This is a genomic window from Micromonospora sp. H61 (genome assembly GCF_018070325.1).
GTDB lineage: Bacteria > Actinomycetota > Actinomycetes > Mycobacteriales > Micromonosporaceae > Micromonospora > Micromonospora salmantinae.
In genome coordinates this window covers 1-54,192 of the sequence record NZ_JAGPXY010000043.1, presented here as the reverse complement: position 1 = coordinate 54,192, position 54,192 = coordinate 1, and the positions used below count along the sequence as shown (strand labels likewise).

Annotated in this window: 58 protein-coding genes and 2 pseudogenes; 26 read left to right on the top strand and 34 right to left on the bottom strand. The window is 72.3% G+C overall.

From position 1 onward, the window contains the following. The 3 genes and pseudogenes from KBX08_RS21050 to KBX08_RS21040 form a co-directional block, all read right to left on the bottom strand. A pseudogene (locus KBX08_RS21050) lies at nt 1-811 on the bottom strand (HAMP domain-containing protein); the annotation flags it as partial. Beyond that, the gene (locus tag KBX08_RS21045) at nt 789-1,529 is read right to left on the bottom strand and encodes a response regulator transcription factor (RefSeq protein WP_372494781.1); all 741 of its coding nucleotides are present in this window, start codon (nt 1,527-1,529) and stop codon (nt 789-791) included. The gene KBX08_RS21045 and the pseudogene KBX08_RS21050, both read right to left, overlap by 23 nt. 119 nt (nt 1,530-1,648) lie before the next feature. Continuing rightward, complete coding sequence (locus KBX08_RS21040; RefSeq protein WP_091408172.1) at nt 1,649-1,879, bottom strand: hypothetical protein; 231 nt, start codon at nt 1,877-1,879, stop codon at nt 1,649-1,651. A 200-nt stretch (nt 1,880-2,079) separates the two neighbouring features. Here KBX08_RS21040 and KBX08_RS21035 point away from each other — a divergent pair, with 200 nt between their 5' ends. From KBX08_RS21035 to KBX08_RS21025, 3 genes are all read left to right on the top strand, one after another. Beyond that, entirely contained in the window at nt 2,080-3,027 is a 948-nt protein-coding gene (locus tag KBX08_RS21035) for a serine/threonine-protein kinase (protein WP_210785152.1), read from the top strand. A 70-nt stretch (nt 3,028-3,097) separates the two neighbouring features. Further along, nucleotides 3,098-3,523, top strand: a complete 426-nt coding sequence (locus KBX08_RS21030) for an OsmC family protein (RefSeq protein ID WP_210785151.1) — start codon at nt 3,098-3,100, stop codon at nt 3,521-3,523. Nucleotides 3,524-3,929: 406 nt separating this feature from the next. Then, on the top strand, nt 3,930-4,778 hold the full coding sequence (locus tag KBX08_RS21025) for a hypothetical protein (protein ID WP_210785150.1): 849 nt from the start codon (nt 3,930-3,932) through the stop codon (nt 4,776-4,778). 23 nt (nt 4,779-4,801) lie between these two features. Here KBX08_RS21025 and KBX08_RS21020 read toward each other — a convergent pair whose 3' ends face one another. The 5 genes from KBX08_RS21020 to KBX08_RS21000 all read right to left on the bottom strand — a co-directional run bounded on the left by KBX08_RS21020 (nt 4,802) and on the right by KBX08_RS21000 (nt 9,231). Beyond that, the gene (locus KBX08_RS21020) at nt 4,802-5,329 is read right to left on the bottom strand and encodes an ATPase (protein ID WP_210785149.1); all 528 of its coding nucleotides are present in this window, start codon (nt 5,327-5,329) and stop codon (nt 4,802-4,804) included. 114 nt (nt 5,330-5,443) lie between these two features. After that, the gene (locus tag KBX08_RS21015; RefSeq protein ID WP_210785148.1) at nt 5,444-5,890 is read right to left on the bottom strand and encodes a response regulator; all 447 of its coding nucleotides are present in this window, start codon (nt 5,888-5,890) and stop codon (nt 5,444-5,446) included. 84 nt (nt 5,891-5,974) lie between these two features. Then, nucleotides 5,975-6,322 (bottom strand): STAS domain-containing protein, encoded by a 348-nt coding sequence (locus KBX08_RS21010; protein ID WP_210785147.1) that lies wholly within the window; start codon nt 6,320-6,322, stop codon nt 5,975-5,977. Nucleotides 6,323-6,439: 117 nt separating this feature from the next. After that, nucleotides 6,440-7,477, bottom strand: coding sequence for a B12-binding domain-containing protein (locus KBX08_RS21005; RefSeq protein WP_210785146.1), 1,038 nt, complete (start codon nt 7,475-7,477; stop codon nt 6,440-6,442). Continuing rightward, a complete protein-coding gene (locus tag KBX08_RS21000) occupies nt 7,474-9,231 on the bottom strand; it encodes a PP2C family protein-serine/threonine phosphatase (protein WP_210785145.1) in 1,758 nt (585 codons plus the stop codon). The genes KBX08_RS21005 and KBX08_RS21000 overlap by 4 nt, the downstream gene beginning before the upstream one ends. A 212-nt stretch (nt 9,232-9,443) precedes the next feature. On the opposite strand from KBX08_RS21000, the gene KBX08_RS20995 reads away from it, so the two are divergent. Further along, nucleotides 9,444-9,782, top strand: coding sequence for an STAS domain-containing protein (locus KBX08_RS20995; protein WP_210785144.1), 339 nt, complete (start codon nt 9,444-9,446; stop codon nt 9,780-9,782). Nucleotides 9,783-9,858: 76 nt separating this feature from the next. Here KBX08_RS20995 and KBX08_RS20990 read toward each other — a convergent pair whose 3' ends face one another. Beyond that, nucleotides 9,859-10,173 (bottom strand): hypothetical protein, encoded by a 315-nt coding sequence (locus KBX08_RS20990; protein WP_091408152.1) that lies wholly within the window; start codon nt 10,171-10,173, stop codon nt 9,859-9,861. Between the two features lie 201 nt (nt 10,174-10,374). On the opposite strand from KBX08_RS20990, the gene KBX08_RS20985 reads away from it, so the two are divergent. The 3 genes from KBX08_RS20985 (at nt 10,375) to KBX08_RS20975 (ending at nt 13,403) form a co-directional block, all read left to right on the top strand. Then, nucleotides 10,375-11,352 carry a DUF2267 domain-containing protein gene (locus tag KBX08_RS20985; RefSeq protein ID WP_210785143.1) on the top strand — a complete coding sequence of 326 codons (978 nt, stop codon included), beginning with the start codon at nt 10,375-10,377 and terminating at the stop codon, nt 11,350-11,352. Between the two features lie 103 nt (nt 11,353-11,455). After that, on the top strand, nt 11,456-12,250 hold the full coding sequence (locus tag KBX08_RS20980) for a spermidine synthase (protein ID WP_210785142.1): 795 nt from the start codon (nt 11,456-11,458) through the stop codon (nt 12,248-12,250). 58 nt (nt 12,251-12,308) lie between these two features. Then, entirely contained in the window at nt 12,309-13,403 is a 1,095-nt protein-coding gene (locus tag KBX08_RS20975; protein WP_210785141.1) for an AI-2E family transporter, read from the top strand. Nucleotides 13,404-13,479: 76 nt separating this feature from the next. Here the strand turns inward: KBX08_RS20975 and KBX08_RS20970 are convergent, their stop codons facing one another. The 4 genes from KBX08_RS20970 to KBX08_RS20955 all read right to left on the bottom strand — a co-directional run bounded on the left by KBX08_RS20970 (nt 13,480) and on the right by KBX08_RS20955 (nt 18,402). Continuing rightward, the gene (locus KBX08_RS20970; RefSeq protein WP_210785140.1) at nt 13,480-14,781 is read right to left on the bottom strand and encodes an NAD(P)/FAD-dependent oxidoreductase; all 1,302 of its coding nucleotides are present in this window, start codon (nt 14,779-14,781) and stop codon (nt 13,480-13,482) included. A gap of 54 nt (nt 14,782-14,835) precedes the next feature. After that, on the bottom strand, nt 14,836-16,989 hold the full coding sequence (locus tag KBX08_RS20965) for an amylo-alpha-1,6-glucosidase (RefSeq protein WP_210785139.1): 2,154 nt from the start codon (nt 16,987-16,989) through the stop codon (nt 14,836-14,838). A gap of 93 nt (nt 16,990-17,082) precedes the next feature. Then, nucleotides 17,083-17,610, bottom strand: coding sequence for a GNAT family protein (locus tag KBX08_RS20960; RefSeq protein ID WP_307850600.1), 528 nt, complete (start codon nt 17,608-17,610; stop codon nt 17,083-17,085). 69 nt (nt 17,611-17,679) lie between these two features. After that, the gene (locus KBX08_RS20955) at nt 17,680-18,402 is read right to left on the bottom strand and encodes a VOC family protein (RefSeq protein WP_210785137.1); all 723 of its coding nucleotides are present in this window, start codon (nt 18,400-18,402) and stop codon (nt 17,680-17,682) included. Nucleotides 18,403-18,564: 162 nt separating this feature from the next. Between KBX08_RS20955 and KBX08_RS20950 the strand changes: the two genes are divergently transcribed. Continuing rightward, nucleotides 18,565-18,972: a pyridoxamine 5'-phosphate oxidase family protein gene (locus KBX08_RS20950; protein WP_210785136.1), complete on the top strand. Its 408-nt coding sequence runs from the start codon at nt 18,565-18,567 to the stop codon at nt 18,970-18,972. A 91-nt stretch (nt 18,973-19,063) separates the two neighbouring features. Here KBX08_RS20950 and KBX08_RS20945 read toward each other — a convergent pair whose 3' ends face one another. The 5 genes from KBX08_RS20945 to KBX08_RS20925 all read right to left on the bottom strand — a co-directional run bounded on the left by KBX08_RS20945 (nt 19,064) and on the right by KBX08_RS20925 (nt 22,494). Continuing rightward, on the bottom strand, nt 19,064-19,357 hold the full coding sequence (locus KBX08_RS20945) for a DUF6510 family protein (RefSeq protein ID WP_210785135.1): 294 nt from the start codon (nt 19,355-19,357) through the stop codon (nt 19,064-19,066). A 36-nt stretch (nt 19,358-19,393) separates the two neighbouring features. Then, nucleotides 19,394-20,158 carry a ferredoxin reductase gene (locus KBX08_RS20940; protein ID WP_210785156.1) on the bottom strand — a complete coding sequence of 255 codons (765 nt, stop codon included), beginning with the start codon at nt 20,156-20,158 and terminating at the stop codon, nt 19,394-19,396. A 7-nt stretch (nt 20,159-20,165) separates the two neighbouring features. Then, nucleotides 20,166-20,765 carry a sulfite oxidase-like oxidoreductase gene (locus KBX08_RS20935; protein ID WP_210785134.1) on the bottom strand — a complete coding sequence of 200 codons (600 nt, stop codon included), beginning with the start codon at nt 20,763-20,765 and terminating at the stop codon, nt 20,166-20,168. A gap of 75 nt (nt 20,766-20,840) precedes the next feature. After that, a complete protein-coding gene (locus tag KBX08_RS20930) occupies nt 20,841-21,866 on the bottom strand; it encodes a TerC/Alx family metal homeostasis membrane protein (RefSeq protein WP_210785133.1) in 1,026 nt (341 codons plus the stop codon). A 217-nt stretch (nt 21,867-22,083) separates the two neighbouring features. Continuing rightward, entirely contained in the window at nt 22,084-22,494 is a 411-nt protein-coding gene (locus KBX08_RS20925) for a DUF2267 domain-containing protein (RefSeq protein ID WP_210785132.1), read from the bottom strand. A 153-nt stretch (nt 22,495-22,647) separates the two neighbouring features. Here KBX08_RS20925 and KBX08_RS20920 point away from each other — a divergent pair, with 153 nt between their 5' ends. Next, nucleotides 22,648-22,920: a DUF2795 domain-containing protein gene (locus KBX08_RS20920; RefSeq protein WP_030332551.1), complete on the top strand. Its 273-nt coding sequence runs from the start codon at nt 22,648-22,650 to the stop codon at nt 22,918-22,920. Nucleotides 22,921-22,962: 42 nt separating this feature from the next. Then, nucleotides 22,963-23,628 (top strand): DUF1345 domain-containing protein, encoded by a 666-nt coding sequence (locus KBX08_RS20915; protein WP_210785131.1) that lies wholly within the window; start codon nt 22,963-22,965, stop codon nt 23,626-23,628. Between the two features lie 267 nt (nt 23,629-23,895). Here KBX08_RS20915 and KBX08_RS20910 read toward each other — a convergent pair whose 3' ends face one another. The 5 genes from KBX08_RS20910 to KBX08_RS20890 all read right to left on the bottom strand — a co-directional run bounded on the left by KBX08_RS20910 (nt 23,896) and on the right by KBX08_RS20890 (nt 28,341). Beyond that, nucleotides 23,896-24,564 (bottom strand): hypothetical protein, encoded by a 669-nt coding sequence (locus tag KBX08_RS20910; RefSeq protein WP_210785130.1) that lies wholly within the window; start codon nt 24,562-24,564, stop codon nt 23,896-23,898. 51 nt (nt 24,565-24,615) lie between these two features. Beyond that, a complete protein-coding gene (locus KBX08_RS20905) occupies nt 24,616-25,590 on the bottom strand; it encodes a pirin family protein (RefSeq protein ID WP_210785129.1) in 975 nt (324 codons plus the stop codon). 118 nt (nt 25,591-25,708) lie between these two features. Then, nucleotides 25,709-26,701 carry a hypothetical protein gene (locus KBX08_RS20900; RefSeq protein WP_247669764.1) on the bottom strand — a complete coding sequence of 331 codons (993 nt, stop codon included), beginning with the start codon at nt 26,699-26,701 and terminating at the stop codon, nt 25,709-25,711. A 244-nt stretch (nt 26,702-26,945) separates the two neighbouring features. Then, nucleotides 26,946-27,512, bottom strand: a complete 567-nt coding sequence (locus KBX08_RS20895) for a hypothetical protein (protein ID WP_210785128.1) — start codon at nt 27,510-27,512, stop codon at nt 26,946-26,948. Nucleotides 27,513-28,026: 514 nt separating this feature from the next. Further along, nucleotides 28,027-28,341, bottom strand: coding sequence for a MazG-like family protein (locus KBX08_RS20890; RefSeq protein ID WP_210785127.1), 315 nt, complete (start codon nt 28,339-28,341; stop codon nt 28,027-28,029). 189 nt (nt 28,342-28,530) lie between these two features. Between KBX08_RS20890 and KBX08_RS20885 the strand changes: the two genes are divergently transcribed. Next, a complete protein-coding gene (locus KBX08_RS20885) occupies nt 28,531-29,901 on the top strand; it encodes a S9 family peptidase (protein WP_210785126.1) in 1,371 nt (456 codons plus the stop codon). A 66-nt stretch (nt 29,902-29,967) separates the two neighbouring features. Here KBX08_RS20885 and KBX08_RS20880 read toward each other — a convergent pair whose 3' ends face one another. From KBX08_RS20880 to KBX08_RS20865, 4 genes are all read right to left on the bottom strand, one after another. Further along, nucleotides 29,968-30,681: a hypothetical protein gene (locus KBX08_RS20880; RefSeq protein ID WP_210785125.1), complete on the bottom strand. Its 714-nt coding sequence runs from the start codon at nt 30,679-30,681 to the stop codon at nt 29,968-29,970. A 483-nt stretch (nt 30,682-31,164) separates the two neighbouring features. Continuing rightward, the gene (locus KBX08_RS20875) at nt 31,165-31,653 is read right to left on the bottom strand and encodes a VOC family protein (protein ID WP_247669763.1); all 489 of its coding nucleotides are present in this window, start codon (nt 31,651-31,653) and stop codon (nt 31,165-31,167) included. Nucleotides 31,654-31,745: 92 nt separating this feature from the next. Further along, nucleotides 31,746-32,375 (bottom strand): MBL fold metallo-hydrolase, encoded by a 630-nt coding sequence (locus KBX08_RS20870; protein ID WP_210785124.1) that lies wholly within the window; start codon nt 32,373-32,375, stop codon nt 31,746-31,748. Beyond that, nucleotides 32,372-33,460, bottom strand: coding sequence for an S-(hydroxymethyl)mycothiol dehydrogenase (locus tag KBX08_RS20865; protein WP_210785123.1), 1,089 nt, complete (start codon nt 33,458-33,460; stop codon nt 32,372-32,374). Before KBX08_RS20865 ends, KBX08_RS20870 begins: the two co-directional genes overlap by 4 nt. A 184-nt stretch (nt 33,461-33,644) precedes the next feature. On the opposite strand from KBX08_RS20865, the gene KBX08_RS20860 reads away from it, so the two are divergent. Together KBX08_RS20860 and KBX08_RS20855 are read left to right on the top strand one after the other, a co-directional pair. Continuing rightward, nucleotides 33,645-34,064: a hypothetical protein gene (locus tag KBX08_RS20860; protein WP_210785122.1), complete on the top strand. Its 420-nt coding sequence runs from the start codon at nt 33,645-33,647 to the stop codon at nt 34,062-34,064. 26 nt (nt 34,065-34,090) lie between these two features. Next, nucleotides 34,091-35,284, top strand: a complete 1,194-nt coding sequence (locus KBX08_RS20855) for a low temperature requirement protein A (RefSeq protein ID WP_210785121.1) — start codon at nt 34,091-34,093, stop codon at nt 35,282-35,284. Between the two features lie 51 nt (nt 35,285-35,335). Here KBX08_RS20855 and KBX08_RS20850 read toward each other — a convergent pair whose 3' ends face one another. Together KBX08_RS20850 and KBX08_RS20845 are read right to left on the bottom strand one after the other, a co-directional pair. After that, complete coding sequence (locus tag KBX08_RS20850; protein ID WP_210785120.1) at nt 35,336-35,806, bottom strand: hypothetical protein; 471 nt, start codon at nt 35,804-35,806, stop codon at nt 35,336-35,338. Further along, nucleotides 35,806-36,285 (bottom strand): hypothetical protein, encoded by a 480-nt coding sequence (locus tag KBX08_RS20845; RefSeq protein WP_210785119.1) that lies wholly within the window; start codon nt 36,283-36,285, stop codon nt 35,806-35,808. Before KBX08_RS20845 ends, KBX08_RS20850 begins: the two co-directional genes overlap by 1 nt. A gap of 44 nt (nt 36,286-36,329) precedes the next feature. Between KBX08_RS20845 and KBX08_RS20840 the strand changes: the two genes are divergently transcribed. The 7 genes from KBX08_RS20840 (at nt 36,330) to KBX08_RS20810 (ending at nt 44,701) form a co-directional block, all read left to right on the top strand. After that, the gene (locus KBX08_RS20840; protein ID WP_210785118.1) at nt 36,330-37,307 is read left to right on the top strand and encodes a YafY family protein; all 978 of its coding nucleotides are present in this window, start codon (nt 36,330-36,332) and stop codon (nt 37,305-37,307) included. Nucleotides 37,308-37,399: 92 nt separating this feature from the next. Further along, nucleotides 37,400-38,032, top strand: a complete 633-nt coding sequence (locus tag KBX08_RS20835) for an ATP-binding cassette domain-containing protein (RefSeq protein ID WP_210785117.1) — start codon at nt 37,400-37,402, stop codon at nt 38,030-38,032. Further along, on the top strand, nt 38,029-39,306 hold the full coding sequence (locus tag KBX08_RS20830) for an extracellular solute-binding protein (protein WP_210785116.1): 1,278 nt from the start codon (nt 38,029-38,031) through the stop codon (nt 39,304-39,306). Before KBX08_RS20835 ends, KBX08_RS20830 begins: the two co-directional genes overlap by 4 nt. Further along, nucleotides 39,303-41,027, top strand: a complete 1,725-nt coding sequence (locus KBX08_RS20825; RefSeq protein ID WP_210785115.1) for an ABC transporter permease subunit — start codon at nt 39,303-39,305, stop codon at nt 41,025-41,027. The genes KBX08_RS20830 and KBX08_RS20825 overlap by 4 nt, the downstream gene beginning before the upstream one ends. Beyond that, nucleotides 41,024-43,408 carry a tetratricopeptide repeat protein gene (locus KBX08_RS20820; RefSeq protein ID WP_210785114.1) on the top strand — a complete coding sequence of 795 codons (2,385 nt, stop codon included), beginning with the start codon at nt 41,024-41,026 and terminating at the stop codon, nt 43,406-43,408. Before KBX08_RS20825 ends, KBX08_RS20820 begins: the two co-directional genes overlap by 4 nt. A 40-nt stretch (nt 43,409-43,448) precedes the next feature. Beyond that, nucleotides 43,449-44,072 carry an ABC transporter ATP-binding protein gene (locus tag KBX08_RS20815; protein WP_307850599.1) on the top strand — a complete coding sequence of 208 codons (624 nt, stop codon included), beginning with the start codon at nt 43,449-43,451 and terminating at the stop codon, nt 44,070-44,072. Next, nucleotides 44,069-44,701, top strand: coding sequence for a DUF6297 family protein (locus tag KBX08_RS20810; RefSeq protein WP_210785112.1), 633 nt, complete (start codon nt 44,069-44,071; stop codon nt 44,699-44,701). Before KBX08_RS20815 ends, KBX08_RS20810 begins: the two co-directional genes overlap by 4 nt. Nucleotides 44,702-44,729: 28 nt before the next feature. Here the strand turns inward: KBX08_RS20810 and KBX08_RS20805 are convergent, their stop codons facing one another. Continuing rightward, on the bottom strand, nt 44,730-46,103 hold the full coding sequence (locus KBX08_RS20805; RefSeq protein WP_210785111.1) for an RNA-guided endonuclease TnpB family protein: 1,374 nt from the start codon (nt 46,101-46,103) through the stop codon (nt 44,730-44,732). A 25-nt stretch (nt 46,104-46,128) separates the two neighbouring features. Here KBX08_RS20805 and tnpA point away from each other — a divergent pair, with 25 nt between their 5' ends. Then, a complete protein-coding gene (gene tnpA / locus KBX08_RS20800) occupies nt 46,129-46,545 on the top strand; it encodes an IS200/IS605 family transposase (RefSeq protein WP_210785110.1) in 417 nt (138 codons plus the stop codon). Here tnpA and KBX08_RS20795 read toward each other — a convergent pair. Next, nucleotides 46,542-47,087 carry a hypothetical protein gene (locus KBX08_RS20795; RefSeq protein ID WP_210785109.1) on the bottom strand — a complete coding sequence of 182 codons (546 nt, stop codon included), beginning with the start codon at nt 47,085-47,087 and terminating at the stop codon, nt 46,542-46,544. The two genes, tnpA and KBX08_RS20795, sit on opposite strands and share 4 nt — an antisense overlap. Nucleotides 47,088-47,219: 132 nt before the next feature. After that, nucleotides 47,220-48,701, bottom strand: a complete 1,482-nt coding sequence (locus KBX08_RS20790) for a PLP-dependent aminotransferase family protein (protein WP_210785108.1) — start codon at nt 48,699-48,701, stop codon at nt 47,220-47,222. 62 nt (nt 48,702-48,763) lie between these two features. Here KBX08_RS20790 and KBX08_RS20785 point away from each other — a divergent pair, with 62 nt between their 5' ends. After that, nucleotides 48,764-49,375, top strand: coding sequence for a LysE family translocator (locus KBX08_RS20785; RefSeq protein WP_091406584.1), 612 nt, complete (start codon nt 48,764-48,766; stop codon nt 49,373-49,375). Between the two features lie 7 nt (nt 49,376-49,382). After that, complete coding sequence (locus tag KBX08_RS20780) at nt 49,383-50,123, top strand: B3/4 domain-containing protein (RefSeq protein ID WP_210785107.1); 741 nt, start codon at nt 49,383-49,385, stop codon at nt 50,121-50,123. Here KBX08_RS20780 and KBX08_RS20775 read toward each other — a convergent pair. After that, entirely contained in the window at nt 50,096-50,698 is a 603-nt protein-coding gene (locus KBX08_RS20775; RefSeq protein WP_210785106.1) for an MBL fold metallo-hydrolase, read from the bottom strand. The genes KBX08_RS20780 and KBX08_RS20775 overlap by 28 nt on opposite strands. Before the next feature lie 79 nt (nt 50,699-50,777). Here KBX08_RS20775 and KBX08_RS20770 point away from each other — a divergent pair, with 79 nt between their 5' ends. The 3 genes from KBX08_RS20770 (at nt 50,778) to KBX08_RS20760 (ending at nt 53,878) form a co-directional block, all read left to right on the top strand. Then, nucleotides 50,778-51,584, top strand: a complete 807-nt coding sequence (locus tag KBX08_RS20770; RefSeq protein WP_210785105.1) for an SDR family oxidoreductase — start codon at nt 50,778-50,780, stop codon at nt 51,582-51,584. 241 nt (nt 51,585-51,825) lie between these two features. Then, nucleotides 51,826-52,923, top strand: a complete 1,098-nt coding sequence (locus KBX08_RS20765) for a DUF5919 domain-containing protein (protein ID WP_210785104.1) — start codon at nt 51,826-51,828, stop codon at nt 52,921-52,923. 73 nt (nt 52,924-52,996) lie between these two features. Beyond that, nucleotides 52,997-53,878 (top strand): pentapeptide repeat-containing protein, encoded by an 882-nt coding sequence (locus KBX08_RS20760; protein ID WP_307850598.1) that lies wholly within the window; start codon nt 52,997-52,999, stop codon nt 53,876-53,878. On the opposite strand, the pseudogene KBX08_RS20755 reads toward KBX08_RS20760, so the two are convergent. Then, a pseudogene (locus KBX08_RS20755) lies at nt 53,823-54,192 on the bottom strand (hypothetical protein); the annotation flags it as partial. The gene KBX08_RS20760 and the pseudogene KBX08_RS20755 overlap by 56 nt on opposite strands.

Genomic DNA, 54,192 nt, shown 5'->3' with positions numbered 1-54,192 from the left:
GCGCGGTGAGCGCGTCGGCCTCGTCGCCCAGCATCCGCGTCAGCGCCGCGCCGACCTGGCCGACCTCGGTGCGTGGGACGGTGTCGGCGGCCGGGACCCGGACGGCGAGCGCCACCTCTCCCCGGTCCAGGGGCAGCTCGGTGACGCGGGTGGCGGTGGCGGCCACCCGGTTGAGCGGTCGCAGGGTCGCCCGCACGATCAGCGCGCCCGCCACACCGGCGAGCAGCAGTCCGATCGCGGCCACCCCGGCCTGTGCGGCGACCAGCGCCCAGACGGTCTCCTGGACGCCGGAGAGGGGGATCGCGACGACACGTACCCGGCCGTCCCAGTACTGGCGGGCCACGGCCCGGTAGTCACCGCGATCGCCGAGGTCGACGGTGTGCGGTCTGGCGTCGACAGGTAGGTCCGCCAGCACGGCGACCTCCCCCACCGCGACGGGCTGCTCGTCGGGGAACGGATCGGCGCTGGAGGCGCTGTTGGTCAGGGTCCGGGCGCTGGTCACGCGGCCGTCGCTGATCTCGGCGACCACCGTGCCGGACGGCAGCCCGGGTGGAATGCCCGGTCCGTTGCCCGGAAATGCCGGCCGCCCCGGCCGGTCGCCCCGCATGGCCGGCGCGGGGACCAGCTGAGCGTCGAGCCGGTCGATCAAAAAGTGCCGCAGCGCCACAGTGGTCAGGCCACCGATCGCGACGCTGACCAACGCCAGCAGCGCGAGCAGGGCGAACACCAGTCGGGTACGCAGGGAGCGCCCGGCCAGCCACCCCCGGGCGGCGCGCAGCGGGCGGCGCCTACTCGGCGGGTTTGAGGACATAGCCCGCACCGCGCAGCGTGTGGATCATCGGCGCGCGGCCGGCGTCGATCTTCTTGCGCAGGTACGAGATGTACAGCTCCACCACGTTGGCCTGGCCACCGAAGTCGTAGTTCCACACCCGGTCGAGGATCTGCGCCTTGCTGAGCACCCGGCGCGGGTTGCGCATCAGGTAACGCAGCAGCTCGAACTCGGTCGCGGTGAGGGTGACGAGCTGGCCGGCTCGCCGGACCTCGTGGCTGTCCTCGTCGAGGCTGAGGTCACCGACGGTCAGCACCGCCTCCTCCCGGGCGGCGATCGCCAGCCCGGAGCGGCGCAGCAGCGCGCGCAGCCGGGCGATCACCTCCTCCAGGCTGAACGGTTTGGTGACGTAGTCGTCGCCGCCGACGGTCAACCCGGCGATGCGTTCCTCGACCGCGTCGCGGGCGGTCAGGAAGAGCACCGGCACTGTGGGGGCGTGCTCGCGCAGCCGGCGCAGCACCTGGAAGCCGTCCAGGTCGGGCAGCATCACGTCGAGCACCACGGCGTCCGGCTGGAACTGTCGGGCGGTGCCCAGCGCCGCCATGCCGTTGCCTGCGGTGCGGACCTGCCAACCCTCGTAGCGCAGGGCCATCGACAGCAGGTCGGTGAGCGTGGGTTCGTCGTCGACCACCAACACCCGGACGGGTTCACCGTCGGGGCGACGCAACTCGATCCGGCTCGGCGCGGCCTGCCCGTTCATGACCATGGGCCCCATGGTGGCCGCCGCGCCTGTGCCGCGCCCCTGCGGAAGCTGTGCGCGAGCTGTGCGGCCGGGCGGACGCGACGCCGGCGACACCACCGGTCAGCCCCGCCTCGTGGTCACTCGGACACCCCGTACGCGTCGGTGCGCACGAACCGCATGCTCCACCCGCCGGCCTCGTCGGGCCGGTCGCGCTCGTAGAGGTGGTCGGGGCCGGGCTGCACCGGGCCCGTGCCGTCCGGGTGCCGCATGATCCAACGCTGGGGCGGGGCGCCGTCCGACCCGGCCGGCAGCAGCCGGACCAGGCCGTCCGCTGGCCCACCGACGAAGCGTACGGTGACCTCGCTCATCGCGGCGTCCCCTCGGGTGACCATGCCGGCACAATCGGTGACACCGGCTCTGGCTCGCAAGCTACCGCACCCATCCCCCGTGGCGCAGCGAGGTGCGCGGGGCCGTCCGCCCCGAATCGGGCTCCGGTTTGCCCAGCTCGGCGCTCGGGTACCGGCACCTGAGCACCCGCCGTCGGCGGGGCGAGGGCGAGGAGCTGTCGATGCGGATGCTGGACGGGCGGTACCGGCTCGAACAGCGCATCGGTGTGGGCGGGATGTCCGAGGTGTGGCGGGCCTACGACCAGGTGCTGGACCGGCCGGTCGCGGTGAAGCTCATCTCGCCCGGCCGCGACGATCGGGACGGCCCGGTGGACCGGATCCGGGCAGAGGCCCGGTCGGCGGCCCGTCTGGAACATCCCAACGTGGCCAGCGTGCACGACTTCGGCACCTCCTCGACGTGGCCCGGCCGCCCGGTGCCCTACATCGTCATGGAGCTGGCCGAGGGTGAGACGCTCGCCGTGCACCTGCGTGCCGGGCCGCTGGACTGGCAGATCGCGGTGCGGGTCTGCGCGGAGGTCGCCGCCGCGCTGGCAGCCGCGCACGCCGAGGGCATCGTGCACCGGGACGTCAAGCCGGCAAACGTCATGCTCACCCCGACCGGGGTGAAGGTGCTCGACTTCGGCATCGCCATCGCCGCCGGTACGGCGGACCCGATGCCGACCGGGATGGTGCTGGGCACCCCGGCGTACCTGGCGCCCGAACAACTGGACGAGGCTCCGGCCACCCCCGCTGCCGACATGTACGCCCTCGGCGTGCTGCTCTACTACAGCCTCACCGCCCGCCTGCCCTACCGCGCGGCGACCGCCAGCGAACTGTTGCTCGTCCGCCGCCGTCGGCCACCGGAGCCGCTGCCCGACATCGCCGGACTGCCGCCGGAGGTCGCCGAGCTGTGCCACTCCTGCCTCGCCGACGACCCCGAGCAGCGCCCGACCAGCCTGGTCGCCGCGTTGCTGCTGGCCGAGGCGGTCGACGCCCGGGTGTACGTGCCGATGACGATCCCGACGACCCGCCGGCCGGCCCCCACGTCGCCGTGGACCGAACGGGCCGCCGCCGAGGCCACCGAGGCGGTGGCTCTGGTGGACGAGCCGAACCTGCCCGCCGGGCGCTGACCCGACGCCGCACGGCGTTTCGCCGGGCGGCGAAGGGGTAGCCGGCCTGGTGAGCGACGGGAGAAACGCGATGCCGGATCAGAGTTCCTGGCTGCGTGAGGCCACAGCGACCGCCGAGGGCGGTCACGTACGCACCGACGATGGCGGGCTCTCCACCGCGCTGGCCTCACCGCTGGCGCCGCACTGCACCGGGCTGACTCCGGAACAGTTGCTGGCAGCGGCCTTCGCCTCCTGCCTGCACCACGCGGCGGTGGAGGTGGCCGGGGAGATCACCGACGAGGCGCACACGGTGCAGGTCCGGGCGGAGGCGAAGCTCGGGCGGGACAACGACGGCCGATACCGGGCCGACGTCCACGCGGAGATCTCCTCAGCCGGGCTGAGCCGAGACCAACTGGCCGACCTGGTCGAGTACGCCGACCGGCTCTGGCCGTTCTCCAGCGGCGACGCCAGCCGACACCACCTGACCGTAACCCCAGCCGAGAACGGCCGCCACTAACCCCACGCCCCACCTCACCCACCCACTCACCCCACCGTGCCCCACACGCCCCACACGCCCCACCGCGCCGATCTTGCACTTTCGGTCGTCGATATGAGGGGGATGCCCCTCTATGTCGCCACAGCAAGTGCAAGATCGCCGAGGTGGGGGGCCTGGGGGGCCGGTTGGTGGAGGGGTGCCTCGGTTGTTCGGGTTAGTCGTGAAGGTGGGCGGAGGTGCGGCCGGCGGAGTGGCGGGGCGACCGCATTCCCCCGGCAAGTCGGGAATAACCGTCTGGAGTGATCCGCGAGGTTGATCAGCTTCGCGGTAGGTTTGCCCGCTAAAGTCAGCATGATCAGGGCAAATTGTGGCGCATGCCACCGTACGGGCTGATGGCATCGGGCATTCAGCTCTTTAGCCTCGTCAGGTGCATCCCGACGACCCCTCCGCCCAGAAGCTGACCGACGCGCGCCCGACCACCCCCTCGGACGACGCCGCATCAACCGAACGGACGACTGGCCGTCACCGCGCTTCCGAACCGTCGCGGCGGGCCCTGCTGGGCTCGACCCCGGTGCGGGTGGCGCTGGCCACCGGTGTCACCTGCTGCCTCAGCCTCGTCGCGGTCGCCACCGCGCGAGGCAACGACGACGCCCCCCGTACGGTCGAGCCGCTCGCCGAGGCGGTGGCCGACCGCGCCGCCATCGCCGATGAGCGCGCCTCCCGGTCGCTGGACCGCGACGCCGCCCCCGCCCGGGTCCTGCCCAGCCCGACGGCGAAGCCCACTCCCACTCCCACCGCCGTCCGCAAGGTGCCCAAGAAGCCGGTCAAGCCCCGCCGCCCCCGGCCGGTCGCCGGCCTCGACCAGGCACAGATGGACAACGCGAAGATCATCGTGGACGTCGGCCTGGAGATGAAGATGCCGCGTCGCGCCCTGGTGGTGGCACTGTCCACCGCGATGCAGGAGAGCAACCTCTACAACCTGGCCAGCGACGTCCTCCCGGAGTCGGCGGAGTACCCGAACCAGGGCAGCGGCTCCGACCACGACTCGGTCGGGCTGTTCCAGCAGCGGCCCAGCAGCGGCTGGGGCACTGTGGCCCAGCTGATGCGCCCGTCGTACGCCGCGCGGGCCTTCTACACGGCGCTCAACGAGATCCCCGACTGGCAGGACATGAGCGTCACCGCCGCCGCCCAGTCCGTGCAGATCTCCGCGTATCCCGACGCGTACGCCCAGCACGAGGACCGGGCGAGCACTGTCGCGGCGGCGCTCACCGCCTGAGCGGGGCACCCACGCCGCACGTCTCAGCGACGGCCCGACGGTGACTCCGCGCCCGCGTCCGCGTCCGGGCCGCCGACCCCGACCCGGCTGCCCGGCACCCCGGCGGCTGCGGTGGGGGTGTCGGCGGGCACCTGGTCGACAGTCACCTGGCTGAGGATCTCGTCCACCCGCACCTCGCGCCGTCGACGGGCGTCCAGCGCCGCCTCGAAGTCACGTCGGGCCTGCACAGCCTCCGCGTACGCCCGCTCCCGCACCCGCCGTGCCTCCTCGCGGGCCTCGTCCAGCTCGGCGCGAGCCTCGGCCAGGATCTCGGCGGCCTCGCGACGCACCGCGCCACCGAAGTGCCGGTGGGCGGTGGCGTCGCCCAGGTCGAGTCGTTGCAGCAGCCCGCTGAGCGAGGCTGCCTCCTGGCGGATCTCGTCCCACTCCCGGGCCGCCCCGGCCGCGCCCTCGGCCCGCGCCGCCAGCCGGGACAACCGGATCCCCAACTCGTCCAGGCAGTAATCCACCTGCCGCTGGTCGTAACCGGTCTCAACGACGGAGAACCTCATACTGTCGCCCCCCAGGCAGCTGCTGTTACTTCCCCACCTGGATCCTCGGCCGCGACCGCTCGCGCCGAGGGTGTTCGGGAAAAATGTTCAGCATGCGCGCAGGTGGCGCGGGCCTCAGATGCGCTTGGGCAGCACGACGACCCGGCCGAAGAACTCGTCGATGCGGCGAACCACGTCGTTGAAGTCGTCCAGGTCGATCGGCTTGGTGACGTACGCGTTGGCCTGCAACGTGTAGCTGCCGACGATGTCGGTGTCGGCGTTGGAGGTGGTCAGCACGACGATCGGGATGGTCCGCAGATCCTCGTCCTGCTTGACCGCCCCGAGCACCTGCCGGCCGTCCATCCGCGGCATGTTCAGATCCAGCAGGATCACGTCAGGTCGGCGGGCCTGCTCGTGCCGGCCCTCGGCGCGGAGAAACTCCATCGCCTCCTCGCCGTCACTCACCACGTCGATGATCTTCTCGACGTCGGAGTCCGCCAGCGCCTCCTCGATCATCAGCACATCACCCGGATCGTCGTCGACCACCAGGATGCGTACCGGCTGCGGGCTGTCTACGCCCATCACTACCTGCCTCGGAGTCGGCGGAGACGGGACCCTGACGGTCACCGCGTTGGCGGGGAAATGCTGGCGGGGAAATCTAGCCCATCAGGAAGCACTGCGGGACGCGGGGTCGACCGACTCCGGTTCGTAGCGCAACACGTCGGCGAGGCCGGTCACGCCCAGCACCCGCTCGACCCGCCCGTGGGCGCCGGTGAGCCGGAGCCACCCACCGTCGGCCGCCGCCTGATTGTCGCCCCGGACGAACACGGCCATACCGGTGGAGTCGCAGAACGTGAGGTCGGTCAGATCGAGCAGCACCCGGGTCTCGCCCGCCGCGGTGAGCCGGTCGATCGCGGCGCTCAGCTCGGGGGCGGTGCTCAGGTCCAGCTCGCCCACGAGCCGCAGGCAGGCGCCACCACCGTCGCGCTCGACGTAGTTGACGCTGAACGTCACCGTTCTCCCCCTCGCTCCACCCTCGGGTGGGACGTTTGCAGTCCGGCAAGTATACGCAGAGGTGACTCGTCCGCCGCCGAGCGCGGTGATCGATCCGGATGCCACCGGCGGGTCGGGTCAGCGCGCGGTGCCGGGCAGCGCCGCGCATCCCAGCGCCAACGCCCGCGCCGCCCGGGGGAAGTCCCGCAACGCGGCGGCGTAGTGCTCCAGCGGCAGGACGACCGCCCCGGCGGGCACCCCACGACTGCCCAGAATCCCCAACAGCCACTCCACGAACTCGGTGAACAACGAGGGGTCGTCGACGTAGACCGCCGCCGCCAGGAAATCCACTATGTGGCCCAGATCGCTCACTGTCGCGTCGAGCTGCGCGGCGGTGTACGCCCGCGCCGCCGGCACCCGCTGCCGCAGCTCCGCCAACGCGCTGTCGATCAGCTCACCGCGACGGCGTACCAGGCTGGCGTACTCGTCGTCGGCCAGGTGGGCCAGCCGGGCCGGCGGCGCCCCGCGCAACGCCCGCTCGTCGGCGATCAACTCGGCTGCGGAGGGCGCGTCCGGCGCCCAGGCCACCCCGAGCCGACGCGCCCACCGGCCATCAGTGCCGAACCCACGCCCGCCGACCACCACCGGCACGTCCGAGCGGCGGCAGGCCTCGATCATCCGGTGGGCGTACGGCAGGCGCATCGGCAGCGCGCACGCCAGCGCGACCGCGTGCGCGTCGTAGCGGTGCAGGTACGACACGAGGTGCGCCGCGGGGACGCTGGCGCCCAGGAAGGTCACCTGCCACCCGCGTAACCGCAGTATCTCGGCCACCAGCCGGGGCGGCAGCGCGTGCCACTCGCCGTCCATGCAGGCGACCACGACCCGGCCACCGGTCGGCCGCGCTTTGACGTGCGCGGAGACCGCCGCCACCACCTGCTCGCTGATGTGGGTGGCCGCGTGCTCCTGGGCGACGCTCCACTCGTTTCGCGCCCATCGCTCGCCCACCTCGGCCTGGGCGGGCGCGACCAGGTCGAGCAGCACCCGCTCCGCCGGGACGCCCGCGTCGAGCAGGCCGATCGCCAGGTCGGTAGCGGCGTACTCGTCCGCGTCGGCGAGGTGGTCCAGGTACCCGGAGTACGCCTCGCCGAGGTCGGTGGTGGCCGTGGCGGCGGTCACGCGTCAGTCCCCTCCGTCTGGTCGATGCCGGCGGGCACCGAGTGCAGGTGCCGTGCACCGCGACCGCCCAGGCCGGCCGCCCGCAGCGCCAACACGGCGATGTCGTCGTGGTCGCCCTGTGCCAGCCAGTCGCAGGTGAGCTGCTCGACCCGTTCGGCCAGGGCAGGCGCGGGCATCCGGTGGCAGTCGGTCAGGGCGCTGACCAGCCGCTCCGCGCCGAACTGCTCGTCGCCGCGCCGGCCGCCCCGGGCCTCGGTCACCCCGTCGCTGTAGAGCAGGCAGGTCTCGCCCGGCGCCAGCCGCACTGTCACCTCCCCGACGCGGGGGTCGGGGACCACTCCGATCAACATGCCGCGCAACGGCACCGTCTCCACCTCGCCGGAGGCGCGCAGCACCAGTGGTGGCAGGTGCCCGCCGCCGGCCATGGTGAGGGTGAGGCCGCCGTCGCGCTCCGGGCGGGCCACGCCGAGCACGATCGTGGCGAAGCGGCCCTGGCCGTGCGCCTGGGTCGTCTCCAGCAACGCGTCGTTGAGCAGCCGCAGCAGCCGCTCCGGGTGAGACTCCAACCGGTGCAGCGCCTGGAGGCACTGGCGCAGTTGGCCGGTGAAGACGGCGGCTTCGACGCCCTTGCCCGACACGTCACCGAGGAAGAACACCGAACCACCGTCGGTGAGCCGGTGCGAACCGTAGAAGTCGCCGCCGATGCGCAGCCCCGCCTGCGCGGGCCGGTACGCGGTGCCCCACTGCACACCGGCGGCCTCGACCGGCTCGACAGGCAGCAGGCTGGCCTGGAGGGTGTCGGCCACCTCGGCCTGGTCGCGGTAGAGCAGCGCGGTGGTCAACGCGGCACCGGCGCGGGCCGCGAACGCGCGGACCAGCTCAACGTCGTCCTCGTCGTACCAGCGGGTGGCGCGACGGGCCACCAGCAGCACCCCGACCGGCGCGTCACGCCCCGGCAGCGGGACGACCCGGGCGGCGCTGTCGGTGCCGGCCAGCCCCGGCAGCCAACCGGCGTCGACCGCCTGCTCGACCAGCCAGTCCACCGCGTGCGGCTCGGCCCCGGTCAACCCGTCGGCGATGGCGCTCGGCAGCTCGCCGCCGACCAGTACGCCGCTGTCCACCGTCGGCACCTCGTCGTCGGTGCGCGACGCCCGCCACCAGCGGGCGCGCCCGGCCCGCGGGGCGAGCACCAGCACCGCCACCTCGGCCAGGGTCGGCACGGCGAGTCGGACGACCGCGGCGGCCGCCCGATCCGGGTGCAGCGGGTTGCCCAGCTTGTCGCCGACCACTGCGAGGAACGCCGAGCGGGCCCGTTCGGCGAGCAGCGCGTCGGCGCGACTGACGCTGTCGGTGACGTCCTCGACGTACCAGCAGCAGCGGTCACCAGAGAGCGGCACCTGGCGCGCGGTGAGCCGGCGCTCGCGGTGGGTGAAGCTTCCGGGGACGCCTTCGCTCAACCCGGGTACACCGGCCGCGCTGAGCAGCTCGCCGGGCGTCACCTCGGGCAGCAACCGCTCAGCCACCGGGCTGACGTGCCGCACGACGCCATCGGCGTCGCAGACCACCAGGCCCTCCCGGAAGTGCTCGACGACCTCCAACCAGTCGGGCGTGGCCTGCCCCCGGTCGGGGGCCAGCGGTGGCAGGGCCGCGGTGGGGCGACGAACGTCGGCGGACCACGCCGAGGGTCGTGTCGTGCTCGGCGTGGAGAGCCGTCCGTCGCCCGGGTCCCAGTCCCTGACGTCGGAAGCAGTCACCAGCTGAGCCTCACTCCTTGTCGTTCACCGAACCCGTGCCGGAACCGGCGTCCACTGTCAAAACTCTCCAGCCACCCTACGCCCGAACCCGGAAAGCGGCATCTCGCGGCAGGTGGCGGGCATCGCCACGGCGGGGGGCGTCAGACGAGGGACACGCGGCCGTATCGCCGCCCCCGCTTTGCGTTCTGTCGGTCGACAAGGAGAATGGTGGGATGCCCGACCAGCTGTTGACCATCGAGACAACCCGGCTCGCCGCCGGGAACGTCCGACTCCGGCTGACCGGCGAACTCGACTACGACAGCGCGCCCGAGCTGATCGCCGCGGCGGCCGAGCTGCGCGGCGACGACGACGCCCCGGTTCTCGTCGACCTGACCGGGGTGACCCTCTGCGACTCGTCCGGGCTCAGCGCGCTGCTGGTGGTGCGCCGCGCCGCCGGGGCGATCCGACTGACCGGGGTCAGCCCTCAGCTGCAGCGGATGCTGGACCGCACGGGCCTGAGTGAGTTGCTGGCCGAGGCGTACGCCGACGACGACGTGCGCGCCATCGGTTGACCCGCAGGTCACCCCCGGGAAGCGAGACGGGGTGGCCCCCGACCCTGGGACCTGGGGTCGGGGGCCGGAGGAATGTCTAGGGTGCCGTCATCGGCTGGAGCCGGGGGCCGTCCTCACGCAGCTCGCCGATCGGGGCCGCGTCCACGTCCTCGGGCTCCCCCGAGTCGGGCGTCTGGTACAGGTAGCGGACGAACTGCCCACCCGCCTCGTTGTCGTCCGCGCCGGGCCACTGACCGATGCAGTCCATCCCGATCACCTCGCGGCCCGTTCCGTCGGCCTCCTCGAGCAGCGCCCAGAGGCTCACCGGGTAACACCTGGTGACCTCGGGTGTGAGCTGCCAGCGGGCGTACCAGCCGGGTCGAGCGGGGACGATCTCGACAACTTCCTTCATGACGACCTTCCTTCCGCGTACCTCGGAAGAATCTCCGGTCCTGACCCGATCGTGCGGGCCGTGCGGGTGAGCGCCCCTCACCCCCGCCGGATGAAGCGTGGGGCAGGCCGCTCCGACCCGGCCGGCGGCCTCTGTTTCCTTCTCCGGGACGGCGGGAAGGCGACTGGCGCAGCCACGATCCCCAGCGGAAGGGATGCCAGCATGCGCAAGCAGATGGAGGGCGACAACCAGAGGCGTCGGGCACTGGCCCGGCAGGCCCGGGAGCAGAATCGCCAGCCCAGCGAGATCGGCGCCAGTCTGAGCGCGTCCAAGCAGCTCACGAGCCTTGATGCGGGTAAGCGGGCCGGCCCACCAGCGGCCGGAGCGCACAAGTCGGACACCACGCGCGGCGGGCCGGCACCGCCGCCGGTCGGTAGCGCCGACAACCCGCGACCGCAGCCGTCCCCGCCGAGCGGCGCGTCCGGTGTGAACAGCATGGGTTACCACGACCTGGTCGACGAGGTCCGGCGTCGCGCCGGGGTCGACTTCAAGACCGCCAAGGTGGGCACCGAAGCGACCGTGTTGGTCCTCGCGTTCGCCCTGGAGGCCGCCGAGCGGCAGCGGCTGCTCGCCGCGGTGCCGGCGTCGCTGCACGACGTGCTGCCGGTCGACGGCATCGAACGGCACCAGGACCTGCCCGGCTTCCTGGCCGAGGTGGGCCGGATCAGCGGCAACACCCCGGAGCAGGCCCGGTACCAGGCCGAGGCGACGATCGCCGCGCTCGCCGAGCAGGACGGCGACCTGGTCGAGTCGTTGCACGTACCCGACGGGTTGCGCGACCTGCTGAACCCGCCGGAGGCCGGCGGCGGCCTGGTGGGCGCCTCCACCACCACACCCACCCTGGATGCCGACGAGATCAGCGCGGCGCTGGACGACCTGCCCTACTGGGCCGGCGACAGCCAGGGCCTCTACCGGGTGGTCGCGCTGCCGCCCGACAACCTGGACCGGGTGCTGGCCCGCCTCGACCGGCTGCGCCAGGACAACGGCCGCGGCCCGAGCATCGGGCGTCCGGGCGACACCGCCGCCGTGTTGACGGTACGGACCAGCCAGGCCAACGGGGTCACCGCGCTCGACGTGGACCTCGCCCGCCAGATCGACGACGCGATCGACGAGGTGGGGGCCGGGATGGCCGGCGGCTGACCGCCCACCACGACACCGTCGGGCCGGCGGGCCGGGGGCGACCCCGCTCCGCCGGCCCGTCCGCCGTGCCGGGTGCGCCGTGGGCTCGGCTAGCGTGCCAGTCATGAACCGCGCCGCCGACCGGCTGGAGCTGGTCGCCGACCCGGTCCGCCGGACCGGGCGGACGCTGCTGTCCGCCGGCGTCGAGCAGTCGTACGTGGATGTCGAGGATCCTCGGCACCTGCACTTCGAGTACGTCCGGCGGATCGCCTCGGCGGTGGAGGTGGCGGCCCCGGCCGGCGCCCCGCTCAACGTCGTGCACCTGGGTGGCGGCGCGTTGACGCTGCCCCGCTGGCTGGCCGCCACCCGGCCCGGCTCCCCGCAACGGGTCGTCGAGCGGGACGCGGCGGTGGTCGAGTTGGTTTCCCGGGAGTTGCCGCCGGTGCCGCCGGAGGTGCGGGTGGAGGTCGCCGACGCCCGGGAGGCACTGACCGGCACCCCGGACGGCCGGTACGACCTGGTGATCGCCGACATCTACCGCGCGGCCCGGATGCCCCGGCACGTGCGCACCGTCGAGTTCGCCGCCGAGGTGGCCCGCGTCCTGCGCCCCGACGGGTTGTACCTCGTCAACGTCACCGACCTGCCTCCGCTGGTCGGTACCCGGGCGCAGGTGGCCACCTTGCGGGCGGTCTTCGCCGACGTGTGCGTGGTCGGCGACCGGCGGATGCTGCGTGGCCGCAGGTACGGCAACCTGGTGCTGGCCGCGACCTCCCGCCCCGGCGGGCTGCCGGTGGCCCGGCTGGCGGTGGCCGCCCTGCGCGACCCGATGCCCGGCGGGCTGCTGCACGCCGCCGCGCTCGACACGTTCGTCGCCGGCGCCCACCCCGTCACCGACGAGGACGACAACTCCCGCCACTGATCGCCGTTGTGCCCGCAATGCCGGGTTTCCGACGGCGCGCGCGGGGAAGGCCCGCCGGATGAGCGACGTCGACGATCGGGCGACCGGCCGCCGAACTCTGATCGTCATCGGTCTGGTGCTGGCGACCGCGCTCGCGCTGGGATTCGTGTACGCGACCCGGCGGGTGCTGGTCTGGGCGGTGGTCGCCGCGTTCTTCGCCGTCGCGCTCAAACCCCTCGTCGACCGGCTGCAACGCCGCTTCGTCCGGCGTCGGGCGCTGGCCACACTGCTGGTGTTCCTCGCCGCGTTCGTGCTCCTGGCGATCCTGGCCGCGCTCATCCTGGTGCCGTTGTTCGGGGAGTTGGGCCGCTTCGCCGACCGGGCACCCGAGCTGCTGCGGGAGGCCCGCGCCGGACGGGGCCCGGTGGGGCAGGCGCTGGAGCGCACCGGGGCACGCCGCTACGTCAGCGAACACTCCGAGCAGTTGCGCGACCTCGGCGGGCGGCTGCGCCAACCCGCGGTCGGTGTGCTGCGCGGCGTCATCGAGTCGGTCGCCGGGCTGGTCACGGTCATCGTGCTCGCGTACCTCATGGTGTTGGAGGCGCCGCGGATCACCCGCGGCCTGCTCGCGGCGGCCGGGAACGGTCAGGGTGAGCGGCTGCGCCGGGTGGGCCGGGAGGTGTCGCGCACCGTCACCGGCTATCTCACCGGGAACCTGCTGATCAGCGTGATCTGCGGGGCGTTGACCTTCGTGGTGCTGACCCTCACCGGGGTGCCCTTCGCGGCGGTGATCGCCCTGCTGGTGGCGGTGGCCGACCTGATACCGCTGGTCGGGGCGACCCTCGGCGCGGTGATCGCGGCCGGTGCCGGTTTCCTGCACTCCCCCACCGCCGGGGTGGTGGTGCTGGTCTTCTTCGTGGTCTACCAACAGGTGGAGAACCACCTGCTCCAGCCGCTCATCCTGTCCCGCGCGGTCCGGCTGAACCCGTTGACGGTGCTGGTCAGTGTGCTGCTCGCGGCGGAGCTGGCCGGTCTGCTCGGCGCGCTGCTGGCCATCCCCGCCGCCGGCATCGTCCAGACCCTGCTGCGCGAGTACGGCCCGCGTCGGCTGCGGCCCGCCCCGCCGGCCGGTCCGGCCGCGCGGTCCGCGCGGCCGGCCAACTCCACCGACTGACCGTCGCGGCCGGCCCGCTCCGCGACGACCTGGTCGGGGCCCGCCCTGCTCCCGACTACCTGGCCGGGAGCCCGGCTCAGCGGGACCGGGTCGCGACCTCGGGTGTGGTGCTCTCCAGCGGCACCGCGTTGGCCGGCACCAGCCCCAACTGGACCGCGGAGCGGGTCAACGCGGCGTCCAACGCCCAGTCGGCGCTGACCCGCGTGCGGTTTCCCGGCATCGCCATCAGGTGGTACGCCCGGGTGACCGCCTTGGCCGGCAACCCGGCCAGGTTGACCTGCAACGGGTTCGCCGCCGCGTCCTTGCCACCCAGGTCGACGACCCAGCCCAGGTCGTGGTGCTTGTACGGCTTACGGCGGCCGAACCCGTACGACGCGGCGATGTTGTAAGCGGCGCGCTTGCCCTGCCGCTGCGCGTGCTGGGCGGTCATCCCACACACCTTGCCCGGATTGACGAGGTCGGGCACCGCGGCGGCGTCACCGCAGGCAAAGACCTCCGGATAGCCGGGAACGTTGAGGAACTCGTCGGTGACCAGTCGACCCCGGTCGGTCCGCAGGCCCAGCTCGTTGACGAACGGGTCGGGGCGCACCCCCACACACCACACCAGGGTGCAGGTCGGCACGTACTCGCCGTCGGTGAGCTTCACCCCGTCGCAGGTCGCCTCGGCCACCGAGGTACCCATCCGCACGTCCACCCCACGCCGGTTGAGCACCTTGTGCGAGGTGTCCGACATCCGCTTGTCCAACTCCGGCAGCACCCGGGACGCCACGTCGAGCAGCATCCAGCGGGGTCGGACGGTGAGCCGGGGCCGCTGGGCGTGCAACGCGTCGGTGAACAGCTGCCCGTGCGCCGCGACCTCGGTGCCGGTGTAGCCCGCCCCGACCACCACGAACGTGGACCGGGCCTGCTGCTCGGCCGGGTCCTCGGCCTGCTCGGCCAGCTCGATCTGCCGGACGATGTGATCATGCAGGTAGACGGCCTCGGGGAGGCCACGGAAGCCGTGCGCGTACTCGGTCACCCCCGGGATGGGCAGCAGCTTGTTGACGCTGCCCACGGCGAGCACCAGCCGGTCGTACGCCAGCCGGTTCTTCTCCCCCTCGGCCTGGGTGAAGCCGACCCAGCGGTTCTGCAGGTCGACGTGGTCCGCCTCGCCGACCACCACCCGTACGCCCTTGAGCGTCCCGGTCAGCGGCACGGCGATCCGTTTGGGCTCGACCACCCCGGCCGCCACCTCGGGCAGCAGCGGCAGGTACAGGAAGTAGTCGGTGGAGTTCAGCACCACGATCTCGGCCCGATCCCGGGCGATCCGGCTCAACGTTTTCGCCGCGTGGTAACCGGCGAACCCGGCCCCCACGATCACCACACGAGGTTTCGTCATTGCGGGCCGTTTCCCGTCGGAGCCCGCGACAAACGTCCTACGCGCCAGCCGTGCTCAGCTCGGCTGAAGCCGGACGTGGCCGCTGCGACCGATCGCCTCCACCTCCCACTGTTGGCCGAACGCCCGGACCCGCTCGGCGGCGATCCGGCCCAGTTCCTCCGGGACGTCCGGATCGAGGACCAGCCTGCCGTTGACCGGGTTGACGCCGAGCATGGCGCGGATGAGGGCCAGCGGCGTGCCGGCCGCCCACGCCTGCGGGCTGCACGCGGTCGGGAACGGCACGGCGAAGAGCAGCCGCTCCCGATCGAACCCGCTGAGCGCCTCCGGCAGTCGGTGACCGAACTGCTCGGCCGCCTCGATCATCGCCAGGCTGATCCGGTTCGACTCGGCCCGGTAGCCGTACCGGGCCAGGCCGAGCGCGGCGATGGAGTTGTCGTGCGGCCAGACCGTGCCCAGGTGGTAGCCGAGGGCGTTGTAGAGCGTTTCCTCCCGGGACAGCGTGCGGATGCCCCAACCGGAGAACATGTCCGGCGACATGAGTTGACGCACCACGGCGTCGGCCCGCTCCGGTGGGACGATTCCGCTCCACAGCAGGTGACCCATGTTGGAGGTCTTGGAGTCGACGCGGTTCTTGTCGCCGTCCAGGGCGACCGCGTAGTAGCCGCCCCGTTCCTCGATCCAGAAGTCCTGGTTGAACCGCTCGTACAGGGTGTTGGCCTCGTCGCGCAGCCGGCGAGCCAACGTGGGATTGTCCAACGGACCGTCGAACAGTTCGGCCAGCCGCAGCTTGGCGTCGTAGGTGTAGCCCTGTAGGTCGCTGGTGGCCAGCGGGAGCACGGGGATTCGGCCGTCGGCGAAGCAGACGCCGTCCGGGGAGTCCCGCCAACACTGGTTGCCCAGCCCCTCGGGCGACCGGGTGGCGTACTCGACGTAGCCGTCACCGTCCCGGTCGCCGTACTCGTCGATCCAGCGCAACGCGGCCACCGCGTTGTCCCGCAGGTGCCGGACGGTCTCGTCGTCGCTCGTCCAGCGCCAGTACTCGGAGAGCAGGATCAACCAGAGCTGGGTGGCGTCGGCGGTGCCGTAGTACGGCCCGAACGGTTTCTCGCCGCTGCGGGTCAACTCGCCGCTGCGCACCTCGTGCAGGATCTTGCCGGGCTCCTCGTCGGTGAAGTCGTCGCACGTCTCACCCTGAAGTCGGGCCAGAGCGAGCAGCGTGCCCTTCGCCAGCCCGGGCCCGGCGACGAGAGTCTGGTACGCGGTGATCAGGGTGTCCCGGCCGAAGACGGTGAGGAACCAGGGCAGTCCGGCACCGGGGAGGAGAATCCGCTGGCCCTTGACCTCCAGGTCGAGCCGCAACGCCGCCAGGTCGTTGCGGGACTGCTGCACTGTGTGCTCCAACGCCGCGTTGTCGCTCCGCAGCACCGCCCGGTCCTCCAGCCATCGGCGCAGCGGGTCGTCGGCCCGACCGTGAATGACGTCGGCGATGTCGCCCCGGACCGGCTCCACCACCCCCATCCCGGGTGGCAGGGGCACGTGCAGGTCGACCTGCCACTCCTCGCCCTGGCCCAGGCTCAGGTCCCAGACCAGGTCGTCGCCCTCGATGCGGTCGGCTGGCTTCGCGCAGCACACCCGGGTCTGGGCGGAGAAGTCGCCGCGCTGGTAGGAGAAGCACAGCTCTGACCCGTCGGCGGCGTGCTCACGGCTGATCTCGGCGGAACGGTCCCGGACCGTCGACTTGATCTCGAACAGGTCGGCGAAGTCGGCGGCGACGGCCAGCCGCAGCTCCACCCGGACCGGCTCCCGCCGGAACGAGATCAGTTCCACGCGTTCGTGAAACCCGTCGCCGACGTAGCGCAGTCGCCGCACGCCCAGCGTGTTCGGCGGCAGCCCGGGCAACTCCGGGTTGGTGAGGACGTATTGCGCGGAGTAATGGTCGATGGTCTCGGCGCGCAGCAGCAACAGCTCACCGCCGTTGACGGTCAGGTTCCAGCCACTGATCAGGCGGGTGTCCAGGTGGACGAGCCCACCGATGCTGCCGGTCGGCACATCCCCGCACGCGTTGGAGTACAGGAACGTGGGCCCGCTGAGCACCGCGAGCGAGTCGGGGCCCAACTCGGGCGGGATGGCCCGCTGGTCGGCGCTGTCCGCCGCCACGGCGGACAGACCGGGGAGGGGGTTGGCAGGGGTCGCGCGAACGGCAGCCATGCACCCACCGTAGGAAGGACAGTACGGGGCGTCATCACCCGGTCCGGGTGAAAGGTCCGCTGCTCCGTCGGCCCGGCGCGGCCGGGCCGAAGGTCAGGCCGGGGTTGGTGCGGTGATCGCCCAGCGCTCGTGGTCGCGCCAGGCGCCGTCGATCAACAGGTAGTCCGGGGAGAAGCCCTCCAAGCGAAAACCGAGCTTGCGGGCCACCCGCCGCGACGGCTCGTTGCCCGGTTGGATGTTCGCCTCCAGCCGGTGCAAGCCGACCGAGGTGAACACGTGGTCGATCACCAGGGCGACGCCCGCCGACGCGTGCCCGGTCCCGCTGTACGGCAGAAACGCCGCGTACCCCAGGTAGCCACCACGCAGCGCACCGAGCACGATCCCGCTGATGTTCACGTAGCCGGCGATCTCGCCGCTGGCCCGGTCGCAGATCAGGTAGCCGGCGCTGTCGCGGCGACGGATCCGGCGCAGATAGAGCTCGTACTCCTCCGGGCTGGCCGGCGCGGCCAACCAGGGGTGGTGCAGGTCCCGACTGCGCCGCGCGGCGGCGACGAACTCGTCCGAGTCGGTGGGCCGGGGTCGCCGGATCGCGGCGGGACCACCGGTACGCAGGTACCTCACGGCGGACCACTCTGACCGACCGGTGCCGCTGTTGTCCAACCAGCCGCCGCGGGCGCGTCGCGGCGCGGGCTAGCGGGACGTCAACAGGCTGAACTCCTGACCATCGGGGTCGGCCAGCACGACTCGGCCTGCCCCATCCTGGTCGGTGTCGACTCGCGTCGCCCCGAGCGACAGCAGACGGTCGACCTCGACCTGCCAATCGACGTCGACACCCGGAGCGATGTCGAAACGCACCCGATCCCTGCCGCCGTTCGACATGTACGGCGGACCGCCCCAGGTGATCTTCGTGCCACCCTGCGGCGACTGGATCGCGGTCTCCTCGTCCTGGTCCCAGACCAGCGGCCAGCCCAGCGCAGCACTCCAGAAGTAGCCGACGGCCTGCGAACCGTCGCAGGCCAACGCACCGACGAAGCCGCAGCCGGCGAGGAACCTGTTGCCCGGTGCGATGACGTCGAACTCGTTGCCCTCGGGGTCGGCGAGCACCACGTGATCGATCTCCGAGCCCTGCCCGATGTCGGTGTGCCGTCCGCCGAGTTCCAGTGCCCTGGCCACCGTCTGCCGCTGGCCCTCCAGCGAACCGCTGGTCAGATCGAAGTGCATCCGATTCTGGACGACCTTCGGCTGCTGGTTCGGGGCGAAGCGGATGTGGTACTCGTTGTCGTTGGCGGGCAGGAGCAGGACGCCGTCGTGTGGATCGTCGACGATCCCCCGCCCCAGGAGCCCGGCCCAGAACTGCGCGAGCCGCAGAGGCTCGCTCGCGTCGAAGCTGAACGCGAACAGGTGTGCGGTCATCGCTGCGCTCATCTCCCATCGACCGGACGCCGTGACAGCCGTCCGAGCCGGAGCCTAGGGGTGTGCCAGATCGACCGCACCCGAGTTTCGGCCGCCGCACGCGGCCCCACATCAGGTGACAGACCGTCGTCGGGACGTGCGGGGTTGTGATCCACTGGCCCGGTGAGTCGAACCCCCTCCATCCCCCCGGCCGACGTCGAAGAGCGACTGTCGCGGGAGCTGAACGTCTGGCTGTGCACGGTGCGGCGCGACGGGTCCCCGCACCTGACGCCGGTCTGGTTCGTCTACCTCTCGACGACGTTCTGGGTCGGTTGCGAGAGCCGCAGCGTCAAGGCCCGCAACGTCGTGGCCGACCCACGGGTGTCACTGGCCTTGGAGAGCGGCAACGCGCCGGTGGTGGCGGAGGGTGCCGCCCACGTGCACCGGAGTGGATTCCCGAGCACTGTCGCCGAGGCGTTCGCGCGCAAGTACGACGGCTGGGACGTCGGCCAGCAGGTCGGCCCGGACGGCGAGCGGGCGTTGCTGGAGATCCCCGTCCGACGGTGGCTGCTCGCGGGCACCGCACAGTGAGCCGTCGAGGCGAGAATCGGCGGATCCCACAGCGCCACGCCATCGACCGGTGCTCGTCCGGCCATCCTGCCTCAGCCGGGCGAGCGTTTCGTCAGAGCGGGCCGGGGAACGTCTGCTCCATCGGCATCGGCACCTGGAGGTAGGTGGTGCCGCGCATGTCCAGCCAGGCCCGGTCCGGCCCACGCACCAGACGCACCATCACCTCCTCGCAGGAGGGGCAGCGGGCGACGAGACCCGGGGCGTTCGAGTAGACGTGCAGGCTGGCCATCGACCCGGTCGTCCCGCAGTTCTCACAGCGGCCCATCGCGCTGCTCAGGTCGACGGTGAACAGCTCACGCATCGGGCCGTCGAGCATGTTGCCGTCCAGGTACGACATCTCGGTCATCGAAATCTCCTCGGCACTGCGTGAGCGAGCGGGTGGTCAGCCGGTGGGGCCGAAGCGTTCGGTCTTGACCCGACGGGACGGGTGACCCAGCCCCACCAGCAGGTCGGCGACGGTCTCCACGAACGCTGTCGGGCCACAGACGTAGGTGAGTGGTTCCAAATCCGGCGGCCACCCGTGCGTGTTGACGTCGGCGAGCCCGATCCGGTGCGGCTCACCACGCCAACCCTCGGGTGCCTCACGGGTGTAGACGTACGCGACGTCGAGGCCGAAGTCGTCGCGGACCCGGCGGCGCAGCTCGTCGGCGTAGATCACGTCGCCGGGGGTGCGCACCGAGTAGATCAGCCGGAACGGTGCCTTGCTGCCCACCGCCCGCCGCGCCCGGATCATCGCCATCAGCGGCACGATCCCGGAGCCCCCCGCGACGAGTTGCACCGGCGCGCTCTCCTCGGGCCGCCAGATGAACCAGCCACCGAGCGGTCCGCGGACCTCGACCGGGTCGCCGGCCCCGAAGACATCAATGAGGTACGGCGACACCTCGCCGTCGTGCACACGCTGCACTGTCACCTCGATGCGCGGTCCTCCCGGCCCGTCCACGGCCGGCCCGGCGATCGAGTACGACCGGGCCGCCTGGTAACCGTCCGGGGCGGTGAGCCGCAGGTCGACGTGCTGCCCGGGCAGGTGCCCCGGCCAGTCCGGCACCTCCAGCACCAGCGTCTGCGCGGTCGGTGTCTCCACCCGGCGCTCCACCAGCCGGCCGACCTGCCAACGGTTCGGCGTACGACGCTGGGTGTTCGTCGCCACGGCGCGCTCAGTCACCCTGGTACCGCTGTTCGCGCCACGGGTCACCGTAGTCGTGGTACCCGGCGGTCTCCCAGAACCCGGGCTCGTCCATCGTCTTGAGCCGCAGGCCGCGCACCCACTTGGCGGACTTCCAGAAGTACAGGTGCGGCACCAGCAGTCGCGCCGGCCCGCCGTGCTCAGCGGGCAGCGGGGCGCCGTCGAAGGTGTGCACCACCCAGGCCCGGCCGCCGCGCAGGTCGTCGAGCGGCAGGTTGGTGGTGTACCCGCCGTAGGAGTGCGCCAGCGCGAAGTGCGCCCCCGTATCGACGTCGGCGAGCAGCGTGTCCAGTGAGACGCCCTGCCAGTTGGTGCCGAGCTTGGACCAGCGGGTGACGCAGTGGATGTCCACCATCGGCGTCTCCTGTGGCAGGGCCATCAGCTCCTGCCACGACCACCGGTGTTCGCTGCCGTTCTCGGCGGAGATGACGAACTCCCAGGTGTCCAGTGACACCCGGGGCGTCGGGCCGGCCGAGAGCACCGGAAAGTCCTCGGTCAGATACTGACCGGGTGGCAGGGCCGGCTCCTGCGTTCGGGGCCGACCCTGAAAGCCCGGTGACACGATTCCCATTGCACAGTCGTACCACCCGCGCCGGTGGGGGCGGGAGCTTTCCCGCGTACCCCGTCGTCAGCCGGCGCGTCGCGGTCAGTGCCGTTCCGCGACGACCTTGCGGTCCTCGGGCAGGTCGCCGCCGCGGGTGGAGCGCAGGCTGGTCACCGTGACCACCACCAGCACACCGATGATCACGCCGAGCGAGGCCAGGGTGGGGATCTGCGGCACGCTGTCCCAGATGCCGTGCGCCCAGTGCAGACCCAGCTTGAGGCCGATGAACGCCAGGATGATGGCCAGGCCGTAGCTGAGGTGCACCAGCCGGCTCAGCGCCGCGTGCAGGACGAAGTAGAGCGCCCGCAGGCCGAGCAGGGCGAACGCGTTTGTGGCGAACACCAGGTACGGGTCCTCGGTGATGCCGTAGACGGCCGGCACCGAGTCGACAGCGAAGACGATGTCGGTGGCCAGCACCGCGACCACCACCAGGGCGAACGGCGTGAGTGCCCGCTTCGCGCCCTGTCGGACGGTCATCTTGGTGCCGTGGTAGTCGTCGACCACCGGCATGAACTTGCGCAGCAGCTTCACCGACCGCATCTTGTTGATGTCGACTTCCTGCTGATGCCCGGACATGGCATCGCGCAGCAGCTTCACCGCTGTGGCGATGAGGATGATCGCGAAGAGCAGGAAGGCGAAGTCGAGGGTCTGCAACGCCGCCGCGCCGAGGGCGATGAAGACGGCCCGCAGCACCAGCGCGCCGGCGATGCCGTAGAGCAACACCCGCTGGGCGAGCACCGCCGGCACCGCGAACGCCGCCAACAGCAACATGAAGACGAAGAGGTTGTCGACCGAGAGCGACTTTTCCACCAGGTAGCCGGTCAGGTATTCGACGCCCTGCTGGGAGCCGAATCGCGACCAGATCCAGCCGCCGAACGCCAACGGCAGCGCTATGTAGAACGCCGACCAGCCGATGGCCTCCCGCATGGACACCTCGTGCGGGCGGCGGGTGACCAGGAAGTCCAGCACCAACAGCAGGAGGACCCCGATGATGGTGACCGCCCACAGCGTGGGCGTGCCCACCGACGACAGGTCACTGGCGGCGGACAGATACGACACTTGACTCATGTGGGGTCTCCTCGAACACCGTCATGTTCGAGGTCTCCTTCACCCACCACCTGGTGGGCAACCACCCGAGGCGCGCCGGGCGCGCCGTACTGACCGGAATGGTTCGTGGGAAGTACTCCCCTCGCACGACAAGGTTAGGTCAGGCGCAATCGCCACGCCAAGCGGGACATCGCTGGTTGCCCTGGTAAACCGCTGTGTGTGCCCGGTACGAGCGCTGTCAGCCGCGGCGCAACGTCGCGCCCGGGGCCATCGCCTGCTCGACCAGGCCCCGATAGTCCCGTGGCAGTTGGGTCACCACGTCGTCGAACTCACCGCCGGTGATCGCCTCGCGCAGGGTGGTGAAGACCGCCCGGCTGGCGTCCTCGGCGGCGGGCTCCGGCACACCGGCGCGCAACGCGACCCGGGCGACGAACTCCCCAGCGCCGAATCGGTCCGCCTGCTCGGTGCTCGGACTCGGCTTGAGCACGAGTTGCAGCGGTTGGGGCAACTGGGCGGCCAGGTCCAGGACCTCACCGCCGGTCAACCGCTCGGCGAACGTCTCCAACACGGCCCGGGTCAGCTCGACCGCCCGCTCGGACGACGTGGCGGTGCGCTGGGAAACCTGGTCGATGAAGGTGTCGTAGTTCATCGCGTACTCCCTTGCTCGCGTCGGCGTCTGCGGGTACCCGCGCCGGCCGAGGAGAAACGGCGCCGGTTTCCTGCGCCGGGCGGGCGTGACCGGCCGGCGGGCGGGTAACCGCCGCCGGTCGTCACCACATCGATGCCCGAGGGAGCCCACGCCATGGCGAGCTACGCCGACGTCCTGCAGTACCTGTCGAGCCTGGACTACCCGGCCGAGAAGGACGACGTGGTCCGCGAGGCCGAACGGGAGGGTGCCCCGCCGGACGTGCTGAAGGCGCTGCGCGCCCTGCCGCCGGTCGACTACGCCAACGGGACCGAGGTGGCCCGGTCGGCCGGGATCGAGGCGGCGCCCGAGGTCGGCCCCGCCCAGCGGGCCGAGCAGGCCCGGGACAAGAAGCACAACCGGGTCTCGCAGCACCTGCGCGGCATCTGACCCGGCGGTGGCGCCCACCACCCCGCCCCGGCAGCGTCCCGAGTGACCCAGACCGGCCCCGACCGGCCAGCGGACGTGCGTTTCCCGGCTGCGAAGCAGCTCGCCGTTGTGGCGGTGGTCGGGGTCATCGCCGGCTTCGTCTTCGCGCTGCTACTGCCCCTACCGCTCGCCGCGCTGGCCGGCTGGGACGTGGGCGCGCTGAGCTGGCTCGTGCTGGTCTGGCACAAGATCTGGCCGATGGACGCCGAGCGGACCGCCCAACTGGCCGTCCACGAGGACCCGAACCGGGCGATCCGGGACAGCCTGCTGCTCGTCGCCTGCCTGGCCAGCCTGCTGGCCGTCGGGTTGGTCGTGGCCAGCGCGCAGAGCGCGCCCCCCGGGATGGCCCGGGAGCTGCACAGCGGCGTGGGCGTGCTCAGCGTGGTGCTCTCCTGGTTCGTGGTGCACACCGTGTTCGCCGCCCGGTACGCCCGGATCTACTACACCGGCCCGGACGGCGGGGTGAACTTCAACCAGCCCGAACCGCCGCGCTACTCCGACTTCGCGTACGTCGCGTTCACCATCGGGACGACGTTCCAGATCTCCGACACCAACCTGACCAGCAACGAGATGCGTCGTACGGTGCTGCGCCACTCGATGGTGTCGTACCTGTTCGGCGCGTTCATCATCGCCGTGACCGTGAACCTGTTGGCGGGTCTGGCGCGGTGAGAGGGACTCAGCCGGCCGCACGGACCCCCGGAGCGTGACACGGGGCGGGGCCGATCGAAGGGCCGGGACAGGCGGGCGCCCCTGGTCACGAACCGCGACCCAGGGCGCCACGCAAGCCTGCCCAGGCGGTGAACCGCATCCGAACCGGTCGCGGTCACCAGGCGGTGGAGGTCCGCTCGAACCGAGCGGCCAGCACTGCCGGGTCCAACCATACGGCAGAACATCCTCCGTTTGGTCAGAATTTGGGGAAGTGTGGGCCAGGGCACGTCACGGCTGACCGGTCACCTCCGCGTACCGGTGCTCCAGGTCGACCCGGGCCAACGCCCCCACCAACCAGGCCAACTGCTCGGACTCGCCAGTGGCCAGGCCGGCCAGGTCGTCCGCCGACCTGCCCAGCCCGAGCCGACGCGCGGCAGCCAGCGCCCGCCGGTCGGCGACCGGGGCCACCTCCCGCCACAACGCCTGCGCCTCGCGGAGAAACAGGACGACGACCTGATCGTCCACGCCCGGAAGCTCGGCCAGCAGCGCGCGCTCCCGGACCGGGTCGTGGTGCGCGACCGCCCGCAGCCGGCGCAGATCACCCCGGTACCGCTCGATCACCGTCCGGGCCAGGTCACCCAGCACAGCGGCCAGCGCGTCCACGTCACCGCGCTGGCCGCTGGCGCGCAGCACCCGGACCCGGTCCTCGTGCAGCGAACGCGCGAGCCGGGCCGCGCTGTCCCACCCCTCGTCGCGCAACGCCCGTGCCCCGTCCAACGCCCGCCGGAAGTCACCACGACGGGCCAGCAGCACCGACAGGTACAGCACCTGGAAGAGACTCGCCGGGTTGTTGGTCACCCGGAACCCGTACTGCTCGGCGAAGCCCCGCCCGCCACCGGCGAGCCGGCGCGCCAGACGTTTACGGTCCTCCACCGGAGTGATCAAACTGGTCGCCATGCCGGCGACTACCCGCGCCACCAGGGGTCACACACCGGCCGCGCGTGCCCGTCACCCGTGCATGCCGCCGGTGCGGTCGCGGGCCTTGAGGCGGGTCGTGGGCAGGGCGGGCGCCGGCAGCGGCGGCGCCGAATCGTCGGCGACCACACCGAAGCGCCCGTCGCCGGCCATCCAGTCCTCCCGGGCGGCGGCGATCTCCTCGTGTGACCGGCCCACGAAGTTCCACCACATCACCAACGGCTCCTCGAACGGCGTTCCGCCCAGCAGCAGCAACCGGGCCCCGGCCCCGCCCCGCACTGTCAGCTCCCGGCGGCCCGAGCCCAGATACAGCAGCGCCCCCGGTTCGAACCCGACCCCGGCCGCCTCCGCGGACCCGGACATTGCCAGCACGGCGTACTCGAAATCGGGCCGCAACGCCATCGTCGCCGGCGCCTCGCCGCGCAGCTCCAACTGCACCCCCACCAGCGGGGTGTGCACCACTGCCGGTGACCGCTCCCCGGCGAACTCGCCGACCAGCACTGTGACGTCCAGATCGCCGTCCCGCCAGCGCGGCAGGTCGGCGTGGTGCGCGAAGTCGGCCGCTCCGGCCCGCGCCGGGTCCGGCAGCGCCACCCAGAGCTGCACACCGTGCATCACCGGCGGATGGGTGGCCGGCGAGCGCTCCGAGTGGGCGATACCGTTCCCGGAGGTCATCACGTTCAGTTGGCCGGGCACGATCGGCTGCACGTTGCCGAGGCTGTCCCGGTGCAGAATCTCGCCGTCGAGCAGCCAGGTCACCGTCTGCAGCCCGGTGTGCGGGTGCGGCGGCACCTCCATACCGGGCCGCTGCGCCACATCGTCCGGGCCGAAATGATCGACGAAACACCACGCGCCAACCATCCGGCGGGCGCGCTGCGGAAGCAGCCGCCGCACCGTGGTGTACCGACCCAACGGCACGTCGTGGCCGGGCAACAACACACTGCCGGGATCGACGTCGGCCACGCCAGGCGGTCGGGTCTGCGCCAGCATTGATTCAGTACGCTCCACCGCCCGACTGTACGCGCATGCCCATTCGCGACCGCGGTGCTTCCAGCCGAGGGCGGGCGGGTTCACCAGCCCGTGGTTGTCAGGGTCGGCTGGCCGGCGTGGGCTGGCCCGGCGTGGGTTACCGGTTGCTGGAGGAGACCAGCACGCTGTTGGCACCGGCGACCAGGTCCAGGTACAGGCGCTCCGCCGACCGGTCCCAACCCGGCGTACCCAGCACCGAGCCCGCGGCCACCCCATCCCAGCGGTCGTCGCGTACCACCACCGAGCCGGCGCCGGCTCCCGCCCGAACCCGTACCGGAGTCTGCCCCGGGACCCGCACGTCGAGCTGGCTGGTCCCACCGGTGAGTCGTACGGTCAGGATGGTGGCAGGCTGGTCTGAGCGCGGGCCGGTGGGGTTGCCGGGGCCGGCGGCGGTGATCGGTGGCAGGAGAATCTCGGTACGGCTGGAACCCCCGGCGAGTTCCACGCCCAGCAGCCGGGCCCGGGTCAGGTCCAGCACCTGACTGCTCACCCCGCCAACGAGGTGGACACGCCAGGCGACCCGCTCGTTGAGCAACACCCGCACCGCCCGTGGCCCGCGCGTCCCGGACTCCACGAGGTCGAGCCGCACGGTCTCCCCCTGCACCGCCGGTCGGCCCGCCACGCCCGAGCCCGCCGGGGTACTGATCCGGTACAGGTCATCGCCCAACTCGGCCACCCGCAGCTCGAACGAGTGCAGCCCATCCGCGAGCACGAAGGTGCCCTTCTGCCGACCCGCCAGCGGCGCTGTCAACAGTTGCTCGCCAGCAGCGCCCGCACCACCGCGGCGCCCCTCAGCCGCGTCCGGGTCAGCGACGCCACCTGGGCCGTCCGGGCGAGTGCCGTCCGGGCGAGTGCCGTCCGGGCGAGTGCCGTCCGGGCGAGTGCCGTCGGGTTGGCCGGAGTAGGTCATGCCGAGGTGGTCGGGATCGGCAACGATCACGGCCACCGCTGCCGCACCCAGGAGCAAGACGACGGCGGCAGCAGCCACCAACAGGCGTACACCGGTGGACCACCGTCGCGGTGCGGCCCCACCGGACGGCTCCGGCGCTGACTCCGGTTCGCGATCCGCGCCGTACCCCACTGCGGCCATGCCTGTGTCCCTCCGCCGGTCCCCGTCCAGGGGTACGTACCCGCCGGCCGATCGGATCACTCGGCGCCGATCACGTCACTCCGGTCAGTGGCCAGTGAACGAGGACGGCGACTGGTGAACGGCGGCCAGTACCGGCTAGAGCAGAAAGGCCGCTGGCCGGCACCCGGGTTGCGGGTGCCGGCCAGCAGTCGGTGTCGTGCGGTGGTGTTGCCGTGCGGTGGTGCTGGGTGCTTGTGGTGTGGGGTCAGCTGTTCCAGTGCTGGGCGACGAGGTCGGTGGCCTGCTGCTCCCACTGGGCGTAGGCGTCCGGGTAGGCCGACACCTGTACGGTCTGGGCGGCGTCGGTCAGCGGCATGTCCTGCCACCCGTCGACCTGCTTGAGGCCCTTGAGGAACGCGGTGGTGGAGTACTCGGGGTCGGTGATCTGCTCCGGGGTGCCCCAACCCGAGCTCGGGCGCTGCTGGAACAGGCCCAGCGAGTCGTGGTCGTTCCGGTCGCCCAGGTGACCCAGGTTCTCCAGCTTGGATTCCTGCAGGCTCGTCGCGATCGAGATGACCGCGGCCCGCTCGGGGAGGCCGGCCTTCTTGGTGGCCGCGATGATGGCCTTCACGTTGGTGGTCTGCTCGTCGTTGAGGGTGATGTGGGACTGCTCGCCCTGCGGCTTCGGCGCCGCCGACTGCACGGCCACCGCAACCGCCTTGGCATCCACGGCCGGGGTAGCGGCGTGGGCGGCGATCGGGCCGGCGAACACACCACCGGCGAACGCGAGACCAGCAACAGACAGCACGCTCTTACGGAAGATCGTGTTCATGGGGGTAGCTCCTTCGGGGGTAGAACACCCACACCGCCAAAGAGGGAGACGGCGGTGATGGGTGTGAGCACCTCGTCCGGCGCTGCACGTACCAAGGGGAAAAGTCTTGGGGGGTGACACCCGGTCGGGCGTCGGGGTCGGCGACCTGACGAGCGGGGGGCTCGTGGCGCCGGGTCCATCTGTAACGACCGGGCGGTGGCTGGCATTCCAACCTGCGCGACCAGCCCTCAGGGGTCCGGCCGCGGGTCGGTGGTGCTGCGATCGTCAGGGTGTGTAACGACCCCGGCCCGGCCATGATTCCGGCCCACGAGTGCGCCCGGCCACACCCCACAACCATCCAACAAAGGGCAAACCGCCCCAGACGACACCCGGCATTCCGGACGCCCGGACCGGCCGACTTCACGAAACCCGAGTCGATCACGAATGAAGCGACCGACGCACAACACCCAGTGCCGGCAAAGTTCACACACAGGTCGGCCGACCGCCGGGAGAGGGGCCCGCACGCTAGGGGTGGTTATTGGCCGGTCAGGCGGGAGCGCACCTTTGCGGCGCAAGCGTCCAGAGCCGTCTGCGCGTCCAGCCCGAGGCTTTCGATGGCCACCAACGCGGTGAAGGCGACATCGGCCAACTCCGCCGCGACGTCCTCGCGGGTGTGGGTGACACCCTTGCGCGGGTTCTGCCCGAGCAGACCGATCCAGGCAGCCGAAGCCTCGCCCGCTTCCTCGGTGAGCTTGAGGATGCGGCAGGTCAGTTCGGTCTGCCCGGTGCCGTTCGCCGCGTCCAGCCAACCGCGTGACGCTCGGGCCGCCTCCCAGATCGACTCGTCCACGACGACAAGTCAACCCGATCGGCCCACCGGTCCGAACGACCGGGTACGGCTGGACCGCCGCGTTGACCGGCTGATCAGCGAACCCATTGACACTGGTCGACGTCGGTTCTAGGTTCAGGATGCTACCGGCCGGTAGGCAACCGTCCCGCTGGTCGCCCCCGGGCGACAACCGTCCGATGGGGAGCATTGATGCTGTCCACACCCGTTCGTACCCTCCGCCGCCTGCTCGCCGCCGCTGCGACGCTGACCCTCGCGGTCGGGCTGGCCGGTGCCGCGCCGGCCAGCGCCACCGGTCGCGACGCGAGGGGTGGCGAGCCGCTGCCGGGCTACACCATCGAGAATCCGCCGTTGGCGCCGTTGGTCGTGGGCGGCAAGTCGACGACGGTACGCCAGGGCGTGCACCGCCACGCCGGGTACATCATCGAGGTCCCCGCCCGGTGGAACGGCGACCTGGTGTTGTGGGCGCACGGCTACCGCGGCCAGGGCACTGTGCTCTCGCCGGAACCTCCGGCGTTCGGGCTGCGCCAGCGCCTGCTGGAGCAGGGGTACGCCTGGGCGTCGTCCTCGTACGACCGGAACGGCTTCGACATCCGCTCCGGGGTGCTGGGGACGAAGGATCTCGCCGACCACTTCGGGCGGACGGTCCGCCGGCCCCAGCACACCTACGTCGCCGGGGTGTCGATGGGTGGGTACGTCATCGGTCGTTCGCTGGAGCAGTACCCCGGCTTCTACGACGGCGCGTTGCCGATGTGCGGTGTGCTCGGTGATCAGACGCTGCTCGACTTCTACCTGGACTACAACCTGGTCGCGCAGACGCTCGCCGGGGTGCCGGCCCATCCCACGCCGGCTGACTACCTGACCAACGCGGTGCCCCGCATCCAGGTGGCGCTCGGCCTGGCCGGGCTGACCCCCACCGGGCCGGACACCACGACGGACCGGGGCAAGCAGTTGCGGGCGATCACGGTGAACCGTTCCGGTGGGCCACGTCCGGGCGCCGACGCCGCGTTCGCGGTCTGGAAGGACTTCCTCTTCTCGATCAGCGTGCCCACCGGTAGCGGCAACTCCCCCGCGCAGCGGCCCGGCCAGCTCTCCACCAACCTGCTCACCCGCTACGCCCCGAACAGCCCGGTGAACGTCAACGCCACGGTGCAGCGGGTCGCCCCGGAGAACCTGCGGCAGCGGCTCCTGCCGACGCTGACCGAGGTGCCGCGCATCGTCGGCCGCCCGACCGCGCCGGTGCTCAGCCTGCACGGTCTCGGCGACCTGTTCGTACCGTTCAGCATGGAGCAGGCGTACGCCACCGACGTGGCGCGCAACGGTCGCAGCAGGCTGGTGGTTCAGCGGGCCATCCGGGCCACGCAGCACTGCGAGTTCACTCCGGCGGAGGCCGGCGCCGCCTGGGACGACCTGGTGTCCTGGGTACGCACCGGCAAGCGCCCGGCCGGCGACACAGTGACCGACCCGGCGGTGGTGGCCCGACCCGACTACGGCTGCCGGTTCAGCGACCGGGACGCGTACGCGGCCGGGGTCGGTACCCGTCGCCTCTACCCGGCCTGCTGAGGTACCCAGACACGAAGAACCGGCCGGCTCCCGTGGAAGGGAGCCGGCCGGTCTCGTGTGCGGGTGTCACCAGAGCTGCTGGACGATGTCCGCCGCCTGCTCCTCCCACTGCGCGTACGCGTACGGGAAGGCGGAGACCTGCACGGTCTGCGCGGCGGTGGTCAGCGGCAGGTCCTGCCAGCCGCCGACGTTCTTGAGTGCGGTGAAGAACGCCGTGGCGGCGTACTCCGGGTCGGTGATCTGGTCGGGCGTGCCCCAACCGGACGACGGACGCTGCTGGAACAGGCCCTGCGAATCGTGGTCGTTGTACGCGCCGAGGTGGCCGAGGTTGTACAGCTTCGACTCCTGCAGCGAGGTGGCGACGCCGATCACCGCGCCCCGGTCACCGACGCCGGTCTTCTTGGCGGCGTCGACGATGGCCCGGGCGTTGGCCAGCTGCGCGTCGTCGAGCGGTACGCGCGACTGCGCGCCCTCGATGCCGTGCGGGATCAGCTGGGCTCGGCTCGGCTTGCCGGCCGGCGGCTTGCCGGTGGCGGAGCCGGTGGTCAGGCCCGACTCGACGGGCTGGTCGTCCTGGCGGGCCGTGGTGGCGGCCTTTCCGGTAGCGCGGTCGATGGCGGCGACAGCGCCCTGGTGCGGTCCGGAGGTGACCGGTGCGGCGACCGCGGTCGGCGCGAGGGCCAGACCACCGAGAGCAGCAACACCCGCCACGCTCAGCGCGGTCTTGCGGTACGAGTCCTTAGCGATGGCGGGGAGCCATCGAGTGAAGTCGACCTTCACGATGGTTGCCCTTTCGATCGTGCGAAGCGCTCCGGGGTGAACGCTCCTCGGGAGATGACCGCGGAAGAGGGTTTGGGCTCCGGCGGTACGGGGGACACAACCGGGTTCACCTGTCGGGCATTCCGGAAATGGCGGAAGGCTGGCCCGGTGCGGTCCCGGTCACGGCGCAGACCCGGACACGGAGGCTCCGCCGACATCAGGCCAGACAGCCGTGACGGATGGTGTTTTCGGAACCCGGGGGCGCTGTCCGAACGCCAGCCTTTGCTCTGCTTACCTATACGCACCGGTCACATTCCGTGACCAGGGTGCGAGACCTCCGTGGCTGGCGGAAAGGGCATATCCGCAGCTCGCGGAACGTGGCGCTTATAGGTAAGCAGAGCAAAGGGGCCGTGCACGGTGATGGGAGGCAGGCAGCTAGCGGTTTGTCGCTACCGTGAGTGGGCGTCCAAGCCAGCACGGCGGTTGAGGTAGCGGTTGCCGGACCTAGTTGTCGCCGTCACCTTCGGACTCCGCATCCCGCGTCCCGACACCCTCGTCCGGCGGGAGCAGTTCCTGGAAGATGGTGATCTGAAGCCCGGCGGGGGCGTCGAGGCGGGAGTTGAGCGACTGCCACGGCGTACGCGTCGGCGGCGCGACCTCGCTCGCACCGGCGGCCACCAGTCGGGCGGTCGTCGCCTCGGCGTCGTCCACCTCGAAGGCCACCCGGATCCGCGGCGCGACCTGCCGACCCACCTCGACCTCGTCGATCAGGCGTTTCTGGGCGGGGTTGGCGATCTCCAGGGTGGCGCGGCCGGCGTCCAGGATCACCACCCGGGCATCCCCCTCGCCGCTGAACGCCGCCTCCTCCGGCAGGCCCAGCGCGTCGCGGAAGAACGCCACGGCGGCCTCGTGGTCGGCAGCCTCCACCACGAGGCGCAACTGACGGACGGCGGGAGCAGGCAAGTCAGCGGGAGCGCGCGAGTCGGCGGCCATGAGCGGGATCCTAGTGTCGCGCCGGTGGCCGACGGACGCTGAGCCCGTCGACCAACGCGCCAATACCAAGTCGTCAGCCAAACGGCAGGGCGTCAGTGGCCGCGGTCCAGCCACTCCTGCAGGTGCGGCGCCTCCGCGCCGATCGTCGTGTCGTCGCCGTGGCCGGTGTGCACAACCGTGTCCGCGGGAAGGGTCAGCAGGCGGGTGCGGATCGACCGGACGATGGTGTCGAAGTCGCTGTACGAGCGGCCCGTCGCGCCGGGCCCACCAGCGAAGAGCGTGTCGCCCGTGAACACCGCGCCCAGCTCCGGCGCGTGGAAGCTGCACGCCCCGGGGCTGTGCCCGGGGGTGTGCAGAACCCGCAGCGTCGTGCCGCCCACCTCGATGCTCTGCCCGTCGTGCAGCTCACCGTTGGGTGGCAGGTGCGGGTGGACCATGTCCCAGAGGACCCGGTCGGCGGCGTGCAGCAGCACCGGCGCGCCGGTGGCCTCGGCCACCTCGGGCGCCACCCGGACGTGATCGTCGTGGGCGTGGGTGGCCAGGATCGCCCGGACCTGCCGGTCGCCCACCAGGGCGAGGATCGCCGCCACGTCGTGCGGCGCGTCCAGCACGACGCACTCGCGGTCGTCACCGATCACCCAGACGTTGTTGTCCACGTCGAAGGTCTGCCCGTCCAGGGAGAACGTGCCCGAGGTGACCGCATGGTCGACGCGGGCGGTCACGGGAACACCACCACCGAGCGGAGCACGTCGCCGTGGTGCATCCGATCGAAGGCGTTCTCGACCTGGTCGAGCGCGATCTCCTCGGTGACGAACGCGTCGAGGTCGAGCCGGCCCTGCAGGTACAGCTCGGTGAGCATCGGGAAGTCCCGGCTGGGCAGGCAGTCGCCGTACCAACTGGACTTGAGGGCGCCGCCGCGCCCGAAGACGTCCAGCAGCGGCAACTCGATCTGCATCTGCGGGGTCGGTACGCCGACCAGCACCACGGTGCCGGCCAGGTCGCGAGCGTAGAACGCCTGCTTCCACGTCTCCGGCCGGCCCACCGCGTCGATCACCACGTCGGCGCCGAAGCCGCCGGTGGCCGCACGGATCGCCTCGACCGGGTCGGTCTCGGACGCGTTCACTGTGTGCGTGGCGCCGAACGTGCGGGCCCAGTCGAGCTTGCGGCTGTCGGTGTCCACCGCGACGATCGTGGTGGCGCCGGCGAGGACCGCACCGGCGACCGCCGCGTCCCCGACGCCGCCGCAGCCGATCACCGCGACCGAGTCGCCCCGGGTGACGTTTCCGGTGTTCATCGCCGCACCCAGCCCGGCCATCACGCCGCAGCCCAGCAGACCCACGGCGGCGGGTCGGGCCGCCGGGTCGACCTTGGTGCACTGCCCGGCGTGCACCAGGGTCTTCTCGGCGAACGCCCCGATGCCCAGCGCCGGGGCGAGTTCGGTGCCGTCGGTGAGGGTCATCCGCTGGGTGGCGTTGTGGGTGTTGAAGCAGTACCAGGGCCGCCCCCGACGGCAGGCGCGGCACACTCCGCAGACCGCCCGCCAGTTGAGCACCACGAAGTCGCCCGGGGCCACGTCGGTGACGCCGTCGCCGACCTGCTCCACGATGCCCGCCGCCTCGTGACCGAGCAGGAACGGGTAGTCGTCGTTGATGCCACCCTCGCGGTAGTGCAGGTCGGTGTGGCAGACCCCGCACGACTGAATCCGGACGATCGCCTCACCGGGCCCGGGATCGGGCACCACGATGGTGGTGACCTCGACCGGCGCGCCCTTGCTGCGGGAGATGACTCCCCGGACTTCCTGGCTCACTTCGCCTCCTGCTGGTGGTCTGCGGCGGGGCCGGGTGCCGGGGTGGGCGGGTGTGCCACGGGCTCGGCGGTGGGCCCCCGGCGAACCTACCGCGACCACCACGGCCAGCCCAGTCGGCCGGCGGGTTATCGCGGGCGGTGCGGGGTACGCGGGCCGCATTCGACCACGGCCAACGGGAGTGACAATGAAATTCGCGCACCTGCCGCTACGGGTCACCATCGGCGCGTACTTCCTCAACTCGGGTCTGGGCAAGCGCACTCTGGAGGGGACCGCCGCGGAGGGCCTGCACGGAATGGCCGTCGCCGCCATGCCCCAGCTCGGTCAGCTGGAGCCGGCGCGCTTCGCCAAGCTGCTGTCGTACTCGGAGATCGCCCTGGGAGCCGCGTTGATCGCGCCGTTCGTCCCGGCGCCCCTGGTCGGGCTCGGCCTGACCGCGTTCGGCGCGGGCCTCGTGCAGCTGTACCTGAAGACGCCGGGGATGCGCGAACCCGGCAGCATCCGCCCGACCCAGCAGGGCGCCGGGCTGGCCAAGGACGTCTGGCTAATCGGCGCGGGGCTGACCCTGGTGCTGGAGGGGCTGACCCACGGCCGTCGGCGCGGCTGACCCGGCGGGTGGCCTGAGGAGCTGCGGTGACCCAACCTCGGTCCGTGCGGCCGTTCTATCGGCCGATGCGGCCACGCCGTCGCGACGAGCCGCACCGTACGGCCACGCCGCTGGAGCTCTTCTTCGACCTGTGTTTCGTGGTGGCGGTGTCGCAGGCCGCCGCCAACCTGCACCACGCCGTCTCCGAGGATCAGCTCGGCCACGCGCTGACCAGGTACTTGATGGTCTTCTTCGCGATCTGGTGGTCGTGGATGAACTTCACCTGGTTCGCCTCGGCCTACGACACGGACGACGACCTCTACCGGATCGCGACGCTGGTACAGATCGCCGGGGCGTTGATCATCGCCGCCGGCGTGCCTCGGGCGTTCAACGACGGCGATTTCAGCGTCATCACCTACGGCTACGTGGTGATGCGGATCGCGCTCGTCGTGCAGTGGTGCCGGGCCGCCGCCGGTGACCCGGCGCACCGCCCGGCGGCCCGCCGGTACGCGATCGGCGTCACCGTCGTCCAGCTCGGCTGGCTGCTCCGACTGGCCCTGCCGCACAGTTGGGGGACCGCGGCGTTGCTGCTGCTGGTCGTGGCCGACCTGCTGGTGCCGGCGGTGGCCGAACGCCCGGGCATGACCCCCTGGCATCCGCGACACATCACCGAACGGTACGGGCTGTTCACCCTGATCGTGCTCGGTGACGTGGTGCTGGCCACGTCGGTGGCCATCCAGACCGGAGTGGACGCCGGCGACCGCCGCCTCTGGTCGCTGGCGGCGGCGGCCACCGTGATCGTGTTCGCCCTGTGGTGGCTCTACTTCGACCGGCCCATCGATGCGCCCGACCGGATGCCGTACACGCTGGTCTGGGGCTATGGCCACTACCTGATCTTCGCGGCGGTCGCCGCGGTCGGCGCGGGTCTGAGCGTTGCGGTGGACCACGAACGGCACCTCGCGCACATCTCGGGAAGGATCGCCGGGTACGCGGTGGCCGTCCCGATCGCCGTCTTCCTGCTCACGGTCTGGGTGCTGCACGTACGCCGGCAGCAGCACGGCGCGGTGGTCGTCGCCTTCCCGGTCGTCGCGCTGCTGGCACTGCTCGCACCGCTCGGTCCGGCCCCGGTGTACGTACTCGCGGCCCTGTTGGTCGCTCTGGTGGCGCTGACCGTGGTGTTGCGCCGCAGCGACGTCGGCCCGCACCGCCGACTCGAACGCCCCGTCGGCCCAGATCGTTGACGTGGATCCCGGTCAGGTGCAACCGGAAGACGAAGGTCAACCACACCCCCATCACAAGGAACAGTCCTCCGATGCTCGGGTGAAGATCATGATCCAGTTGGTCTCCCAGGTCTGCTCGCCGTCGACCGAGAACGCCTGCTCCCAGCGGGCGGTGGTCGCGCTGATGCCGGACCAGATGAACCGGCACCGGACCGGGCGCCCCTCGTGCTGGTCGTCGGCGTAGAAGTGGCCGACCCCGTCGACGAAGCGGCCCACCATCGGCGGCAGCCCCAGCACCCCGGTGTCGCTGCTCATCCAGTAGATCGACCACTCCTGCCGGGCCGGATCGAAGATCCGGATCGTGGCGCCGGCGGAGCCCTTGGTCGGGAACGTGATCTCGTCGAAGTGACCGCCGCCGGCGAAGAAGCCGTGCGCCACCGACACCCCGGGGAACTCCTCCCACTCGTCGGAGCCGACCAGCCGCTTGCGTAGCCGCCGGTTGACGACGTTCCAGGTGCCCACAAAGAAGTCGAAGTCGCCCATCAGCGGCCCACCGGCCCTTCCGCTCGCGTGTCACGCAGATAATCGGTCAGACTCGGACTTTCCGGCAGCAGCATGTGCCGGACCCAGGCGGCCCGCTCGTGTTCCAGAACCGCCAACTCCCAGACGCAGCCCACCGCCGGGCGTCGCAGGTGGACGAAGTGTGCCGGGTCGTCGTCGGGACAGTCCAGCGCCGGCTGCCCGGCCGCGGCGACACGGACCTCCACCGCGTTGTCCCACACCCACGTGTACGCCAGCAGGTAGGCGCCGGTGTCCGCGCCCCGGTGCAGCACCACCCACCCGGCGGCCGGGGTGCCGTCGTCGACGACGTCGGCCAGCAGGTCGGGCAGCAGGTCGTACGCGGCCTTCTCCACCTCGGGTTCGACAGGTCGCTCCGGCTGGTCTATGTGGTAGCGCTTGAGTTGCCGGCCGCCGATCAGCACTGGTCCGGGCGTTCGTAGATCCTTGTCGCGAAATGCCATGCCGGGACGGTAGGACGGGTCCCCTGACAACTAGTGTCAGTGAAGTGCGGGCTTCTCGACTTCTCTCCGTCCTGCTGCTGCTCCAGTCGCACGGGCGGTTGACCGCCGCGCAGCTCGCCGAGCGGTTGGCCGTCTCCCCCCGCACCATCTACCGGGACGTCGAGTCGCTGCACGCCGCCGGCATACCGCTCTACGGCGAGGCCGGGCACGCCGGCGGCTACCAACTGGTCGACGGCTGGCGGACCCGACTGACCGGGCTGACCGCCGAGGAGGCCGACCGGCTGTTCCTGGCCGGGCTGCCCGGCCCCGCCGACGAGTTGGGCTACGGCGACGTGGTGGCGGCGCTGCAACTCAAACTGCACGCCGCGCTCCCCGCGCCGCTGCGCGACCGGGCAACCCGACTGCAACAACGCTTCCACCTGGACACTCCCGGTTGGTACGCGGACGGCGACGCCTCCCCCGAGCTGGCCCGCACGGCCGAGGCGGTCTGGCGGCAGCACCGCGTCGAGGTGCGCTACCGCAGCTGGAACGGCGAGGTGACCCGGGTCCTGGAGCCGTACGGCCTGGTGCTCAAGGGCGGCCGTTGGTATGTGGTGGCCGACCAGCCCGGCCGGGGCGCGCCGGCGACCTACCGGGTCAACCAGATCCTCGCGTTGACCCCACTGGCGCAGGAGTTCGACCGACCCGCCGACTTCGACCTGCCGTCCTGGTGGCGGGCGCACGTGGTGCAGTTCCGGGCCCGGCTGCACCGCGACGAGGCCCACGTCCGGCTCTCCCCCGCCGGGCGGGAGCGGTTGCGCGAGGTCGGCAGCGATCCGGTGGTGACAGCGATGGACAGCAGCGCCGGGCCACCGGACGCGCGGGGTTGGGTGACAGCGGTGCTGCCGATCGAGTCGCTCACCCACGCCCACGGTGAGCTGCTGCGCCTCGGTGCCGACATCGAGGTGCTGGCCCCGGTGGCGCTGCGCGAACGGCTGGCCGCCACGGCGGCCGGGCTCGCCGCGCTCTACTCCCCCGCCTGAACAGCCCCGACCCTCTCCACAGTGGAAGGGTCGGACGCGTCGATTGTCGTCACGGTGTGCCACCCTGGGACGGTCATCAATGGTCACCGGAGGTGAGGGCCACGTTACGGCTACGCGCACTGGTCGCCGTCCCCGGCACCGGGCCGGTGACCCTCGACGTTCCCGCCGGCACGCTCGCCGCCCTGGTGGCGCCGCCCCGGTTCGGCACGGCGGTCGCCCGGGTGCTGGCCGGGCTGGCCCCGCCGGTGACCGGTCGCGTCCTCGTCGGCGACCGGGACGTCACCAGCCTGCCGCCGCCCCGCCGGCAGATCGGCTACGTGCCCGCCGGTGGCGCGCTGCTGCCGCAGCTCACGGTGCGGCGCAACATCGAGTACGGCCAGCGCAAACGCGAACGGGTGCACGAGGTGGCCAACGACTGGACGGCCACCGTTGTCGACCGGCTCGAGTTGGCGCTCTCCCTCGCCCTGCTGCCGCACCAGATCTCCGACGCCCAGCGGTTCCGGGTGGCGCTCGCCCGAGCGGCGGCCTGCCTGCCCGAGGTGCTGGTGGTCGACCTGCCGGCCGGTTCGGCCGGCGACAGCCGCCTCGGTGACCTGATGCCTCGCCTCTCGCCGCCGGACGCCCCCGGGGTGGCGGTGCTGGTCTGCACCTCCGACCCGGCCACCCTGGCCGAGATACCGGTGCGACACGAGTTGGTCACCGAGCCGAGCGAGGCGGCCCGATGACGCCGGCCGCCCGGGTGAGTCGCCGTACGCTGCTGCGCGCCGCCGCCACGGGCGCCACCGCCCTGGCCGCCGGCTGCTCCGGCGGAACCCGGTCGGTGCAGGTAGCTGTGGTCTGGAGCACCAGCGAGCTGGACCGGTTCCGCGAGGTCGTCGCCGGCTACCCCGCCCCGGTGCAGGTGATCAGCGCCGGCAACGACATCGACGCGTTCCTGCGCGCCCGACACCTGGCCGGCACCAGCCCGGACGTGGCGATCCTGCCGCGCCCCGGCCTGGTCACCGAGTACGCCCAGCGCGGCTGGCTGAGCCCGGTGCGCGCGTCCACCGAGTACGCCGTACCTGCCGGGTTGGGCGAGCTGCTGACGGCCCAGGGTCAGCGCTACGGCGTCTGGGTCAAGGCGGCGCACAAGTCGCTGGTCTGGCATCTGCCCTCGATGCTGCCCGTGCAGCCGGCCAACTGGGACGCGCTGGTCCGGCGGACCCGGGAGCTCGGCGCGCTCGCCCGGTGCGACGGCGGGCCGGCGCCCCTGGCCATCGGCGCCGCGGACGGCTGGGTGCTCACCGACTGGTTCGAGAACGTGCTGGCCGACGTGGCACCCGAGAGTTACAACGCCCTGGCCCGGCCGGACGCCGACTGGCAGGGCAGACCGGTGCGCGAGGCACTGGACCGGCTCGCCGGGCTGTGGAGCATCAACGGGGCGTTCGTCGGCGGCGGTCGCCGTGCCCTGCTCACCCAGTACGAGGAGTCGGTGATCCAGGTGGTGCACACGAAGCGGGCGGTGATGCTCGTCGGAGCCGACTTCACCGCCGACGTCGCCGACCCGTTCCAGCGCGGCCCAGAGGCACCTGTCACGTTCCGGTTCCCGGGCGCCCAGCCGGGCGGCGGCCCGCTGATCGTCGGCGGGGACGCGGCCGTGGCGTTCGCCGACGCCCGGGGTGGAGTCGAGCTGGTCGAGTGGCTCACCAGGGCCGACTCGTTCCAGCCGTGGCTGCGCGACGGCGGCTACCTCTCGCCCAACACCAACGTCGCGATCGGCAGCTACCGAGACCGCGTCGGCCAGGGTCTCGCCGAGGAGATGCGCACGCCCGGCACCCTGCGTTTCGACCTCTCCGACCAGTTGCCCGGCGCGTTCACCGGCTCCGACGGGGTCGGCATCTGGCGGATCATGCAGGGCTTCTTCGCCGACGTCACCGACGGGGTCCGCGCCAGCGAGGCGATCCGCCGGGCCACCGGCCTGCTCGCCGCGGCGGCCCGCAACGCGGGGGGCGGCCGATGAGCCAGGTACGGGTCCTCGGCGAGCTGGCGGTCCTCGACGACGTCGGCCCAGCCCGGCGGGGTCGGGCCTATCCGGCGGCGGGGGCCACGTCGGCCCTGCTGCTGCCGGCCGCGGTGCTGCTCGGCGGGCTGGTGCTGTGGCCGGTGCTGCGGACCATGCACGCCAGCGTCACCACCGACGGTCGCTGGGTCGGCCCGGCGCACTTCCAGACCGCGCTGGCCGCCCCGGGCACCGGCGCGGTGGTCGGCCGGACGGTCCTCTGGGCCCTGCTGGTGCCGGCGGTGGTGACGGCACTGGGCTACCTGCTCGCCGCCGCGTCCCGCCGTTCCCAGGAGGGCGGCCTGGTCCGGTTGATCCTCCTGGTGCCGGTGGCGTTGCCGCTGGTCGTCACCGGGGTCACTTTCCGGCTGATGTACGACCCGGACCCGAGCCGGGGGCTGGCCACACTGGTCGCGACCCGACTGGCCGGCCGCTCGGTCGAGGACGCGCCGCAGTTGCTCGGGCCGGGAATGGTGACCGTCGCGTTGATGTCGGCGTTCGTCTGGGCCTGGGTCGGGTTGGCGGTGCTGGTCTTCCGCTCGGCGCTGGACGCGGTGCCGCCGAGCCTCGCCGACGCGGTGCGCGCCTACGGCGGTACGCGTCGCCACGTGCTGTGGGACGCGCAGTGGCGGCCACTGCTGCTGCGCACGACCGCTGTGGTCTTCGCGTTGGTGGCGGTCGGCACCAGCCGCACGTTCGACCTGATCCTGGTGATGACCCCCGGCTCGGTCCGCGACGAGGCCTCGGTGCTGGCGCTGCGGATCTGGCAGACGTCCGGGGGCACCACCACCGGCGAGGGCGCCGCGCTCGGCGTGGTGTGGCTGGTGGCGGTGATCGGCGGGATCATGGTGGCCGCGCTCTTCGTCCGGCAGGCCTGGCCCCCGCCGCGCGTCGAGGCGGCACCGGAGCCCGCCCCGGTCGCCCCGCCCCGACGGGTGTTCCGGCTGCTCGCGGCGGGTGCCGCGATCGCCTGGCTGGTGCCGCTGGCGGTGCTGGTCGCCACGTCGGCGCACGGCCGGGTGGACGCCGCGGCGCGCGGCTGGTGGTCGGCGCCGCCGAACGGCGAGTCCTACCGCGACCTGGTCACCGGCACCGAGCTGTGGCGCACGCTGGGCTTCACCCTGTTGCTGGCCACCGCGGTGACCGCCACTGTGCTGGTGGTCGCGCTGCTGGCCGCCAGCAGCAGCAGCCCGGTGGCCTGCGTCGTGCCGATCCAGGTCATCGCCGGGCCGGTCAACGAGGTGCTGGGCCTGGTGCTCTCCTCCGGCACGGCCCAGGGCCTGGCCCTGGTGCACATCGCGCTGGGCGTGCCGTTCGCGGTGCTGGTGCTGCGCAACGCGTTCGCCGACCTGCCGGTGGAGCAGGTCCGTGACGCCCGGTTGGGTGGGCGTCGGTGGTGGCACACCCTGCGCCGGTTGGCGCGGCACAACCTGTCCGCGGTGGTGGCGGTCTCCGTGCTGGAGTTCGTCCAGGTCTGGAACGACCTGGTGGTGGGGCGACTGTTCGGTGGGCCGGGGTCGTCGCCGCTCGGGCCGTTCCTGGCCGAGCAGACCCGCAGCTTCGTGAGCAACAGTGGGGCGCTGGCCGCCAGCTCGGTGCTCGCCTCGGTGCTGCCCGTGGTGCTGGTGGTCCTCTCGCGGCGGCACCTGGTCGCCGGGCTCGTCTCCGGGGGTGTGCGGTGACCGGGCCGGGTGGTTCGCGTGGCGGCTCGCGGTGGCCGGCGCTGATCGCGATCGGCGGCGTGGTCGGCAGCGTCCTCGCCAACGTGGCCAGCAACCTGGCCGGCAATGTCCTCTCCGAGCTGGCGGCCAGCGTGCTCGGGCCGGTGACCATCGTGCTGGCCTCCGGCGGCGTCGTCGGTTACGTGGTGTACGAGGTGCGCCGCCGCCGGGCTGGCCGGGAGGTCGACCCCGAGCCGACGGAGGTGCTCACCACCCCCGCCGCCGGGGCGCCCAATCTGCCCTACACGGCCGAGTTCACAGGTCGTGAGGAGCACGTCGACGCGCTGCTCGGTCTGCTCACCCGGGAGCATGCGGTGGCGGTTCTGGGCCGACGCGCGGTGGGCACCTCCGCGTGCGCGGTGCAGGCCGCGAACGAGTGCCGGGAGGATTTCCCCGACGGTCAGTACTACCTGGACCTGCGGCGGCGCGGTCGACCCCGCTCGGCCCGGCAGGTGCTCACCGCGCTGGCCCGGATCCTGGGCACCGCCCCGCCGACCTCCGGCCGGCCGGACGCGCTCGCCGCCGCCGCCGACGCGCTGCGCGGTCAGCTCGACGGTCGCAAGATCGTGCTGGTGCTGGACAACGTCGACCGTCCCGACCAGGTCCGGGCACTGTTGCCGCCCACCGCGCGCACCTGCCGCCTGTTGCTCGCCGGTGGTCCGGCGCTGGTCGGTCTGGAGGGTGTGGTCGCGCACTGGATCGCCGAACCGGGCACGTCCGAGGCGGTGGAGCTGTTCGCGACCGCGGGCGGGGCCGCGCCCGCCGCCCGGGTCCGTCGCGCCGACCCGCGCACCGACCCGGCGGTACGCGAGATCGTCGACCTGTGCGGGCGGCAACCGCGTACCGTCCGCGCGCTCGGTTACCGCACCGCTCAGCACGGCTGGCGGCACTCCGACGTGCTGGACGCGCTGCGCCGCGCGGTGCAGACGCCACCGCACCAGCGGCTCGCCGTCTCACCGGCGGCCCGCCTGGTCACCGAACGGGACATCGCCTACCGGGTGTTGCCCCGCCAGGCCCGACGGTTGTACCGGCTGATGTCGCTGGTCCCCGCCCCGGTGGACCGGCCCACCATCGCCGCGTTGGCCGGGCGGCACCCCGAGCTGGTGACCGCACTGCTCGACCGGTTGGCCGCTGCGGCGTTCGTGGTCGGCGCGCCCGGCGACCGGTACGAGATCCGCCCCCTGCTGGCCGGCAGCGCCCGACTGCACCTGCGGGACGCGGATCCGGTCCGGGCCCGGGTCGCCGCGCAGGCCCGGCTGACCCGGCACCTGGCCCGCCGAGCCGAACGGCACGCGGCCAACCTGGCGGTGCTCGGCTCCCCGGGTGACCGGGAGTGGTCGCTGCCGCTGGACGACGACCCGTACGGCTGGTTCGACCTGCACCAGGAGTTGCTGCTGGCGGTGGTGCGGGTGCCGGCCGGCGCGAAGGAGACACTGCCCCGCCGGGTCCGTCGGTGGTGGTTCCGGTTGGCCGTGGCGCTGTGTGGGTGGCTGGCGTACGCCGAGCGGCTCGACGAGTGGGAGCAGGTCTGCCGTACCGTGCTGGCCACCCCGACCGCCGACGACCGTCCGGAGATCGCCGGATGGGCGCACAACGAGCTGGGGGTGCTGCGTCGACGCCGGCACGACCCGCAGGGGGCGGCGGCCGCGCTCACCCTCGCGGTCAACGAGCGGGGGCGACGCGGCAACGCCCAGGCGCGGATGAACCTCGGGCTGGCCCTGCTCGACCTGGGGCAGCTCGACGACGCGGTGGAGCACCTGGAGATGTCCCGCCGACACCGCTCCGGCGCCGACCGGGCCGGGCACGCCCTCACCGAGCTGGGCCTGGGCGCGGCCCAACTGGCCCGGGGCGAACCGGACACCGCGCACCACCACCTGGTGCGGGCGGCCAACACGTTCCGGTCGATTGGCGACGCGCGCGGGTACGCGGCGGCGCTGACGAACCTGGTGCTGGTGCACGCGGCGCTCGGCGAGCACCTGGACGCCGCCCAGGCGTGGCGGGCCGCACTGCGCGAGTACGAGTCGGTAAACGACCCGACCAGCCGGGCGACGGCGCTGCTCAACGCCGGGGCGACGCTGCTGAGCAGCACCCCGGGGCAGGCGCGGACGGCGTACGAGCTGCTGGCCGAGAGCCGCCGGCTGCGCGAGGAGACCCGACCGACCGCCGGGCTGGCGCGTACCCTGCTCTACCTGGGTGACGCCTGCGCCGCGCTGGGCGACCGGACCGACGCGCGGCGGCACTGGGCGGACGCGGCGGCGGTGGCCGAGGAGGTCGCCGACGCCCAGGGGTTGGCCGCCGCCGACGCCCGACTGGAGGACGACGCCGACACCCGGGTGACGTAGGTCGCTCGGCTTGGTCGGTGGCATGGCTCTGGGAGACTCTGTGATCGTGGACGCGCTCTCGGTACGGGGACTCAGTCGCAACTTCGGCAACCTGGTCGTGCTCGACGAGGTGAGCTTCACGCTTCCGGCGGGCCGGATCGCGGTGGTGCTGGGCCCGAACGGCAGCGGCAAGACGACCCTGCTGCGCTGTGTCGTCGGCGCTGACCGGCCGGACGCGGGTGAGGTGCTGGTGCAGGGCCGTCGGGCCGACGAGACCGATCCTCAGGTGCGGGCGCTGGTGGCGGCCGCCCTGGACGACATCGACTTCTTCCCCGACCTGTCGGTGGTCGAGCACCTGGAGTTGGTCGCGTACGCCCACGGGGGTGACGCCGAGCCGGTCGAGGAGGTCCTCGCCGAGTTGGGTCTGGAGCCGGCCCGCGACCAGTTGCCGGTGACGCTGTCCAGCGGGCAGCGCCGCCGGCTGGCGTTGGCGTCCTGTTTCGTCCGGCCCCGCCGGGTGCTGATCCTGGACGAGCCCGAGCAGCGGCTGGACGTCCGCGGGCGACAGTGGCTCGCCGACCGACTCCTGCGGGAACGGGCGGCGGGCACGGCCGTGCTGTTGGCCTCGCACGACCCGGAGCTGATCGACGCGGTGGTCGACGAGCGCATCGAGATCGGCACGTGACCGCCGCCACGGCCACGATCCTGCTGGATCCGAGCCTGCTCGCCGGCCTGGTGGAGAGCCGCCGCTGGCGCCGGATCGGCCGGGTTCGCAGCCGCCGGTTCCGGCCCGGCCCCGGCTGGTGGGCGCTGCTCCAGGCCGACGTACGCCGGTTGCGCCGCCACCCGAGCGCCGTGCTGATCTGGGCGGCGCTGATCGGGGTGCAGTACGCTGCCGCGCTCGCCCTGCCCGGGTTGGCCGGGGCCGCGCAGGTGGTGTTCGCGTACCTCGCCGCCAACCGGCTGACCGGCGGTCTGCGGTCGGTCAGCCGCTCACCCGGGCTGCGCCGGGCGCTCGGTGGCAGCGACAACCTGCTGCGCGGGATCCACGTGGTGGTGCCGGCTGTCGGCGCGGGCGTGTGGTGGTTGCTGACCCTGCCGACCGTCGACCCGGGGCCGGCCTGGCTGGCGCCGACGCTGGCGCTGGGGGTGGTGGCCGCGGCGTTCCGGGCCGGCACCCGCCCGCCGATCGACTACGGCGGCGCGACGGTCAACACACCGTTCGGGATGATCCCGGTCGACCTGATGCGTCAGGGGTCACGGGGGCCGGCGCTGCTCGCCGTGCTGGTCCTCGTCCAGCTGTTCCTGGGCTGACCGGTCCGTCCGGCCAGCGCGGGGGCACTCAGCCGTCCAGCCGGCGGACCATGTTCATGATGGTCTCGAGCTGCGCGCCGCCCTTGATCGGGAAGTTGGTCGCTCCGAGGTAGCCCCACCAGTCCCAGCAGCCGTTCGGGTTGCTGAGGGAGTTGACATCCTCTCCGCCCTGAAGGACGGAGATTCCCTCCACGCTGCGCGTGGAACACGCGGCGTCCGGGTGGGTTCCCGCTTCCCTGCGCGCCGCCGGCAAGAGTGCCGGTCTTACATGCGCTCCACGGGCGTTGAGGTCCGCCAGTCCAGCGGCCCTGACGTTCCTGGCGGCGTTCACGTCCCGGTCGTGGGCTGCTCCGCACGGGCAGTCCCACGATCGGACGTTGAGCGACATCTTCTCGTTGATCCGGCCACACGCCGAGCACATGCGGGTGGACGGGAAGAACCGGTCCACCCGGCCAAAGCTGCGTCCGTACCGGGCGGCCTTGTACTCCAGCATGCCCGTGAATGACGCCCACCCGGCATCGTGCACCGACTTGGCGAGCCGGGTCCGGCCGAGACCGACGACGCACAGATCCTCGACGTATACCGCTTGGTTCTCGCGGATGATCTGCGTCGAGAGCTTGTGCTGCCAGTCCCGCCGGGTGTCGGCCACCCGGGCGTGCGCCCGGGCGACCTTGACGACGGCCGTCTTACGCCTGTTCGAGTCCTTCTGCTTGCGCGAGAGGTCCTGCTGCAACCGCTTGAGCTTGCGGGCTGCGCGGCGCAGGAACTTCGGCGCGGCCACCTTCGTGCCGTCCGACAGCACCGCGAAATGCGTCAGGCCCAGGTCGATGCCGACCTCGGCATCGACCGGCGGCAACGTCTCGTGCGCGTCGACCGTGACGACGAACGAGGCGAAGTACCGCCCGGCCGCGTCCCGGATGATCGCCACGGACGAAGGGTCCGACGGCAGTGTCCGGGACCAGCGGACCGCGAGGTCGCCGACCTTCGGCAGTCGCAGCCGGCCGTTGTCGAGGACCTTGAACCGGCTGTTCTTGGTGAACCGGATGCTCTGCCGGTTGTCCTTGCGGGACCGGAACCTGGGCGGGGCGACCTTGCGGCCCTTGCGCTTGCCCGTGACCGAGGCGAAGAAGTTGCGGTACGCGGTATTCAGGTCCGCCAGGGCTTGTTGAAGAACGACCGCCGACACCTCGCCCAGCCAGGCGCGGGCCACGGTCTTCTTCGCCTCCGTGATGACCCGTTTGGACAACTCGCCGTCGGAGACGTACGGCAGTCCGGCCTCGCGGGCTTCCTGCCGTGCGCGCAGCCCGTCGTTGAACACCACCCGCGCACACCCGAACGTCCGAACCAGCTCCATCTGCTGGCCCGGCGTTGGATAGACGCGGAACTGGTAACGGAGCTGCACGGGAAGCACCGTACCATATTGGTTTATGGCAGAACTTGAAGGCATCCGCACTGGTAGGCACTGTATTTTTGCGATGCATGTTCATTTGGTCTTCGTGACGAAGTTCCGGCACAAGGTGTTCGGCGACCGGCACCTGTCCCGGATGGAACAGATCATGCGAGACGTGTGCCGCGACTTCGAGGCCGAGCTGGTCGAGTTCAACGGCGAGAACAACCACGTGCATCTGCTGGTCAACTACCCGCCCAAAGTGGCCGTGGCCCGGCTGGTCAACAGCCTCAAGGGCGTGTCGTCGCGCCGCCTGCGGCAGGAGTTCCCCGACCTCGTACGCCACTACTACCGGGCCAACAAACTCTGGTCGGGCTCGTACTTCGCGGGCTCCGTGGGAGGGGCCCCGCTGAATGTCGTGAAGCAGTACATCGAGCAGCAGAACCGTCCGGCTTAAGGCACTGCTCGGGCCTGACGGCCCTCCCAGCGCGGGCCTCCACCCCCGCCCTGAAGGGCGGAGCACTGGCCCGCATACCGGTAGCGGACCAGGTCGTCGGTGACGGACTTCTTGACCGTGGTGTCGTTGCCGCCGTGGAACACGTACACCGGGTCGCCGGAGAGGTTGCCGACCGGGTAGACCCAGCCGTACGACGCCCAGGTCCGGGTGTACACCTGCAGCGCGGACACGTTGGTCGGGTACCGGTTGTCGCCGCAGCCGTAGACCGCCTGGGCGACGGTGTCCTGGGAGCAGTAGTACGGCCCGGCGGCGAAGACGGCCGCTCCCCGGATCCGGGACGAGTAGGCGACGTGCAGTTGGGTGGCCATGTAGCCACCGGAGGAGACCCCGGCGACGTAGACGCCGGAGACGTTGTAGGTGCCCAGCAATCCGGAGACCGGGGGCTTGGTGGATGGGTTGACGGCGTGGGCGGGTGCCGCAGCGGTCAGGATCAACAGGAGCACGGCCGCGAGGGTGGTGGCGGCTTTCAGCGGTGGGGGCATGGGCGCTCTCCTCGGCAGCGCCAACGGGGGCGTCGGCGTGCGCCGAAGCTACCGTGACATAGACCACACCAGATATGACGGCGACCGACACGTCCGCCACCGCTGACATGTCCCCTGCACCCACCCCCCTGCTCAGGGCCGTTGGACGTGGCGGAGGGCGGCGGCGACAGCGGCGACGCCGTCGGAGATCTCGGTGGACGTACGGGCCGCGTAGCCCAGCACGAGGCCGGGCCGGTACGGCTGTTGGCAGTGCCAGGACAGCGGTTGCACCTTCACCCCGCGCGCCAGCGTCGCCGCCGCCAACTCGGTGTCGACCACTGTGTCGTCCAGCGTGATCATCAGGTGCAGGCCGGCGGCGGCGCCGTGCACCGTCGCCGACGGCAACGCCCGGGCCAGCGCGGTGATCATCGCGTCCCGCCGGCGGATGTGTCGCCGGCGCAGCAGCCGCAGGTGCCGCTCGAAGGCGCCGGAGGTCATCAGCTCCGCCAGCACCAGTTGCGGTAGCACGGCGTTGCCCAGGTCGGCGTTGCGCTTGGCGGCCACCACCGCCTCGCGCAGTCGCGGCGGCACGAGCAGCCAGCCGACCCGCAGGGCGGGGGCGAGCAGTTTGGAGACGCTGCCGGCGTAGCAGACCTGCTCGGGCAGCAGACCGCGTAGCGCCGGCACCGGGGGACGGTCGTAGCGGTGCTCGGCGTCGTAGTCGTCCTCGATGATCAGGCCGCCGGCCCGGGCCCAGGCGACGACTTGGCGGCGGCGGTCACCGTCGAGCACCACGCCGGTCGGGAACTGGTGCGCGGGGGTGAGCATCACGGCCGGCACGCCGCTGGCGGTCAACTCGTCGACCCGCAGCCCGGCGTCGTCGCCGCTGCTCGGCGGGGTGGCCCTCCGCCAGGTGGTCAGGTGCGGGCGCACCCCGCGCGAGCCCGGGTCCGCGTCGGCGATCCGGTCGCCGCCGGCGGCGGTGAGTGCCTGGGCGAGCAGCCCGAGCGCCTGGGAGACGCCGGCCACGATGATCACCTCGGTGGGGTCGACGCTGATGCCGCGGTTGCGGGCCAGCCAGGCGGCGACGGCCTGTCGCAGCGCGGGCGTGCCACAGGGGTCGCCGTAGCCGAGGTCGGCCGCGGCGAGGTGGCGCAGCACGCTCCGTTCGGCGCGCAGCCAGTCCGCGCGGGGAAAGGCAGCCAGATCGGGTACGCCGGGCGTCAGGTCGATTGTCGCGTGCGCCGCGCGTACCGCGTCGAAGATGTCGGTGCCCGGTGCCGGCGGGAAGGTCGTGACCGGTGCCGGCGCGACGGTCGGGGTGGGTGTGGGCGCGGCCGGCGCGGCGACGACGACAGTGCCGGCCCGGCCCCGACCGGCGATGTGCCCCTCCTCGGTCAGGCGCTGGTACGCCTCGGTGACCACGCCCCGGGAGACACCGAGGTCGGCGGCGAGCACCCGGGTCGGGGGCAGCCGGTCACCGACCGGCACCCGGCCCTCGGCGATGGCCTGCCGCAGCCGGTCGGTCAGCCAGTCGGCGCGCCCGCCCGGCGTCGCGTCGGTGATGGTCAGGTGCAGGAAGTCGGATCCGGCCGATATGGACCTCTCGGACGCAGTCGCTTTGGCTCTGCCCATCGGACCATTGTGGCAGCAGAGTGAGCGGGAGCCAGACCTGCCAACTCCGCCGGAGGACGATCGTGACCATCCCATTCCTGATCACCACGCTGATCGTGGTGGTCACCCCCGGCACCGGGGTGATCTTCACGCTCTCCGCCGGCCTGTCGCGGGGTGCGCGGGCCGGGGTGCTGGCCGCGTTCGCCTGCACGCTGGGGACGTTGCCGCATCTGCTGGCCGCGATGACCGGGCTGGCCGCGCTGATGCAGACCAGCGCCGTGGCGTTCGAGACCGTCCGCTACCTCGGCGTCGGCTACCTGCTCTACCTGGCCTGGTCGATGGCACGCGACCGCGACGCCTTCGCGGTGACCACCGACGCCCCGCCCCGCTCGGCGATCCGGGTGATCGTCTCCGGGGTGCTGGTCAACCTGCTCAACCCGAAGCCGACGATGTTCTTCGTCGCGTTCCTGCCGCAGTTCGTGGACACCACGGCGCCGGGCTCGACCCGGGCGATGCTCGGCTGCGGCGCGGTGTTCATGCTGCTCACCTTCGTGGTGTTCAGCGGCTACGGCATCTTCGCGGCCCGGGTACGCGACCGGGTGCTGACCCGACCCCGGGTCACCGACTGGCTGCGCCGATCCGCCGCCGGCACGTTCGTCGCGCTCGGCGTGACCCTCGCCCTCACCGAACGATAGGACCACCGTGTACTTCGAACACTCCCCGCGGCTTCGCGACGCGTACCCCGACCTGGTCGCCGGTGTGGTGCAGGCCGCCGGGATCACCGCCACCGTCGACGTGACGGCACGCACGGCCGCTCATCTCGCCGAGGCGCGGCGGCGGTTGGCCGGTGGGGCCGAGAGCGGGTTCCCGGAGATCCAGGCGTGGCGGCGGGCGTACGCGGCGATGGGGCTGCGGCCCACCAGGTACCGGTGCGCCGCCGAGGCGCTGCTGCGCCGGCTACGCCTGGACGGCGAGTTGCCCCGGGTGCACCCGCTCGTCGATCTCTGCAACGCCATCTCGGCCGCGTACGCCATCCCGGTCGCGGCGCTCGACCTGGACCGGGTCGACGGCGACCTGGTGGTCCGGCCGGCGCACGGCGACGAGGCGTACCTGAGTTTCGCCGGCGACACCGAGCATCCCGAGCCGGGCGAGGTGACCTTCGTCGACTCCGCCGGGCGGGCACACGCCCGACGGTGGACGAACCGGCAGAGCGGCTGGTCGGCGGTGCGGGCGGGCACCTCGTCGGTGCTGATCGTCGCCGAGGCGCTGCACCCGGGTGGCGGGCCGGCCGTGACCCGACTGGTCACCGACCTGGTGACGGAGCTGACCGACGGGTGGGCCGCCCCGACAGCGACCGCGGTGCTCACCGCCGCCGCGCCGCGTTTCCGCACCCCGGCGGCGGGCGACGACAGGGGTCAGGCGGTGTCGCCGGGCAGCAGGTGACGGTAGCCGGGGATCGTCTCGGCGAACCAACCCGCGACACCGGCCAGGCCGCGGTCGTTGAGCTGCGCGTCGTGGATCGGGTGCGCCGCCGCCGCGCCCACGGCGCCGGCGAACCGGATCGCCTCGTCGAGGCGCAGCCAGGACCCGTGGGCCGGGACGAGCAGGGTGCGTACCGGCTCGTCCGGCACGTGCAGGGCGTCGCCCGGGTGGTAGAGCTCGCCGCCGATCAGGTAGCCGAGGTTCGCGCAGTCGGGCTGCCCCTCGTGGATCGCGGCGTGCCGGCCGCCGTGCGCGCTGACCGGAATGCCGGCCGCCGTGAACCGCTCGCCCGCACGGACCCGGGTCACCGGCAGCGGGGCGAGATCCGGCAGGCGGGCGCCCTCCGGCGCGTACACGGGGACACCGAGACCGGCGAGCCGCAACACGTCTATGTGGTCGGTGTGCTCGTGGGTGACGAGGACGGCGTCCGCGCCGACCAGGGCCCGCGGCTCGCTCCACGTCCCCGGGTCGACGACCAGCACCCCGCCGTCGTGCTCGACGCGGACACAGGCGTGCGTGAATCGGGTGATCCGCATCAGGCGACGGTACGCCGCCGGCAGATGAGCAGTGGTCCTCGTGGCGGTTGGGCCGGCCCTGCCGGGGTAGTGCGGCAGCATGCCACAGCGATACGAGAACTACCCGAGGATCGCCGTCGTCACCGGTGCGGACTCCGGCATCGGCAAGGCCTGCGCGGTGGCGCTGGCAAAGGCCGGCTTCGAGATCGGCATCACCTGGTACGGCGACCCCGACGGCGCGGAGCGGACGGCCACCGAGGTCCGCGCGACAGGACGACGTTGCGAGGTCGCCGAGGTGGACCTGACCCGACTGCCGGACGCGGCGGCGGTGGTGGACGAGTTGGCCGACCGGCTGGGCGGCATCGGGGTTCTGGTCAACAACGCCGGCACCGGGGCCTCGACGCCGTTCGTCGACACCGGGTGGGAGCAGTGGCGCGAGGTGCTCGCCGTCGACCTGGACGCGCCATTTCTGTGCGCCCAGCGGGCCGCGCGACGGATGCGGGCCACCGGCGCCGGCGGGCGGATCATCAACATCACCAGCGTGCACGAGCACGCGCCCCGGGTGGGCTCCGCCGCGTACTGCGCCGCGAAGGGCGGGCTCGGGCTGCTGACCCGGGTGATGGCCCAGGAACTGGCCGCCGACGGAATCACCGTCAACGCCGTCGCCCCGGGCGAGATCGCCACGCCGATGACCGGTCAGGAGGATGTCGACCCGTTCACCCAGGAACGGCCCGGCGTGCCGCTGGGGCGGCCGGGCGACGCCCGGGAGGTGGCCGCCGTGGTGGCGTTGCTCGCCTCCCCCGCCGCCAGCTACGTCACCGGCGCGTCATGGCCGGTCGACGGGGGCATGTTGCTGATGGGTCCGCAGGCCGCGGCGTTGACGAACGACGACTGGCGATCCGTCTGACCAGCAGCGTTCAGTGGTCAGGCCAGTGTGGAGCGCCTGCTCGCGTTCACTCTTGTCCACCCCGCCACCCTCCGTGGTCGCACGACTCCGTTACCGTCACCCTATGAGCGGTGGAGCGGCTCCGAGCGGTGAACCAGCCGCTCGGAGAACGGGACAGCGTCCAGCAAAGCGGGCACGTATCCTCCGAACTCCGGTGATCAGCAAGCGGCGGTGGGGCCGACCGACGGCGGAAGGGGACCGGATGCCCGGGTGGGCTGGTCGGGGCGGGCGGCAACGACGGGCCTTCGTCGTCGGTGGGGCACTCTTCGCGATCGCCGTCGTCATGCTGCTGGCCGCCTGGCGCAGCACCGGCTTCCTCAGCGACCTGCTGCTCAACCTCGGGGCCAGCGTGGTCCTCGCGGCCATCTCGTACGTCATCTTCGACCCGTTGTTCGAAGAGGCCCGCAAGGCGCGGGTGCAGGAGCACCTCAGCTTCGACCAACAGGCGTTCGTGACGCGGCTGCACCGCTCCGGCCGTCGGGTGCGCATCCTCGACACCTGGACGATCCTGCTGGAGCAACGGCACCGTGAGGAGACGCTGAGCGCGGTGCGAGCGGCGCTCGCCAACGGTGCCCAGGTGCAGTTGCTCCTGCTCGACCCCGACTGCACCGCCGCCCAGCAGCGCTCCGAGGAGCTGGAACGGCAACGGGTGGACGTGCCCCGACAGATCCGCACCAACCTGCGCCACCTGGCCGCTTTCGCCGACGCGCTCGACTCGCGGCTGCGCCACCGCCTACAGGTCCGGCTCTACGACGCGTCCCCGTCGATCCAGCTCTACCAGTGGGACGGGCGGGCGCTGATCTCGTTCTTCCCGATCGGGAAGTTGTCGTTCAACGTGCCGCAGCTCGAGGTGGACATGGACAGCCCGTGGGGCGGGTTCGTGCACGCCCGGTTCGAGGAGCTGTGGGAGCACGAGCAGGCCACCCTCGACCTGGAACGGTACTGGTCGGTCATGGTCACGCTGCGCCACGACGAGTCGGACGTGGTCGAGGTACGCGTGCCGTTCGTGACGGTGGACGGGCAGCACTACGTCGACTGCCGGGGGTTCCGGGTGACCGGGCCGCTGTCGGTGCGAGCCGTGCTGCCGCCCCGCGCGCCCGGGGCGGCGCCCGGGGTGTTCGCCCTGGCCGAGCCCTCCGACGGGGACCGTACGCCGGTCGCCGTGGTGAAACGGCACTTCGACCAGAAGTACGGGCACGACGACGGCGAGCGGGACGTCCGCCGACTGGTGCCGCCACCGGGCGATGCCCGCACCCCGGCGCCGCGCCCCGCGACGGCCGGTGACACGCACGCACGGTGACCCCCGACCGACCCGTGGGTGCGGCACAGGAAACAATGGTGGCCCAACCCTGATCGTCAGGAGGACCGTCGGCGTGTCGCACCGCACCGCACCGCCGTCCGGGGCGGCGCAGCTACGCGCCGACTGCGGACGCTGCTTCGGGCTGTGCTGCGTGGTGCCCGCCTTCGCCGCGTCGGCGGACTTCGCCATCGACAAGCCGGCCGGCTCGCCCTGCCCCAACCTGCGCCCCGACCACCGCTGCGGCATCCACACCGAGCTGCGGCAGCGTGGTTTCCCCGGCTGCACGGTGTTCGACTGCTTCGGGGCCGGGCAGCAGGTCGCCCAGGTGACCTTCGGCGGGCGGGACTGGCGGGACGCGCCGGACACGTTGCCGGCGATGGCGGAGGCGTTCGCGGTGCTGCGACCGCTGCACGAACTGCTCTGGTACCTCACCGAGGCGGTGGCGCTGCGCCCGCCGGCCGAGCTGCGCGCCGAGCTGGAACGCGCCCGCGCCGAGACGCTGACGCTCACCGAGGGGGACCCGGCGCAGCTTCGCGCGGTGGACGTCGCCGACCATCGGAGCCGGGTCAACCCGCTGCTGTCCCAAGCCAGCGACGCGGCCCGCGCCCCCGGCGGCGCCGACCGGCGCGGAGCGCACCTGCTCGGGGTGGACCTGCGCCGCGTAGACCTCCGCCGGGCCAACCTGCGCGGGGCGCTGCTCATCGGCGCCGACCTGCGCGGAGCGGACCTCGGCCTGGCCGACGTCACCGGCGCGGACCTGCGCGGCGCCGACCTGCGGGGCGCGGACCTGCGGCGCACGCTCTTCCTGCACCAGACCCAGCTGGAGGCCGCCCGGGGTGACACCCACACGGGGCTGTCGCAGACGCTCACCCGGCCTGCGCACTGGACGGCGCTGCCGCTCACCCCGGTCCGTCAGCCGGCCCGCTCCCCCGCCCGTCGGGGCCGTCGCCGGTAGGAACGGCCTGATCTGATCCCCCGCACGCTGCCGTCAACTCCTGGAAGCCGGCATGGACCGGGCACTGTGGGCAGCGGGCGCGGTCGCAGAGCCGGCAGAGGTGGGCCAGGCTGGCGGCGTCGGCCACCTCGTCGTGCAGCAGGGCGCGGGCGATGTCGGCGAGCTGGGCGCGCTGCTCGACGGTCAGCGGGGCGAGCAGCGCGGTCAGCACCTCCTGCCGGGCGCGCAGGGTACGGGCGGCCGCCGCCGTGCCGTCGGTGGTGAGGTGCAGGGCGCGGCTGCGTGCGTCGGTGCCGGGACGCCGCTCCACCCAG

Coding starts and splice junctions, on each gene's coding strand:
- KBX08_RS20850 (WP_210785120.1), bottom strand. CDS start 35,806: ATGGGCGACTTCGACTTCTTTGTGGGCACCTGGAACGTCGTCAACCGG.
- KBX08_RS21020 (WP_210785149.1), bottom strand. CDS start 5,329: ATGAGGTTCTCCGTCGTTGAGACCGGTTACGACCAGCGGCAGGTGGAT.
- KBX08_RS20795 (WP_210785109.1), bottom strand. CDS start 47,087: ATGCCCCCACCGCTGAAAGCCGCCACCACCCTCGCGGCCGTGCTCCTG.
- KBX08_RS20895 (WP_210785128.1), bottom strand. CDS start 27,512: ATGAACACGATCTTCCGTAAGAGCGTGCTGTCTGTTGCTGGTCTCGCG.
- KBX08_RS20975 (WP_210785141.1), top strand. CDS start 12,309: ATGAGCGACGTCGACGATCGGGCGACCGGCCGCCGAACTCTGATCGTC.
- KBX08_RS21015 (WP_210785148.1), bottom strand. CDS start 5,890: ATGGGCGTAGACAGCCCGCAGCCGGTACGCATCCTGGTGGTCGACGAC.
- KBX08_RS20985 (WP_210785143.1), top strand. CDS start 10,375: ATGCGCAAGCAGATGGAGGGCGACAACCAGAGGCGTCGGGCACTGGCC.
- KBX08_RS20885 (WP_210785126.1), top strand. CDS start 28,531: ATGCTGTCCACACCCGTTCGTACCCTCCGCCGCCTGCTCGCCGCCGCT.
- KBX08_RS20995 (WP_210785144.1), top strand. CDS start 9,444: ATGCCCGACCAGCTGTTGACCATCGAGACAACCCGGCTCGCCGCCGGG.
- KBX08_RS20845 (WP_210785119.1), bottom strand. CDS start 36,285: ATGGCATTTCGCGACAAGGATCTACGAACGCCCGGACCAGTGCTGATC.
- tnpA (WP_210785110.1), top strand. CDS start 46,129: ATGGCAGAACTTGAAGGCATCCGCACTGGTAGGCACTGTATTTTTGCG.
- KBX08_RS20930 (WP_210785133.1), bottom strand. CDS start 21,866: ATGAGTCAAGTGTCGTATCTGTCCGCCGCCAGTGACCTGTCGTCGGTG.
- KBX08_RS20970 (WP_210785140.1), bottom strand. CDS start 14,781: ATGACGAAACCTCGTGTGGTGATCGTGGGGGCCGGGTTCGCCGGTTAC.
- KBX08_RS21045 (WP_372494781.1), bottom strand. CDS start 1,529: ATGAACGGGCAGGCCGCGCCGAGCCGGATCGAGTTGCGTCGCCCCGAC.
- KBX08_RS20765 (WP_210785104.1), top strand. CDS start 51,826: ATGCCCGGGTGGGCTGGTCGGGGCGGGCGGCAACGACGGGCCTTCGTC.
- KBX08_RS20965 (WP_210785139.1), bottom strand. CDS start 16,989: ATGGCTGCCGTTCGCGCGACCCCTGCCAACCCCCTCCCCGGTCTGTCC.
- KBX08_RS20935 (WP_210785134.1), bottom strand. CDS start 20,765: ATGGGAATCGTGTCACCGGGCTTTCAGGGTCGGCCCCGAACGCAGGAG.
- KBX08_RS20990 (WP_091408152.1), bottom strand. CDS start 10,173: ATGAAGGAAGTTGTCGAGATCGTCCCCGCTCGACCCGGCTGGTACGCC.
- KBX08_RS20900 (WP_247669764.1), bottom strand. CDS start 26,701: ATGGCCGCAGTGGGGTACGGCGCGGATCGCGAACCGGAGTCAGCGCCG.
- KBX08_RS20825 (WP_210785115.1), top strand. CDS start 39,303: ATGAGCCAGGTACGGGTCCTCGGCGAGCTGGCGGTCCTCGACGACGTC.
- KBX08_RS20945 (WP_210785135.1), bottom strand. CDS start 19,357: ATGACCGAGATGTCGTACCTGGACGGCAACATGCTCGACGGCCCGATG.
- KBX08_RS20910 (WP_210785130.1), bottom strand. CDS start 24,564: ATGGCGACCAGTTTGATCACTCCGGTGGAGGACCGTAAACGTCTGGCG.
- KBX08_RS20925 (WP_210785132.1), bottom strand. CDS start 22,494: ATGAACTACGACACCTTCATCGACCAGGTTTCCCAGCGCACCGCCACG.
- KBX08_RS20860 (WP_210785122.1), top strand. CDS start 33,645: ATGAAATTCGCGCACCTGCCGCTACGGGTCACCATCGGCGCGTACTTC.
- KBX08_RS20980 (WP_210785142.1), top strand. CDS start 11,456: ATGAACCGCGCCGCCGACCGGCTGGAGCTGGTCGCCGACCCGGTCCGC.
- KBX08_RS20770 (WP_210785105.1), top strand. CDS start 50,778: ATGCCACAGCGATACGAGAACTACCCGAGGATCGCCGTCGTCACCGGT.
- KBX08_RS21035 (WP_210785152.1), top strand. CDS start 2,080: ATGCGGATGCTGGACGGGCGGTACCGGCTCGAACAGCGCATCGGTGTG.
- KBX08_RS21030 (WP_210785151.1), top strand. CDS start 3,098: ATGCCGGATCAGAGTTCCTGGCTGCGTGAGGCCACAGCGACCGCCGAG.
- KBX08_RS20830 (WP_210785116.1), top strand. CDS start 38,029: ATGACGCCGGCCGCCCGGGTGAGTCGCCGTACGCTGCTGCGCGCCGCC.
- KBX08_RS20955 (WP_210785137.1), bottom strand. CDS start 18,402: ATGACCGCACACCTGTTCGCGTTCAGCTTCGACGCGAGCGAGCCTCTG.
- KBX08_RS20790 (WP_210785108.1), bottom strand. CDS start 48,701: ATGGGCAGAGCCAAAGCGACTGCGTCCGAGAGGTCCATATCGGCCGGA.
- KBX08_RS21040 (WP_091408172.1), bottom strand. CDS start 1,879: ATGAGCGAGGTCACCGTACGCTTCGTCGGTGGGCCAGCGGACGGCCTG.
- KBX08_RS20920 (WP_030332551.1), top strand. CDS start 22,648: ATGGCGAGCTACGCCGACGTCCTGCAGTACCTGTCGAGCCTGGACTAC.
- KBX08_RS20775 (WP_210785106.1), bottom strand. CDS start 50,698: ATGCGGATCACCCGATTCACGCACGCCTGTGTCCGCGTCGAGCACGAC.
- KBX08_RS20875 (WP_247669763.1), bottom strand. CDS start 31,653: ATGGCCGCCGACTCGCGCGCTCCCGCTGACTTGCCTGCTCCCGCCGTC.